This window comes from Amycolatopsis solani (genome assembly GCF_033441515.1).
Taxonomy (GTDB): domain Bacteria; phylum Actinomycetota; class Actinomycetes; order Mycobacteriales; family Pseudonocardiaceae; genus Amycolatopsis; species Amycolatopsis solani.
Genome location: NZ_JAWQJT010000001.1, coordinates 1,292,694 through 1,347,947, shown reverse-complemented (window position 1 = coordinate 1,347,947; position 55,254 = coordinate 1,292,694). Strand labels below are relative to the sequence as shown.

The 55,254-nt window shown below is 70.3% G+C and carries 60 protein-coding genes (2 of these 60 running past the window's edge); 30 read left to right on the top strand and 30 right to left on the bottom strand.

Annotation, left to right across the window (positions count from 1 at the left end; translation table 11 throughout):
• The 10 genes in view from SD460_RS06795 to SD460_RS06750 are tightly spaced (at most 47 nt apart) and all read left to right on the top strand, a layout consistent with a single transcriptional unit that may run on beyond the window.
• Positions 1 to 946, top strand: partial view of a phage tail family protein gene (locus tag SD460_RS06795; protein ID WP_290055665.1) — the final stretch only. The gene continues 1,607 nt to the left of window position 1, outside the view; 946 of the gene's 2,553 nt are visible here — the last part of the coding sequence; its start codon lies beyond the left edge, outside the window; the stop codon is at positions 944 to 946.
• On the top strand, positions 943 to 2,349 hold the full coding sequence (locus SD460_RS06790; RefSeq protein WP_318305998.1) for a hypothetical protein: 1,407 nt from the start codon (positions 943 to 945) through the stop codon (positions 2,347 to 2,349). The genes SD460_RS06795 and SD460_RS06790 overlap by 4 nt, the downstream gene beginning before the upstream one ends.
• Before the next feature lie 47 nt (positions 2,350 to 2,396).
• Complete coding sequence (locus SD460_RS06785; protein ID WP_290055667.1) at positions 2,397 to 3,491, top strand: DUF5047 domain-containing protein; 1,095 nt, start codon at positions 2,397 to 2,399, stop codon at positions 3,489 to 3,491.
• Positions 3,488 to 4,207, top strand: coding sequence for a hypothetical protein (locus tag SD460_RS06780; RefSeq protein ID WP_290055668.1), 720 nt, complete (start codon positions 3,488 to 3,490; stop codon positions 4,205 to 4,207). Before SD460_RS06785 ends, SD460_RS06780 begins: the two co-directional genes overlap by 4 nt.
• A gap of 22 nt (positions 4,208 to 4,229) precedes the next feature.
• Positions 4,230 to 4,784, top strand: coding sequence for a hypothetical protein (locus SD460_RS06775; protein WP_290055669.1), 555 nt, complete (start codon positions 4,230 to 4,232; stop codon positions 4,782 to 4,784).
• A gap of 10 nt (positions 4,785 to 4,794) precedes the next feature.
• Positions 4,795 to 5,037 (top strand): hypothetical protein, encoded by a 243-nt coding sequence (locus tag SD460_RS06770; protein WP_290055670.1) that lies wholly within the window; start codon positions 4,795 to 4,797, stop codon positions 5,035 to 5,037.
• Entirely contained in the window at positions 5,034 to 5,441 is a 408-nt protein-coding gene (locus SD460_RS06765) for a hypothetical protein (protein WP_290055671.1), read from the top strand. Before SD460_RS06770 ends, SD460_RS06765 begins: the two co-directional genes overlap by 4 nt.
• Positions 5,438 to 5,782, top strand: coding sequence for a hypothetical protein (locus SD460_RS06760; RefSeq protein ID WP_318305997.1), 345 nt, complete (start codon positions 5,438 to 5,440; stop codon positions 5,780 to 5,782). The genes SD460_RS06765 and SD460_RS06760 overlap by 4 nt, the downstream gene beginning before the upstream one ends.
• A gap of 2 nt (positions 5,783 to 5,784) precedes the next feature.
• Positions 5,785 to 6,786 carry a glycoside hydrolase family 25 protein gene (locus SD460_RS06755; RefSeq protein ID WP_290055673.1) on the top strand — a complete coding sequence of 334 codons (1,002 nt, stop codon included), beginning with the start codon at positions 5,785 to 5,787 and terminating at the stop codon, positions 6,784 to 6,786.
• A 21-nt stretch (positions 6,787 to 6,807) separates the two neighbouring features.
• Entirely contained in the window at positions 6,808 to 7,149 is a 342-nt protein-coding gene (locus SD460_RS06750; protein WP_290055674.1) for a hypothetical protein, read from the top strand.
• A gap of 64 nt (positions 7,150 to 7,213) precedes the next feature.
• On the opposite strand, the gene SD460_RS06745 is transcribed toward SD460_RS06750, so the two are convergent.
• The 4 genes from SD460_RS06745 to SD460_RS06730 form a co-directional block, all read right to left on the bottom strand.
• On the bottom strand, positions 7,214 to 7,459 hold the full coding sequence (locus SD460_RS06745; protein WP_290055675.1) for a helix-turn-helix transcriptional regulator: 246 nt from the start codon (positions 7,457 to 7,459) through the stop codon (positions 7,214 to 7,216).
• A gap of 480 nt (positions 7,460 to 7,939) precedes the next feature.
• Entirely contained in the window at positions 7,940 to 8,287 is a 348-nt protein-coding gene (locus SD460_RS06740) for a hypothetical protein (RefSeq protein ID WP_290055676.1), read from the bottom strand.
• The gene (locus SD460_RS06735) at positions 8,284 to 8,640 is read right to left on the bottom strand and encodes a hypothetical protein (RefSeq protein WP_290055677.1); all 357 of its coding nucleotides are present in this window, start codon (positions 8,638 to 8,640) and stop codon (positions 8,284 to 8,286) included. Before SD460_RS06735 ends, SD460_RS06740 begins: the two co-directional genes overlap by 4 nt.
• Before the next feature lie 127 nt (positions 8,641 to 8,767).
• The gene (locus SD460_RS06730; RefSeq protein WP_290055678.1) at positions 8,768 to 9,046 is read right to left on the bottom strand and encodes a hypothetical protein; all 279 of its coding nucleotides are present in this window, start codon (positions 9,044 to 9,046) and stop codon (positions 8,768 to 8,770) included.
• 187 nt (positions 9,047 to 9,233) lie between these two features.
• Between SD460_RS06730 and SD460_RS06725 the strand changes: the two genes are divergently transcribed.
• From SD460_RS06725 to SD460_RS06715, 3 genes are read left to right on the top strand one after another with little or no spacing between them, the layout of a single operon-like run.
• On the top strand, positions 9,234 to 9,557 hold the full coding sequence (locus tag SD460_RS06725) for a hypothetical protein (RefSeq protein ID WP_290055679.1): 324 nt from the start codon (positions 9,234 to 9,236) through the stop codon (positions 9,555 to 9,557).
• Entirely contained in the window at positions 9,557 to 10,081 is a 525-nt protein-coding gene (locus tag SD460_RS06720; protein WP_290055680.1) for a DUF6879 family protein, read from the top strand. The genes SD460_RS06725 and SD460_RS06720 overlap by 1 nt, the downstream gene beginning before the upstream one ends.
• On the top strand, positions 10,078 to 10,902 hold the full coding sequence (locus tag SD460_RS06715; protein ID WP_290055681.1) for a helix-turn-helix domain-containing protein: 825 nt from the start codon (positions 10,078 to 10,080) through the stop codon (positions 10,900 to 10,902). Before SD460_RS06720 ends, SD460_RS06715 begins: the two co-directional genes overlap by 4 nt.
• Here SD460_RS06715 and SD460_RS06710 read toward each other — a convergent pair.
• Positions 10,899 to 11,579 (bottom strand): hypothetical protein, encoded by a 681-nt coding sequence (locus SD460_RS06710; RefSeq protein WP_290055682.1) that lies wholly within the window; start codon positions 11,577 to 11,579, stop codon positions 10,899 to 10,901. The genes SD460_RS06715 and SD460_RS06710 overlap by 4 nt on opposite strands.
• A gap of 270 nt (positions 11,580 to 11,849) precedes the next feature.
• On the opposite strand from SD460_RS06710, the gene SD460_RS06705 reads away from it, so the two are divergent.
• From SD460_RS06705 to SD460_RS06695, 3 genes are all read left to right on the top strand, one after another.
• On the top strand, positions 11,850 to 13,040 hold the full coding sequence (locus SD460_RS06705) for an ATP-binding protein (RefSeq protein ID WP_086861369.1): 1,191 nt from the start codon (positions 11,850 to 11,852) through the stop codon (positions 13,038 to 13,040).
• A 237-nt stretch (positions 13,041 to 13,277) separates the two neighbouring features.
• On the top strand, positions 13,278 to 13,427 hold the full coding sequence (locus SD460_RS06700; protein WP_163046719.1) for a hypothetical protein: 150 nt from the start codon (positions 13,278 to 13,280) through the stop codon (positions 13,425 to 13,427).
• Between the two features lie 192 nt (positions 13,428 to 13,619).
• Positions 13,620 to 14,534: a bifunctional helix-turn-helix transcriptional regulator/GNAT family N-acetyltransferase gene (locus tag SD460_RS06695; RefSeq protein WP_290055683.1), complete on the top strand. Its 915-nt coding sequence runs from the start codon at positions 13,620 to 13,622 to the stop codon at positions 14,532 to 14,534.
• Here SD460_RS06695 and SD460_RS06690 read toward each other — a convergent pair.
• Positions 14,531 to 15,094: a peroxidase-related enzyme gene (locus SD460_RS06690; protein ID WP_290055684.1), complete on the bottom strand. Its 564-nt coding sequence runs from the start codon at positions 15,092 to 15,094 to the stop codon at positions 14,531 to 14,533. The two genes, SD460_RS06695 and SD460_RS06690, sit on opposite strands and share 4 nt — an antisense overlap.
• Before the next feature lie 212 nt (positions 15,095 to 15,306).
• On the opposite strand from SD460_RS06690, the gene SD460_RS06685 reads away from it, so the two are divergent.
• Positions 15,307 to 15,900, top strand: a complete 594-nt coding sequence (locus SD460_RS06685) for a hypothetical protein (protein ID WP_290055685.1) — start codon at positions 15,307 to 15,309, stop codon at positions 15,898 to 15,900.
• Between the two features lie 5 nt (positions 15,901 to 15,905).
• Here the strand turns inward: SD460_RS06685 and mctP are convergent, their stop codons facing one another.
• Positions 15,906 to 17,546 carry a monocarboxylate uptake permease MctP gene (gene mctP / locus SD460_RS06680; protein ID WP_290055687.1) on the bottom strand — a complete coding sequence of 547 codons (1,641 nt, stop codon included), beginning with the start codon at positions 17,544 to 17,546 and terminating at the stop codon, positions 15,906 to 15,908.
• Positions 17,543 to 17,824: a DUF3311 domain-containing protein gene (locus SD460_RS06675; protein WP_290055688.1), complete on the bottom strand. Its 282-nt coding sequence runs from the start codon at positions 17,822 to 17,824 to the stop codon at positions 17,543 to 17,545. Before SD460_RS06675 ends, mctP begins: the two co-directional genes overlap by 4 nt.
• A gap of 188 nt (positions 17,825 to 18,012) precedes the next feature.
• On the opposite strand from SD460_RS06675, the gene SD460_RS06670 reads away from it, so the two are divergent.
• Entirely contained in the window at positions 18,013 to 19,632 is a 1,620-nt protein-coding gene (locus tag SD460_RS06670) for an alpha/beta hydrolase (protein ID WP_290055689.1), read from the top strand.
• A gap of 113 nt (positions 19,633 to 19,745) precedes the next feature.
• On the top strand, positions 19,746 to 20,018 hold the full coding sequence (locus tag SD460_RS06665; RefSeq protein WP_290056758.1) for a helix-turn-helix domain-containing protein: 273 nt from the start codon (positions 19,746 to 19,748) through the stop codon (positions 20,016 to 20,018).
• On the opposite strand, the gene SD460_RS06660 is transcribed toward SD460_RS06665, so the two are convergent.
• From SD460_RS06660 to SD460_RS06600, 13 genes are all read right to left on the bottom strand, one after another.
• Complete coding sequence (locus tag SD460_RS06660) at positions 20,015 to 20,593, bottom strand: EndoU domain-containing protein (RefSeq protein ID WP_290056757.1); 579 nt, start codon at positions 20,591 to 20,593, stop codon at positions 20,015 to 20,017. The genes SD460_RS06665 and SD460_RS06660 overlap by 4 nt on opposite strands.
• 31 nt (positions 20,594 to 20,624) lie before the next feature.
• The gene (locus SD460_RS06655) at positions 20,625 to 21,905 is read right to left on the bottom strand and encodes a hypothetical protein (RefSeq protein WP_318305996.1); all 1,281 of its coding nucleotides are present in this window, start codon (positions 21,903 to 21,905) and stop codon (positions 20,625 to 20,627) included.
• Entirely contained in the window at positions 21,899 to 22,504 is a 606-nt protein-coding gene (locus SD460_RS06650) for an ABC transporter ATP-binding protein (protein WP_290056754.1), read from the bottom strand. Before SD460_RS06650 ends, SD460_RS06655 begins: the two co-directional genes overlap by 7 nt.
• Positions 22,501 to 23,376 (bottom strand): TIGR03621 family F420-dependent LLM class oxidoreductase, encoded by an 876-nt coding sequence (locus SD460_RS06645; protein WP_290056753.1) that lies wholly within the window; start codon positions 23,374 to 23,376, stop codon positions 22,501 to 22,503. Before SD460_RS06645 ends, SD460_RS06650 begins: the two co-directional genes overlap by 4 nt.
• A 13-nt stretch (positions 23,377 to 23,389) precedes the next feature.
• Positions 23,390 to 24,226 (bottom strand): TIGR03621 family F420-dependent LLM class oxidoreductase, encoded by an 837-nt coding sequence (locus SD460_RS06640; RefSeq protein WP_318305995.1) that lies wholly within the window; start codon positions 24,224 to 24,226, stop codon positions 23,390 to 23,392.
• 62 nt (positions 24,227 to 24,288) lie between these two features.
• On the bottom strand, positions 24,289 to 26,109 hold the full coding sequence (locus SD460_RS06635; RefSeq protein WP_290056751.1) for a phosphoenolpyruvate carboxykinase (GTP): 1,821 nt from the start codon (positions 26,107 to 26,109) through the stop codon (positions 24,289 to 24,291).
• A 294-nt stretch (positions 26,110 to 26,403) separates the two neighbouring features.
• Positions 26,404 to 27,102, bottom strand: coding sequence for a hypothetical protein (locus SD460_RS06630; RefSeq protein WP_290056749.1), 699 nt, complete (start codon positions 27,100 to 27,102; stop codon positions 26,404 to 26,406).
• A 103-nt stretch (positions 27,103 to 27,205) separates the two neighbouring features.
• A complete protein-coding gene (locus SD460_RS06625) occupies positions 27,206 to 29,044 on the bottom strand; it encodes a dynamin family protein (RefSeq protein WP_290056748.1) in 1,839 nt (612 codons plus the stop codon).
• The gene (locus SD460_RS06620; RefSeq protein ID WP_290056747.1) at positions 29,041 to 29,436 is read right to left on the bottom strand and encodes a nucleotide exchange factor GrpE; all 396 of its coding nucleotides are present in this window, start codon (positions 29,434 to 29,436) and stop codon (positions 29,041 to 29,043) included. The genes SD460_RS06625 and SD460_RS06620 overlap by 4 nt, the downstream gene beginning before the upstream one ends.
• 18 nt (positions 29,437 to 29,454) lie before the next feature.
• Complete coding sequence (locus tag SD460_RS06615; protein ID WP_290056745.1) at positions 29,455 to 30,069, bottom strand: TetR/AcrR family transcriptional regulator; 615 nt, start codon at positions 30,067 to 30,069, stop codon at positions 29,455 to 29,457.
• The gene (locus SD460_RS06610) at positions 30,066 to 30,545 is read right to left on the bottom strand and encodes a YqeB family protein (protein ID WP_290056744.1); all 480 of its coding nucleotides are present in this window, start codon (positions 30,543 to 30,545) and stop codon (positions 30,066 to 30,068) included. The genes SD460_RS06615 and SD460_RS06610 overlap by 4 nt, the downstream gene beginning before the upstream one ends.
• A 45-nt stretch (positions 30,546 to 30,590) precedes the next feature.
• Positions 30,591 to 31,238, bottom strand: coding sequence for a hypothetical protein (locus SD460_RS06605; protein WP_318305994.1), 648 nt, complete (start codon positions 31,236 to 31,238; stop codon positions 30,591 to 30,593).
• A gap of 60 nt (positions 31,239 to 31,298) precedes the next feature.
• Entirely contained in the window at positions 31,299 to 32,807 is a 1,509-nt protein-coding gene (locus tag SD460_RS06600; protein WP_290056763.1) for a dynamin family protein, read from the bottom strand.
• A 189-nt stretch (positions 32,808 to 32,996) separates the two neighbouring features.
• On the opposite strand from SD460_RS06600, the gene SD460_RS06595 reads away from it, so the two are divergent.
• Positions 32,997 to 34,160: a sensor histidine kinase gene (locus SD460_RS06595; RefSeq protein WP_438860834.1), complete on the top strand. Its 1,164-nt coding sequence runs from the start codon at positions 32,997 to 32,999 to the stop codon at positions 34,158 to 34,160.
• Positions 34,157 to 34,813 (top strand): response regulator, encoded by a 657-nt coding sequence (locus SD460_RS06590; protein ID WP_290056742.1) that lies wholly within the window; start codon positions 34,157 to 34,159, stop codon positions 34,811 to 34,813. The genes SD460_RS06595 and SD460_RS06590 overlap by 4 nt, the downstream gene beginning before the upstream one ends.
• Before the next feature lie 15 nt (positions 34,814 to 34,828).
• Here SD460_RS06590 and SD460_RS06585 read toward each other — a convergent pair whose 3' ends face one another.
• The 3 genes from SD460_RS06585 to SD460_RS06575 form a co-directional block, all read right to left on the bottom strand.
• The gene (locus tag SD460_RS06585) at positions 34,829 to 35,719 is read right to left on the bottom strand and encodes a PDDEXK family nuclease (protein ID WP_290056741.1); all 891 of its coding nucleotides are present in this window, start codon (positions 35,717 to 35,719) and stop codon (positions 34,829 to 34,831) included.
• Positions 35,720 to 35,888: 169 nt separating this feature from the next.
• Positions 35,889 to 36,800, bottom strand: coding sequence for an SDR family NAD(P)-dependent oxidoreductase (locus SD460_RS06580; RefSeq protein WP_290056739.1), 912 nt, complete (start codon positions 36,798 to 36,800; stop codon positions 35,889 to 35,891).
• Complete coding sequence (locus tag SD460_RS06575; RefSeq protein ID WP_290056737.1) at positions 36,797 to 37,384, bottom strand: TetR/AcrR family transcriptional regulator; 588 nt, start codon at positions 37,382 to 37,384, stop codon at positions 36,797 to 36,799. Before SD460_RS06575 ends, SD460_RS06580 begins: the two co-directional genes overlap by 4 nt.
• A gap of 197 nt (positions 37,385 to 37,581) precedes the next feature.
• Here SD460_RS06575 and SD460_RS06570 point away from each other — a divergent pair, with 197 nt between their 5' ends.
• From SD460_RS06570 to trmB, 6 genes are all read left to right on the top strand, one after another.
• Positions 37,582 to 38,520 carry an ABC transporter ATP-binding protein gene (locus SD460_RS06570; RefSeq protein ID WP_290056736.1) on the top strand — a complete coding sequence of 313 codons (939 nt, stop codon included), beginning with the start codon at positions 37,582 to 37,584 and terminating at the stop codon, positions 38,518 to 38,520.
• Between the two features lie 17 nt (positions 38,521 to 38,537).
• Positions 38,538 to 39,287, top strand: a complete 750-nt coding sequence (locus SD460_RS06565) for an ABC transporter permease (RefSeq protein ID WP_290056735.1) — start codon at positions 38,538 to 38,540, stop codon at positions 39,285 to 39,287.
• 101 nt (positions 39,288 to 39,388) lie between these two features.
• A complete protein-coding gene (locus SD460_RS06560; protein ID WP_290056734.1) occupies positions 39,389 to 40,303 on the top strand; it encodes an ABC transporter ATP-binding protein in 915 nt (304 codons plus the stop codon).
• A complete protein-coding gene (locus tag SD460_RS06555) occupies positions 40,300 to 41,055 on the top strand; it encodes a hypothetical protein (RefSeq protein ID WP_290056732.1) in 756 nt (251 codons plus the stop codon). Before SD460_RS06560 ends, SD460_RS06555 begins: the two co-directional genes overlap by 4 nt.
• A 178-nt stretch (positions 41,056 to 41,233) precedes the next feature.
• A complete protein-coding gene (locus SD460_RS06550) occupies positions 41,234 to 41,785 on the top strand; it encodes a hypothetical protein (protein WP_290056760.1) in 552 nt (183 codons plus the stop codon).
• A gap of 62 nt (positions 41,786 to 41,847) precedes the next feature.
• Positions 41,848 to 42,543: a tRNA (guanosine(46)-N7)-methyltransferase TrmB gene (trmB, locus tag SD460_RS06545; RefSeq protein ID WP_290056731.1), complete on the top strand. Its 696-nt coding sequence runs from the start codon at positions 41,848 to 41,850 to the stop codon at positions 42,541 to 42,543.
• A gap of 39 nt (positions 42,544 to 42,582) precedes the next feature.
• Here the strand turns inward: trmB and SD460_RS06540 are convergent, their stop codons facing one another.
• Both SD460_RS06540 and SD460_RS06535 read right to left on the bottom strand, forming a co-directional pair.
• Positions 42,583 to 44,835, bottom strand: coding sequence for an FtsX-like permease family protein (locus SD460_RS06540; protein ID WP_290056730.1), 2,253 nt, complete (start codon positions 44,833 to 44,835; stop codon positions 42,583 to 42,585).
• Complete coding sequence (locus tag SD460_RS06535) at positions 44,832 to 45,533, bottom strand: ABC transporter ATP-binding protein (RefSeq protein ID WP_290056728.1); 702 nt, start codon at positions 45,531 to 45,533, stop codon at positions 44,832 to 44,834. The genes SD460_RS06540 and SD460_RS06535 overlap by 4 nt, the downstream gene beginning before the upstream one ends.
• Before the next feature lie 173 nt (positions 45,534 to 45,706).
• Between SD460_RS06535 and SD460_RS06530 the strand changes: the two genes are divergently transcribed.
• The 3 genes from SD460_RS06530 to SD460_RS06520 are packed head-to-tail and all read left to right on the top strand — an operon-like array spanning position 45,707 to position 49,475.
• Complete coding sequence (locus SD460_RS06530) at positions 45,707 to 47,494, top strand: sensor histidine kinase (protein WP_318305993.1); 1,788 nt, start codon at positions 45,707 to 45,709, stop codon at positions 47,492 to 47,494.
• Complete coding sequence (locus tag SD460_RS06525) at positions 47,491 to 48,144, top strand: response regulator (RefSeq protein WP_290056725.1); 654 nt, start codon at positions 47,491 to 47,493, stop codon at positions 48,142 to 48,144. Before SD460_RS06530 ends, SD460_RS06525 begins: the two co-directional genes overlap by 4 nt.
• Positions 48,145 to 48,167: 23 nt before the next feature.
• Positions 48,168 to 49,475 carry an amidohydrolase family protein gene (locus tag SD460_RS06520; protein ID WP_318305992.1) on the top strand — a complete coding sequence of 436 codons (1,308 nt, stop codon included), beginning with the start codon at positions 48,168 to 48,170 and terminating at the stop codon, positions 49,473 to 49,475.
• A gap of 88 nt (positions 49,476 to 49,563) precedes the next feature.
• Here the strand turns inward: SD460_RS06520 and SD460_RS06515 are convergent, their stop codons facing one another.
• The 4 genes from SD460_RS06515 to SD460_RS06500 form a co-directional block, all read right to left on the bottom strand.
• Positions 49,564 to 50,241 (bottom strand): SDR family oxidoreductase, encoded by a 678-nt coding sequence (locus tag SD460_RS06515; protein WP_290056723.1) that lies wholly within the window; start codon positions 50,239 to 50,241, stop codon positions 49,564 to 49,566.
• Entirely contained in the window at positions 50,238 to 51,851 is a 1,614-nt protein-coding gene (locus SD460_RS06510) for a DUF7850 domain-containing protein (RefSeq protein WP_290056722.1), read from the bottom strand. The genes SD460_RS06515 and SD460_RS06510 overlap by 4 nt, the downstream gene beginning before the upstream one ends.
• An 87-nt stretch (positions 51,852 to 51,938) precedes the next feature.
• The gene (locus SD460_RS06505; RefSeq protein WP_438860824.1) at positions 51,939 to 54,002 is read right to left on the bottom strand and encodes a PhoX family protein; all 2,064 of its coding nucleotides are present in this window, start codon (positions 54,000 to 54,002) and stop codon (positions 51,939 to 51,941) included.
• A gap of 110 nt (positions 54,003 to 54,112) precedes the next feature.
• Positions 54,113 to 55,254: the 3' portion of an MFS transporter gene (locus SD460_RS06500; RefSeq protein WP_290062425.1), read on the bottom strand. 76 nt of this gene lie beyond the right edge of the window; the window shows 1,142 of its 1,218 coding nt (coding positions 77-1,218); the start codon falls outside the window, past its right edge; the stop codon is at positions 54,113 to 54,115.

Below are 55,254 nucleotides of genomic sequence, written 5' to 3'. Positions count from 1 at the left end.
GCTGACCGCGCTCGCGCAACTGATGATGGGCGACGTCGTCGGCGCCGGAAAGACCATGGCTGCCGGGATGCAGCAGACGACCGACACCATGCGCACCATCACGCAAACCAACTGGGCCGGGATGGCCGGCGACGCGCTGTCCGCGATGTCCGGCATGGGCGAAGGCGTCGCCACCAAGGCAGGCGCGATGCGCACCGACTTCGGTAGCGCGCTGATGGGGATGCAGGGCGACACGACGTCGTCGATGTCCGGCATCGGTGGCGCGCTGTCGACCGGCATGGGGCAGGCGGTCGGCATCGCTGGGATGGGCGGCGCCAGCGCCTCGAACCAATTCGGCAGCGCGATCATGGGGATGCCCGACGGCGCCAATCGCGGATCGTTCGGCGTGCTCGACATCCTGCGCGGGATGGTGCGACGCATCCCGGAAGCGATGGCGAACGCCGGATCGCTGCTGTTCGAGTCCGGCAAAGCAATCATCGTCGGACTGGGCCGCGGGATCGACGCCGCTTTCGGTGGTGTGTTCTCCAAGGTGGGCAACCTGCTCGGTCGACTACGCGGACTCTTTCCCTTTAGCCCCGCCAAATACGGACCGTTTTCGGGTCGCGGATGGGTGCTGTACTCCGGGATGTCCATCGCCGAGCAGTTCGGCGAGGGCGTGTTGGCGCGGACCGGAAACGCGGTCGCCGCCATGCGCGCGCTGACCGGTCGTGTTGCCGCCGAGGTGCCTTCGGATCTCCTAGCGCCGGTGCCCTCGGCCGCGTCGACCGCCGCCGCGGCCGGCGCGTCCGCTGCGCGCGCGAGCGCCGCCGGCACGTCCACGCCGCAGGTCATTGAACTGACGGTGGATCTCGGTAAGGGCATGAGTGAGCGGATTCAGGTCGAGATCGACGAGTCCGGCCGCGCCACTGCGCGCGCCGCCGGCGCCGGTACCGGGGGCATGCGATGACCACGACCACCACCTACCTGTCCGACCTGTCGCGCGTGCGGATCAGCTTCACCGGGCTAACCGCGGACGCCGACTACGCCGTGGTCCAGCGCTCCACAGACGGGATCACTTGGACCACCGTGCGCGGCGGCGACAAGGTCGGACTGAGTGGCGGCGCGGGCAAGGTCGACGACTACGAGTTCATCGCCGGCGCCGCGAACACCTACCGCGTGACCGCCATCGACTCGGCCGCCGTGCAGCCGGCCGGGGCTGGCGGCGTCGCCACCGGCAACAACTCGACGTTGAACCCGCCGCTGCCCGCCGGCGCACCGAATGGTGCCATGCTGCTGCTGTTCGTCTCGCACTTCAACAACGCCGCCACGATCACGACGCCGAGCGGGTGGACGCGCGTGCTTTCCGGCGCCACGAACATGGCGGTGTTCTACCGGACCATGGCCGCCGGCGTCACTGCGCCGTCCGTGGCGTTCAGCGGCGGCACAACGGGTGACAGCTGCTCGGCCTACATCCGGGCGTGGACGAACGCAGACGCCCCGGTACACGTGCAGCTGCTCGTCAACGCCGCAGCGCAGAACGTCGCGTACCCGGGCGGCGCGCTGGCGCAGGACGGCGTCGCGTGGGTGATGCACGCATGGAAGGGGTCGGCGGCGACCGGCGCCGCCCCGCCAAGCCTGTTCGGCGACCAGGTGGGCAGCAGCAACACCGCCGGCGCCAACGTCGAGACGAACCTGTCTTGGCGTACCGATGCCACGGTGAACATCCGGACCGTCGTCGCCGGCACGATGGCGTGGTCGGGCGGCAGCTCCGCCGCGTCCAAGGCGCGCCTGCTGCGCATGACTCGCCGCGCCAACGTGGGCGTCGAAACTTCGACGATCACCCCGGTTCTCGATTCCGTGTGGATCAAGAACGTCCGCCGGCCGTCACTGAACCGCCGCGTCACCGTCACCGACGTGTCCGAGATCGAGAGGCCGTCACGCTCCGAGATCGTCGATGTCGTGGGCCGCACGATGCCCATCGCAATCGACGACGTCCGCGGTTCTCGGCGGCTGACGTTGCAGGTCTCGACCCTCGGATACGACGCGGCTGACGACTTCGACAACGCGTTGAGCACCGGGCACACCGTGTTCGTCCAGGCGCCGACGCTGCGCAGCGCGGTGCCGACCATGTACGCCTCGATCGGCAACAGCACCCGCTCACGACCGCGGTACTCGGTTCGCTCGACGCGCCGGTACTTCGACCTGCCGCTGACCGAGGTCGCCGCGCCCGCATCCACGGTGTACAGCGACACGTTCACCTATGCCGACGTGCTCGCCACGTACGCCACGATTGCCGACCAGGTCGCCGCTAACGCCTCTTACTCGGCGCTGGTGGACAAGGTGTCCACCGCGGTGGTGATCGTGCCGTGAGGCCCGTTACCGGCTCGTTCCTGTCGGCTCTGCGGGGGTCGCACACGATGGCGTCGCGATGCACGCTGGTCGCGCCCGGCCAGACCGGCACGTCCCCCGTCGGGCTGCCGATTCCCGGTGTCGACCTCGGCGGCCGGCTGCCGGTGCTGGCGGGCGACGTCACCACCGACATGACCGCCGATGTCCAATCCACTTTGGATCTGTCGACGGTGTACCCGTGGCCGTCCAACCCGTTCGATCGGGGCACGCCGTACGGACAAGAGATTTACGTCGAGCGCGGTGTTGAGTACGGCATCGGCACTCAGGAACTGGTCGGACTCGGCTACTTCCGTATCGACCGGATCGAACAGCTGCGGGTCCCCGACGGCGCCATCCGCATCACCGCGTCCGACCGCACAGCCATGATCCGAGACGCCCGGCCGACCACGCCGGTGCAGTTCTCGGGCGCAGCCTCGGTCGGAGCGGTCATCGACTACGTCGTGGGCCAGGCCGTGCCCGGCCTGGTCACCGTCTACGACTTCGCCGCCTACGCAACCCCGTTGGGAACCGACCACGTATTGGACGATGACCGACTCGCGTTCGTGCAGGATTTGCTCGCGGCGTATGGAAAGTATGGCTACTTCGACTACGCCGGCCGCTATCAAGTGAAGTCGGTCCCGGACCTCACAAAGACGGCCCCGGTCTGGGAGATCAACTCCGGCACGCAGGGCGTGCTCGTCGAGATGAAGCGCTCCATTTCCCGTGACGGCGTCTACAACGTGGTGATCGCCCGCGGCGAACCGGCCGGCGAACTTGCGCCCGTGCAGGCCATCGTGTCCGACGAGGACCCCGCGTCGCCGACTTACATCGGCGGCAATTTCGGTGTCGTACCAACGGTGTACGCGTCAGCGTTCATGTACACCGCCGAGCAGTGCCGCGCCGCCGCTGTGGCGAAGCTCGCGAAGGTAACCGGTCTGCCCTACGGCGTCAGCCTCGGCACTGTGCCGAACCCCGCGTTGGAGGGTTGGGACGTCATCACGGTGTCCTACCCGGGCAACTCCGAAGTGCACATCATCGACAAGATCAATTATGGGTTGGCGCCGAAGGACTCGATGGGCATCGACACCCGCAAGCAGTACCTGACGAGAAGGGCCGGGGCATGACCGACCCGTTCCAGCTCGCGCGGCTGCTGGCCGACGCGAACGCGAAGCCGACCGGCGGCGCCGACCTCAACCACTACCAGGGCGAAGTGATCTCGTGGGATGAATCGAGTGGGCTCAATGCGGTGCTGGTGAACGGCGCTCCTATCTCGAACATGCGGGTTCTTCAGTCCGGCATTGGTGTGACGTACCAGCCAGGTGACGCGGTGATGGTCGAGAAGCGGATGAGTCAGTGGTACATCCTCGGCAAGGTTGCCGCACCGGGTGCCGGCGCAGCCAATCAGATTGCGTCCGCGCTGGTGGCCGCGGCGCAGTCCACCGCGAGCACGTCCTACACGGATCTTGCAACCGTCGGCCCCGCGGTCACGGTGTACATCGGTTCGTCTGCCCGGTGCTTGGTGACAGTGTCGGCGACGATCAGCAGTCTGGCGAACGCGCAAACCGCTACGCAGCAATGGATTGGCGGGAACGCGTCTTTCGCTGTCTCCGGCGCATCTGCTATTTCGCCAAGCTCGGACTTCTACGTGGGCGGTGAGAACTGGTATGCGACACAGACGGTGCCGGTCGGGTTCTACCTGGGCGGTTCACGCACCACACTGCTGACCGCCGCCCGTGGGCTGGTCCCCGGTTTCAACACGTTCACGATGAAGTATGCCGCGCTGTCGGCGAATCCTGGCGCCACGTTCTATGACCGGAACATAACCGTAATCCCGTTCTGACACAGAGGAAAGGAGCCCAGTCATGGGCAACACTCCCCGCTACGGCTGGGCCTACCCGGAGAGCTTCGATCCGCCGGCGACCAATCTGCACATCCGTGATGCGCTGCTAGGTGCCGAGGCGACCGTGGGCGCGCTCGATGACGCCGTGGCTGCCGCGTACGGGATCGAGGTGCGGGCGAACGCGGTTCAGAACATTCCCGCGTCGAATGGCGCCAACAAGTTGACGTTTGGTTCGGTGACGCAACCCGCGGCCGGCGGCACCGGTTGGTCCGGAAACAACACCGTCACCATTCCGGTGAGTGGGCGGTATCACTGCTATGCCTCGGCATCCACCGCGTTCGCGTCCGGCAACAACTTCGGTGTGGGAATTCATGGCATCGCCGCGCCGTCCGCCGGCACACCATGGCTGGCGTCACCGCTGTTCTCGAACGGCCAGACCGACAGCTTCGCCAGCGTGACCCGGTGGTTCGCGGCCGGTACGCAGCTGTGTGCCTGGATCTACAACAACGGGGCGGCGTTCGCGCTCAACCCGTCCACCTTCAAGCCGGCCGAGTTCATCGTGTGGAAAGTCGCGTGAGGAGCGAGCAATGCCGTGGATTGACGTAACCCCGAAGCCGCGTTTCCTCGAATGGAGCGGCGAAAACCTCGACGAGTGGCAAGAGCGTTGGCCCAACGCCGAAGTGGCGGACGGCAATAAGCTCGTGTACGGACCGGGCATTGTCGCCGAGGTCGGCGACGGAATGGTGGAAGGCGGCGGGCTCAGCGTCTGGCTGATCTCCGCCGCGGACCTCGCGGCCCAGTTCGTCATCCCTGCGGAGGGGACGACGTGATTGGCCCGGCGCAGCGGTCGCCGTTCGAGGTGCTGCTGACCTCCGCGTTCGGGCTCTACTGTGCGGTCGGGCTCGTCGCGTTCGACGCGGTCGCCACGACTACGATCCGCGAGTTCCCCGGACCGTGGGGGCGTGTGTTCTTCGGAGCCGCGCTCGCCGCGTGCGGGACTGTCCTCTTCGGAATCGGCCGTGCGCACACCGCGCTCGGCGTGCTCACTGAACGAGCGGGGCTCGTCGCTCTGTTCGGCGTGTGCGGCTGCTATTCGGTGTGGGCCTTCGGCAACACCGGGCGCCGCGCGCTCGCATTCGGCCTGCTGCTGCTCGCGCTCGCCGGCGCCTCGGCCTGGCGCACGTGGCAAATCGGCCGCGCGCTGCGGACGGCCAGGAAGGCGGCCGGCCAGTGAACGCGTGGGCCGTCGTCGGCGGGCTCGTGGTCGCGTTCGGAAGCCTGATCACCGCCGTGGTCCTGGCCGTGAAGGCGCGCCCTGAGGCACGCAAACTCAAGGTCGACGGCACAGCCGCCCTGCTGAACGCCACCACCGCGACGTCCGCCGAGCTGGCCGACCAGGTCGCCGAGCTGCAAGCCGAGACGCGTCGGATCTGGCGCGCACAAGCCGCACAAGAGCAGCGGATCACCGCTCACGTCCGTTGGGACCGGCAGGTGGTCGACACCTTGCGGTCGCTCGGCGGCGAGATCGACGACCCGCCCCCGCTGTTCCTCGAACCGACCCCGACCGGAGACTGATCATGGCCGACCCCGTCACGTTCGTCATCGACGTGTCCCACCACCAACCCCTGTCCCTCGACCTCGCGCAGACGCGTCGCGACGGGTGCGAAGCGTGCCTCATGAAGGCCGGCGAAGGCGGGTCGATGGTCGACCCACATTTCGCGTCGAACCTCGCCGAGGCGCGCAACGCCGGGCAGCTGGTCGGCGCTTACTGGTTCATCCGCGCGAACGCCACGCCCGGGCAGCACGTCGCACTCATGCGCGCCACCGTGCCCAAGGACGTGCCCATCATCCCCGACGTCGAGACCGCATCGGACGGCTCGAAACCCACCTTGCAGCACGCCACGAACGTGCTGAACGCCATCCGTGCCGAGGGCTGGCGCGTCCCGCTCGGCTACGTCCCGCTGTGGTACTGGCGCGACGTCTGGCGTTCACCGCAGCTCGACGGCTGGCCGGACCTGTGGTCGAGCCGGTACCCCGACAACGTCGTGGGCACGCTCGCCGCTGAGTGGGCCGACGTACCCGCGCACTTCTGGAACGGCTACGGCGGACGGAATGTCGGCCTGTTGCAGTTCACATCGTCTGCCCGGATCGCCGGGTATGCGCCCCTCGACGCCTCGGCGTACCGCGGCACGCGAAACCAACTGGCCGCGCTGCTCGGCCAGACAAGCGGCGCAGGAAGTTCCTTCGCCCTGACCAGTGAGGTGGAAATGCTCGAACGCGTCACCGTCCGGCCGCCCAACGACAAGCAGAACGTCGTCCGGGTCAACCTGTCCGGCACCGATCAGGCCGCGATCGTCGTTCGGCCGAAGATGACCGACAAGACCCCGCGCCCCCTGTGGGTTGCGCCGATCTACGCGTGGGGCCAGGACAACACCGGCGTCGGACACGACCCGGCCCAGACCCCGGGCTACGACCCGCGGTGCAAGGGACACCGCCGGTTCCCACTCCCCGGCGCGCTGTGGGCGGACGTCCTGTACTCGGCGAAGCCCGAAGACGATTTCGTTGTCGACTGTTTCTGACCGGAAGGGAAAAGATCCACAATGGACACCAAGCCGATCGGGGACCGTCTGGTCTCCTGGCTGCGCACTGTCGTGCCCGGCCTGTGGTCGTCGCTGATCGCCTATCTGGTCAGCCTCGGCCTGCCCGCCGGCGTCACCGACGCGCTCGACGGGCTCGGGCGGACGGTGCTCGTGCCGCTCGTCTTCGCCGGCGTGTACGCCCTGCTGCGGGCCGTCGAGGCGAAGCTGCCAGCATGGGCCACCCGGCTGCTGCTCGGCTCGGCGCAGACGCCGAGCTACGGCACCAGCACGGACGGAACGCCGGTGGTGACGAGCCTGGAGGAGCCGCCTGCCGGCCGGCCGGCGGTCGGCAGCGGCAGGTAGCGGAAAGCCCCACCTCCGCGTCGTGCGAGAGGTGGGGCTTTGCCGCGCCCAAGGCCCGGGACGCTTACGGCTTATCGAGTTCGCGCCGGCCAACGTCGGTCAACACGTAGTAGCGCTTCGAGCCGTCGAGGGATGGCCCATCCCATCCGTCAGTGACCCAGCCGCGTTCGAGCCACAGCGTTAGCAACGGATAGAGCCGGTTGCTGTGCATGTGCGCTGCTTCGCGTAGATCCTCGCCGTAGAAACGGGAGTCGGCATCCCCTGCGAGGAGCACCGCCGCCAGCCTGCGCACTTCTCGGGTCGACCGCATGACCTGATCCTAGCTCGCGTCATCCGGCGCGGGCGGTCCTGGCGGCCACCGGAACAGGGCCGACCGGTAGCTGCCGCCCGGTCGGGTCGGGCCGGTCGGCTGTCGCGGGGGGAAGCTTGCCGCCTCGGCAAAGGCTACGTTCCCTTCCTGCCCGCCGGTGAGGCAGCTCCGCGGGTCGCGACGTCGTCGTGGGCTTGGCCGCTTGGGCATGGATTTCTCCTATCGCCTCGGGTTCGGCGGCTGGACCGGCCGGGGTTGCGGACCGGGGTTATCGCGCGTTGGCGAGCTGGGCCTGTCCTTGCCCGGTCCTGGTCGCGTCGGTCCTGGCCCTGCGGGATTGCGCGGTGTCGGCATCGTCCGTCCCTTGGTTCGGTATTTGGGCACGTCGAACCGCCCCGCGCCCGACGAGCGCGAGGCGTTGTTCTGCTGGGAACCGGTCGACACGCCAGGCGCGGGGGAACCCGACGTGTCGACCGGCGGCTACTCGCCCCGAGCCACCCGCGCCGGCAGCTCGGGGCGCAGCTTCTGGCCCAGCCAACGGATGCGATCGAGGTGTCGGACTGAGTCGGTGATCTGCTCGAACGTCGGTAGCTTGTCTTCGTTGACGATCACCGTCATGTCCTTGCGGGGAATCGGAATCGTTCGCTCGACGATGCCGAGCCGTGTGCACTCGTCATGCACGGCGCCGAGGTAGCTATGCAGGTCGTAATAGCCGCCGAGCGCTTGGTGCGGGAGGACGATCCACAGGCCGACCGCAAGTTTCTGCGCGAGTTCGTCAACACTGCCGACGTGGTAGGGCTCCGCGGTCCCGATCGCTGCGTTGATCATGACGTGAGTTCCCTTCGTTGCGGAGGTCGCCGCAGCCCGCGGCTGGGTTGGTCGGGTACGTGGGTGAGCCCGGCCGGTGCCGGGTAGCCGGTCGGCTCGGCAACCCGCTCGGCGCACGCGCGTAGCCGTGCAGATTCAGCAGTGCGGTGGCTCGCGTGCAGCTCCGCGCACACGCCGCAGGTCGCCGGGACGACGTTCACCGGTTCCCAGCCGAATGCCGCCAGCGCTTCGACCCGGCACAACGTCACCAGCCGTTCGCCGTTGAGCGGCATGCGCGCGAGCCGCAGCCGGTGCGCTACGCCGTCGACAACCAATCGCACGGCGTCGAGGTCGACGTACACCAGCCCGCTCATGAGTCACCCCGCCGCGGTTCGGGTGCTTCGACATCGGCCGGCTGATCGTCGGCACGATCACGTCGCAAGCGTTCGAGGAGTTCCGGCGGGGTTTCCAGCGCGGGGGCGCCGGACATGCGTACTTCGGTCATCGGTTGTCCCCAGGGTGTTCGCGTCTTACCTGCCAGGACGCGGCAATGGCGGTGTGCATGGCACGCCAGAGCCGGTCGAGCAGACCGGAGGTGAGCTCGACCGACGGCGGCGTCAGGCCGCACGCGTCGCACGCCTCGCCGGTTCCTACGGCGAAGACGGCGACCGGGCGCCCGTTGTAGTTGGCCGTGACGCCGGTCGACACAGGGACGGGGCGCCCGAGCGAGTCGAGCGCGGTCAGCGTGTGTTCGATCGGCCATCCGCGTACTGCGGTCATAGGTCAACTGTCGACGCCGTTGGCGAGCAAAACAACAATATTGCGCAATGTTGCTAGGACTTCACGCGAACGGACGGTACTTTGGTCACTCAGTGCGACATTTTTGAGGCGGTTTCACCCATTCAGCCGCACAAGATTGCAGGATCTTGCGGGCAACATGAGGGCAAGCCGAAACGAGGAGGACAACATGTCGCAAGGTATGGCGTTTGTGGGCACCAGCAGCAACACCGGCGGTTGTCCGACGGTGTTCGTGACCGAGCGCGGCACGCTCGTGGTGCAGGGAACGACGGTCACCGACCCGGCCGCGCTCGCACTGCTGCGCGAGCGCGGTAACGGGCTGCCGGCGCACGAGTCCGCGGTGGAGATCCCCGCCGAGCTGCTGCCGTTCGTCGATGTCGAGGCGTTGCAGCGGCTCGCGTTCGCCGACACCGATCGTCCCGCGTTCGTGGTCGACCCGGCGTCGGCCGAGAACCTGCGCGCGGTCGCCGCGGCCGTCGAGCGGGACCGGTGATGTGGGTCGACGGCGGCGAGGGTTTCGCCGAGCTGCTGCGCGGGTTCGAGCGGTCCGCCTGGCGGTGGGAGTGCCAAGGGACGTACCCGGACCCGGCCGAGCGCGAGCCGATGCAGGCGTGGCGCGACGGCCGGCTTGACGCCGAGTTCATGACCGAGTGGCTTGCGCAGATCCGACGGCTACGCGCGGCCGGTCAAGTGTTCGAACGGGTCCGAATGCTCACCGAGCCGCTGACCGAGTACCTACGTTGGATGATCAGCCTTACGCCGCTGAACGTCGAGGCGGGCGAGGACATCCGGTGGATCGCCGAACGGGACGCGCGGCAGCTCGACGTCCCGGCGTATGACTTCTACCTGTTCGACGACCGCATCGTTGCGCGGCTCCACTTCGACGAGACCGGCGTTGCAGGCGTCGAGCTGAGCGACGAGCCCGGTACGGTCGCCGAGCACCGGCGGTGGCGGAATCAGCTTTGGCGAGCCGCAACGCCACATGACGAGAAGTTTGCCGCGACGAGGAGCCCGTGACCGAACTGACCCGCGCCGCCGAGTTCGGCGACACGCTCGCCCAGCTCCGCAGCGGCGCGAAGCTGACGGGCCGAGCGCTCGCCGCTCGACTCGGCTGGGACCCGTCCAAGGTCTCGCGGATCGAGACCGGGCAGAAGCGACCCACCGAAGACGAAGTGAAGGCGATCGCTGCCGCGCTCGGCCTGTCGTCCGAGAAGACGGCGGAACTGGTCGCCGAGCTGAAAGCGATCCGGCTTGACCAGGCGAGATGGAAGGCGCGTCTTCGGGCAGGCGGCCACGAGAGCACGCAGGTGTCGTTCGCTGCGGCCGAGCGATCGGCAGCGACCATCATCAACTTTGAGGTGGCCGTGGTGCCGGGACTCGTGCAGATCCCGGCTTACGCCCGCGCGGTGTTCGAGGCGTCCGCCAAGCTCAACGACTCGGGTATGGACATCGCCGCTGCGGTGGCTGCACGTATGAAGCGGCAGGACGTGCTCTATGACGAGTCGAAAGACATCTACGTGCTTACGCACGAGATGCCGCTGCGCTCGTCGGTGGCGCCGGCGGCCACCCTCACGGCCCAGCGCGATCGGCTGGTGTCGATCACCAGCATGCAGCACGTCAAGTTCGGCATCCTGCCGATGAACGTGCAGCTGCCGATCGTGCCGCTACATGGGTTCTGGCTGCTCGACGATCTCGTGATCGCCGAGACGGTGCACACCGAGGTCACGAGCCGCGCCGCCGAGGACGTACGGCCCTACCGCAAGATGTTCGACGAGTTGTGGCCGGTCGCCGTCAAGGGCGCCGAGGCGCGGGCCCTGCTGCTCGACATGGCCGCTTAGTAAGGCCACTCCCAGCCTGAGCCGTTGGTGAAGTTCCGGGAGAGCAGCAGGGCGCCGGCCTTGTCGTCGGCGAGGATCTCGACCTGACCGGCGTACTTCGAGTTCGGGGCGTACGTCATCGGCATGGGCTTGGTCGTGCCGACGCAGGTACCGATCGAGCCGGCATGCGTGGTGCCGTCTGCGCCGCGCGTTTGGAACGCGAGCGGGTTCAGCGTGGCGGCGATCTGCACTCCGGATGACGGGTCGGGAAGGTCGAGCGTCTGCGCGGTGATGTCGACGAGCAAGGTGTGCTTGTCGGCCGGCCGGCGCATGTAGGCACCACACTTCGGGTCGACCGTGATCTTGGTGATGGTGAACCGCACGATGGGGTCGGCGCCGTTGTTCGGCCCGAAGGACGCCTCTTCGCCGACGGCGAGCTTGCGGAAGCCGGACTCGGTGAGCTGGCCGGCCGGTTCGCTCGATTCGGCCGGCGCTGCGGATGCGCTGTCGCCCGCATTCGACGCGCCGGTGCCCGGCGGGACGCGGGGGACGACCGCAAGGAAGACAACGAACATAAGCACCAGGAACAGTGCGACGCCGCCGCCGAGAAACCACGGCCAGACCGGGCGCTTACGGCGCGGCGGCATCGGGGGCTGCGGGTACGGAGCGGGCGCGGGGGTGCCGTACGGGTTCGTCATCGTCGGATGCCTCTCACAAGATCGGGTGCCTAGCAAAACCGTCTTGATCAAGGTCCGTGTTACGGCCCGCCGGCGATCAGTTCCGTGGTCGAGGCCAGAATGCCCGTAGGGACGAGCAGGTCCCGCGTTCGTCCATACGGGTGCTAACGAAACATATCTGCAGACCTGTTCGTCTCTATGTACGGCCATCCGGTCGAACATCGGCGACACGCGCTAGCTGTCTATGGCGGAATATCGGGCTCGCGCTAGATACGTCGATAACTTGGCAGAGTGGACCCCATCCGCAACCCCTTCGCGCCGGGCGCCGGGCAACGGCCGCCCGAGCTGGCCGGGCGCGAGCGCGAGCTCAAGGCCTTCGAAGTGGTGCTGGAGCGGGTGGCGCGGGGGAGACCCGAACGCAGTCTCGTGCTCACCGGGCTGCGGGGCGTCGGCAAGACCGTGCTGCTCGGGGAGCTGCGCGCGATGGCCGTGCGGCACAAGTGGGGTGCCGGGAAGATCGAGGCGCGGCCGGACGCCGAGCTGCGGCGGCCGCTGTCGGCCGCGTTGCACCGGGCCATCCGGGACCTCGCCGTGCGGCACCGGGCGCCGGACCGGGTCGAAGAGGTGCTCGGGGTGCTCAAGGCGTTCGCCCTGCGGGCCAACAAGGCCGACGCGAAGCTGCGCGACCGCTGGCAGCCGGGCATCGACGTGCCCGCCGCGCAGGGGCGGGCTGACTCCGGGGACATCGAGATCGACCTCGTCGAGCTGTTCACCGACGTCGCCGAGCTGGCCGCGGACGTCGGGACCGGCGTCGCGCTGCTCATCGACGAGATCCAGGACCTGCAGCCCGACGACGTCTCGGCGTTGTGCGCGGCCTGCCACGAGCTTTCGCAGTCCGGGGCGCCGCTCGTGGTCGTCGGCGCCGGGCTGCCGCACGTGCCCGCTGTGCTCTCGGCGTCGAAGTCCTATTCCGAACGCCTCTTCCGGTATGCGCGGATCGACCGGCTCAGCCGCGAGGACGCCGACTTCGCCGTGATGGCGCCGATCGAGCGCGAGGACGCCGGCATCGAGCCCGAAGCGCTCGACGCGCTCTTCGACGCGTCCGGCGGCTACCCGTACTTCATCCAGGCCTACGGCAAGGCGGCCTGGGACGCGGCGCCGTCGGACCCGATCACGGTCAAGGACGTCCAGGTCGCGGCACCCGAGGCGGAGTCGGAGCTGGCGGTCGGCTTCTTCGGTTCGCGCTACGAGCGCGCGACGCCCGCCGAGCGCGAGTACCTGCAGGCGATGGCCGAGCTGACCCAGGGGCGCGACGAGCCCGCCGGCACCGCCGACGTCGCCGTGTTCCTCGGACGGAAGCCGTCTTCGCTGTCGCCGGCGCGCGACAGCCTGATGAAGAAAGGCCTGGTCTACTCCGCCGAGCGGGGCCAGATCGCCTTCACCGTGCCGCACTTCGGCCACTACCTGCTCGGCCGCGACTGACGGCTTATCCGCGTTTCTCAGGCTTTCTAGCTGTGGCGCTAGAGAGCCTTATAAGCCTGTAGTGGGTTGCTTCGCCGTGACCGCCGCCACCCTCGATCTTTCCGGCCCATACCCAGTTTCGCCGATGATTCATCGGCGAGTGCGCCACATCACCGGACATTCGTTGGATTCTTTGTGAAAAAAGGTGCATACTAGAGGCACAACCACCGAGACCCTCCGAAGGGGATGCAGAAACCGATGAACAACATCGCCGCCAAGCTCCGGGCACGTCGCGCCGAGACTCGCACTCGCCGGGCGCTGAACCGGGCGATCGACACCGCCGCCACCGCGACGGTCCGTCAGGAACTCATCGCGATCGCGCAGGCTCGCTCCGGCTACATGCGCTGATCTCTCACCCCGTGGCGGTCATCCATTCGAGTGACGTGCGCCACATAGTGCTCAACGTGTAACGACGTGCGAAGAGCCGTCGATACCCCTTACGACCCCGTGATGCTGGCGGACCCCCGACCTGGCAGCATCGCGGGGTTTCCCATTTTCCGGTAATCTTTGACTTCGTCAACGAACTTGTTGGGGTGGTCAATGAACGACCGGGTGGCCGCGGTCCGCGCCTTCAACCGGCTCTACACCGGGGTCATCGGCGTGCTCGACGAAGGTCCGGCAGACGCCGAGTACTCACTGCCGGAAGCCCGGGTGCTCTTCGAGCTCGCCCACCGGGACCCGATTCCGGTCACCGACCTGCGGAAACGTCTCGATCTCGACCCCGGCTACGCGAGCAGGCTGCTCGCCCGCCTCGAGTCGCGTGGCCTGATCGAACGCGAACGCTCCGCGGAAGACGCCCGCCGCCAGCTCGTGCGGCCGACCGCCGCGGGCCGGGACGCGTTCGCCGTGCTCAACCAGCGCTCGACCGAGCAGATCGGCGGCCTCCTCCGCCGGTTCGCCGACGAAGACCAGCAGCGCCTGCTGGCCGCGATGCGCACGATCGGCGACCTGGTCGGCGACCGCCGTCGCGACCCGGTGCTCGTCCTGCGTCCACCACGACCGGGCGACCTCGGTTGGGTGGTGGAACGTCACGGTGCGCTCTACGGCCGGGAGTACGGCTTCGACGACCGGTTCGAGGGACTCGTCGCCCGCATCGTCGCGGACTTCGTCGACCACCGCGCCGACCCGCGGCAGGCGTTCTGGATCGCCGAGCTCGACGGCGAGCGCGTCGGCGGCATCGCGTGCACGCGCGGGCCGGACGCGGACACCGCGAGGCTGCGGTTGCTGCTGCTCGAGCCGTCGGCCCGCGGCCACGGCGTCGGCAAGCGGCTGGTCACCGAGTGCGTGTCGTTCGCGAGGGCGCACGGCTACCGGGCGATGGAGCTGTCGACGGTCTCGATCTTGACGGCGGCGCGCTCGATCTACCGCGCGGCCGGGTTCGAACTCGTCCGCGAGGAGGATTTCGACGACTGGGGCCCGAAGCTGACCGACGAAACGTGGCGCCTGGAGTTCTAGCGGCCCATCGCGGAGAACTCGGGGTTCGGGCGCAGCGCGGTCAGGTGGGCGAGGCGGTTCGACATCGCGAACAACGCCGTGATCGCGCCGACGTCCCAGATCTCGTCGTCGGTCAAGCCCGCATCGCGCGCGGCTTCGAGGTCGCCGTCGCCGAACAACGCGGAGTCCTGGGCGAGCGCGAGGGCCAGGTCGACGATTGCGCGGCCGCGTTCGTCGAGTTCGACCTGCCAGGGGTTGCTCGACACGCGGTCGGCCAGCTCGGGGTCCTTCGCGCGGATGCGCAGGATGGCGCCGTGGGCGACGACGCAGTACGTGCAGTGGTTGGCGCCCGAGGTGGCGACGACGACCAGCTCGCGCTCGGCCTTGGTGAGTCCGCCGGGGCGTTCCATGAGGGCGTCGTGGTAGTCGAGGAACGCGCGCAGCTCGGCCGGGCGGTGGCCGAGGGCGCGGAAGATGTTGGGCACGAAACCCGACTTCTCCGCGATGACGCCGACGCGCTCGCGGAGGTCGTCGGGCAGGTCTTCGAGTTCCACCACCGGAAACCGGCTCACGTCGCTCATGGGCTTCACGCTAGCCGTGTCGGTTTCCGGGCGCCTCGTTCGTCCAGGGGCCGTTGCCAGCGGGGATCGCCGAGTTGGCCGCGCAGAGCGCCGAACTGGCCGGGCCGCGCGGTACTACCGGCGGCCGCTCGGCCTGCCGTGTTCCGGACCGCAACGGCGATTTCTCGAGCGGCGGCTGGCTGCGTGCGGCTGATCCCTGGTTGGCTGGTCCCGTGACGGACTACGTCGACGGGTACTGCGAACGCGTCGGGCCCGGGCTCTGGGGTGAGCCGCTCAACGGTCTCAGCAATCTCGCGTTCCTCGTTGCCGCTGTGCTCGTGTGGCGGCTGGCCAAGGGGGACCGGACCGGGCGGGTGCTTGCCGCGCTGATCGGGGTTGTCTTCGTTGCGAGCAGTGTCTTCCACCTGCTCGCGACGCGGTGGGCAGCCGTCGCGGACTCGGGAGCCATCCTCGTTTTCATGCTGGTGTACGCCGTCGTGTTCGCGCGGCGGTACTGGAGCCGGCGGTGGGGGTGGGTGGCCGCGCCGGGGTTCCTCGCGCTGACCGCCGGCATCGCGCTGCTGGGCGGTGGGCTTTACCTCTCCGCCCTCGTCGGCCTCGGCGTCTTCGCCGCGGTGCTCGCCTTCCAGCGCGACACCCGCTGGACCCACTTCGCCGTCGCGGGGGCGGTTTTCGCGCTCTCGCTGAGCCTGCGCACGCTCGACCGGGACGTCTGCGACTACGTCCCGGCCGGCACGCACTTCCTCTGGCACCTGCTCAACGGCGTGGTGCTCTACCTCGTTTCACGGGCGGCCATCCGTCCTTAGTGGACTCAGTGGACCCCGATGGGGCGCAGGTCCTTGTCGTTCTCGTCGGCGTGGTAGTCCTCGGCGTTGGTGTCGTCGGTGCCGTTGAACACCTTCATCCGCCGCGCGATCACCGTGACGATCGCCGCGACCACCAGGTTGGCGATCAACGCCACGAAGCCGACGTAGATCTGGACCTGGGAGCCCGAGAACGGGTGCCAGCCGAAGATCGACAGGTTGCCGAGCGGCAGCGCCGAGGCGGCGAAGTGTTGCTTGCCGCCGGGCACGGAGATGCCGTACAGCATGATCAGGCCCCAGCCGATGCCGACGACCCAGCCCGCGATCAGGCCCCAGCGGTGGAACCAGCGCGTGTACAGCGCGAGCGCCACGGCCGGGAGCGTCTGCAGGATCAGGACGCCGCCGATGAGCTGCAGGTCGATGGCGTACTGCGGGTCCAACAGGAGGATCGCCGCGACCGCACCGAGCTTGACCACCAGCGAAGCGAGCTTCGCCTGCTTCGCCTCTTCCTTGGGGGTGGCGTTCTTGCGGATGTATTCCTTGTAGATGTTGCGCGTCCACAGGTTCGCCGCGGCGATCGACATGATCGCGGCCGGCACCAAGGCACCGATGCCGATGGCGGCGAACGCGATCCCGGCGAACCACGACGAAAACTGGCCGTCGAACAAGAGCGGGACGACCGTGTTGGTGTCCGCCTTGCCGGTGGCCGCGTTCGTCAGCGGCTTGACACCCGCCGTGATCGCGACGTACCCGAGCAGCGCCAGCAGGCCCAGCACCAGCGAGTACGCCGGCAGGGCGACCATGTTCCTCTTGATGACGCTGCGGCCGCGCGAGGCCAGCACGCTGGTCAGCGAGTGCGGGTACAGGAACAGCGCGAGCGCCGAACCCAGCGCCAGCGTCGCGTACTGCAGCTGGTTGTTGGCGTTGAGCAGGATGCCGTCGGTCTTCGCCGGCGTCTTGTCGAACTTCGCCACCGCCGTGTCGAAGATGTGCGACCAGCCGCCCAGCTTCGAGGGCAGGTAGATGATCGCCACGAGGATGACGATGTAGATCAGGATGTCCTTGACGAACGCGATCAGCGCGGGCGCCCGCAGGCCGGACTGGTAGGTGTAGACCGCCAGGATGATGAAGGCGATCAGCAGCGGCAGGTGCCCGACGATGCCGGAGCCGTTGATGCCCATCGTCCGCAGCACGGCTTCGAGGCCGACCAGCTGCAACGCGATGTACGGCATGGTCGCGACGATGCCGGTGATGGCGATCAGCAGCGCGAGGATCGGCGAGCCGAAGCGGCCGCGCACGAAGTCGGCCGGGGTGACGTACCCGCGCACCCGCGACACCGACCACATCCGCAGCGCCGGGAGCAGCACGATCGGGTAGACGACGATCGTGTACGGCAGCGCGTACATGCCGAGCGCGCCGGCGCTGAACACCAGCGCGGGCACCGCGACGAAGGTGTACGCCGTGTAGAGATCGCCGCCGAGCAGGAACCACGTGATCCACGAGCCGAACTTGCGGCCGCCGAGGCCCCATTCGTCCAGGTGGTCCAGCCCGCCGCCGCGCTGCCAGCGCGCCGCCATGAAGCCGAGCACGGTGACCAGCAGGAACAGGATCGTGAAGATGATCAGTTCCGGCCACTGCAGGTTGCTCATCGAGCGTTCCCCTCGTCCAGGTCGTCGACGCTCAGCTTGTCCGGGGCGTCACCGGCCGGCCGCTCGCCCCGCGTCATCAGGTAGACGATCCAGGTGCTGAGGACGCCGACCGCGACGAAGAGGAACTGGAACCAGTAGAAGAACGGCATCCCGAACAGCCGCGGACCGTCCATGTTGAACAGTGGCGTGACCAGGACCAGCAGCGGGACGATCAGGAGCAGGTGCCAGGGGTTGAACCGCGACCCGCGCACCTTTCCGTCGTGCTTCACAGTCGACATCGACCTCACCTAACACTCCCGTAACCGACCGCCTGACCTTAGAACCTGGGTGACAGGGAGTCACGTCTGTCCGATATCGATTTGATCGCCACGCACCGCGTTGCCGACCAACGTCGGTTGCCCCGCCTTCACCCGGCCTATATCAATAGCCGGACTCCGCACGCGAAAACCCGATAAGGGGCAACCGTATGACACGACTCCGCTACGCGGTGGTGATCCCGGCGATCGCCGGCACCCTGCTGGCCGGGTTCACCCCTGCGTTCGCAGGCCAGGATGCCGCGGCCGCCAAGCAGCCGCTGAACTCCACGAACATCCCGCCGCAGTACGCGAACCAGAAGCTCGACTGGCACAAGTGCGCCGTTCCTTCGGAGCTGCCGACGGCCCCGCCCGCGGGCGCCGAGGACATGGAGTGCGCGACCTACAAGACCCCGCGCAACTGGTACCAGGCCAACGCCCAGATCGACCTGACCATCGCCGTCAGCCGCCTGAAGGCGACGAAGGACGCGACCGCCAGCGTCGTCACCAACCCCGGCGGCCCGGGCGCGCCCGGCCGGAACTTCCCGGCCCGCCTGCGCAACCAGCCGAAGCTGCGGGAGCACCAGGAGATCGTCGGGTTCGACCCGCGCGGTACCGGCAAGAGCACGAACATCACGTGCGGTGGCGCCATCGGCACCGGCTCGGACCTCGACCCGCGTGACCGCGACCGGCAGAACCTGAACCTCATCGTCGCGGCGACGAAGTACGCGGCGCTGTCCTGCCAGCAGAAGTCCGGCGAGCTGGGCCCGCTGATCAACACCGACCAGACGGTCAAGGACATCGACCTGCTGCGCGTGCTGCTCGGCCGCGACAAGATCAACTGGGTCGGCTACTCGGCGGGCACCTGGATGGGCGCGCACTACGCGCAGGCCTACCCGACGCGCACCGGCCGGTTCGTCCTCGACTCCGCGACGGAGTTCACCACGACCTGGCAGAAGTCGTTCGACTGGCAGCCGCTCGGCTTCGAGCGCCGCTTCCGCTCCGACTTCCTCCCATGGGTGGCGAAGTACGACAAGCTCTACCACTTCGGCACCACCGGTGAAGCGGCCCGCCAGACCTACGAGCAGGTCCGCTACGCACTGACCCAGGGCGCGGTCACCCTGCCCGACGGCTCGTCCGTGTCGGCCAACGGCCTGGACGCCTTCATCGCGTCGAGCATCTACTCGAAGCGCTCCTTCCCGGGCCTGGCCGACTACCTGGTCAGCGTCCGCACGCTGACCCAGGGCACCGCTTCGGCGCAGGCCAAGACGTCGGCCGCGCAGAAGGTCAAGGCCGCCGACAAGAGCACCGAGACCTCCGGCGCCCAGCCGCTGATGGTCCCGACCGACGGCGACGCCTACGACGCCAGCTTCTGGACCATCCCCTGCAACGAGGGTCCGTGGACCGGCACGGTCAACAGCGCCATCAAGGACTCGCAGCGGCTGATCGACAAGCAGCTGCCGCTCCTGGGCGCCGGCTGGTTCATCCAGCCGTGCCTGTTCTGGAAGAAGCAGCCGGCGCCGCTCCCGGTGCTGGACGGCAAGGGTGTCCCGCCGGTGCTGATCGTCGAGTCGGAGCACGACCCGGCGACGCCGATCGAAGGCGCGCGGCGCGCGCACAAGGCGTTCGCGGGTTCGCGGATGCTGACGATCACCGGCGAAGGTGACCACGGCATCTACGCCGGCGGCAACGCGGGTGTGGACAAGGTCGTGGAGGCCTACCTGGTCGACGGCGTCGTGCCGAACGACCAGAGCCTGCCCGGCGTGGCACTTCCGGTGCCTCCGGGGGCCTGACGCCACAAGGTGTAGTGGGAGCCCCGCCGAACGGACGTTCGGCGGGGCTTTTCCACACCTGTGCACAGAGTTGTCCACCACCTGTGGACAACTCTGGTATTAGTATTGGCTCCATGGTCCGAGTACCGCTGACAGACGACGAGCGCGAACGGGGCGAACGCCTCGGCCAGGCGCTGCGGACGGCGCGGGCCGGCCGGAGCATGGTCGACGTCGCCGCCGAGGCCGGGATTTCCGTCGAGACGCTCCGGAAGATCGAAACCGGGCGGATCCCGACGCCGGCGTTCTTCACGGTCACGGCCATCGCCGACGCCGTGGGCCTGCCGCTCGACGAGCTGCGCGCGGCCGTCGAGCCCGCCGGGTCGCCGACGCTCAGCCAGGCGAGTTAGACCGAGCGCAGCTGGTTCAGGATGTGCTCGCGGTCGTTGAGGAACGCGCAGCCCGCCACCGGCAGGTCGTAGCTGTTGAGCAGCTTCTCGAAGTCGGAGAACTCGTCCGCCGAGAAGCCGAAGCCCAGCTTGACCGCGTGCGCGGCCAGCACGTCCGCCAGTTCCTCCCACTCGCCGGACCACAGCAGCGTCCGGTAGTGCGTGTAGTCCTCCGGGGACAGCCGGTCGGCGAGGCTGGTCAGGATGCTGTCGGCGAAGAAGCTGATGCGGTTGCCCTTGAGGTCGGCCACCGTCGGGTTCGCCGGGTCGCGGGCGGCGTCCGGGTTGCGGAGCACGCCGGGGCCCGCCACCGGGTACGCGGTGTGCACGTGGCCGTCTTCCTCGACCAGCACGATCAGGTGCACGTTGAACCGCTCACCGGCACAGCGCCAGCGGCCGTTCTGCTGCCGTCGCCGGGCCTCGCTGGGGTCGTTCGCGACGTCCTTGACGACCGAGATGATGTGCTCGTCGGTCCAGCCGGCCGGGAACTCGCTGGTCGCCCTCCGCCCGACGCCCGGTGCGTGTCCGCCACCCACTGGTTGCTCCCTTCGTCGGAGCGAGCGTAGGTCAAACGGCGGCGGCGAGCAGCACGATCCCGATGAGCTGGACGTCGAGACCGCGGAAGAGCTGGCGCACGAGGTTGGCGGGCATCGGGCCCATCGGGGTGTCGACGAACGCCGGATTCCCGTAGTCGACGGCGGTCCGGGTGACCGTGCGCAGGATCGAGAGCACCGACAGCGGAACGGCGAGCCAGGCGCCCGCGCCGAACGACGTCCCACCCGCGAGGGTGACCACGGCGAGCAGCCCCGCCCAGCAGGCACCGACGCCCGCCAGGGCCAGGCCGTGGGTCAGCACCAGCTCGCGGTGGCCCGTCCCCAGCCACCGGCGGCGGCCCGGGTTGCGCCAGAGCTCGCCGAGCCCGCCCGCGAACGGCGTCAGCGCGACGTACGCGCCGATGCCGACGAGGACGGCGCCCGGCACCGTCGGCAGGGCGATGTGGGCGACGACGACCGCGAAGCCGACCAGGGCCGCCGCGCCCGCGTACCGGGAGCGGCCGAGCGTGCCCGCCACGGCCAGCCGGAGCGCGGTCGGGTGACGCAGTGAGAAGCGCCCGATCGGGGTGGCCGGCGGGAGCAGCATCATCGGGTCGAGGAAGGTGACGGCGACCGAGCGCAGCACCCGGCCGTCCCACCCCGCGAGCAGCGTCGCCCGGCCCGCGCGGTGCACCGGCTCGCCGCCGAACGCCAGCGGCAGCGCCGCCACCAGCACGCCCGCGGCGACGAACTGCACGGTCACCGGGCCGAGGCCGAGCGCGGCGATGACCAGGCCGGCGACGGCGAGGGCGAGCGGGCCCGCCGCGTCCAGCCGCAACGACGTCCGCCGGGCGGAGGCGAACGCGACGACGGCGGTCGCGACGACCACCGCGACGGCCGCGCGCCACTGGTCGAGCCCGGCCCCGCCGACGGCGAGCAGCAGCGCGGCCAGGTAGCCGGTGACCGCCAGGACGCCGGTCCAGGCGCCGAGCAGCCGCAGCGTGACGACGCGGCCGCGGTCCACCGGGGCGAAGTCGAGCCAGGTCAGCTCGGCCGGCTCGACCCAGGCGAACCCGCGGCGCAGCAGGCCGCGCCAGCCGACCGCGCAGCAGAGCGTGAGCAGGCCGAGCACGGCCGGGAAGTCCACGTGGGACGAGCCGTAGAGCGCCGGGCGCCAGCCGTCGACGTGGAAGAACGCGGTGAACAGGAACCCGAAGCCGAACAGGAAGACGAACGACGCGGTGTCGCCGCTGAAGATCCCGCCGAACCGCTTGCGGCCCGGGATCCGCATCCGGCGGGGAGCCAGGGTCACCACAGTTCGAGGACGCTGTCCGCGGCTTCGAGCAGCGGCGGGTGGTGCGTGGCCACCACGACCGCCGCGCCGGCCGCCGTCGAGCGGGCGATCACCTCGACCAGCCAGTCCTTGCCCGCCGCGTCCAGCGCGCGTTCCGGTTCGTCGAGCAGCAGCACTCGGTGCGGCCGTGCGGTGACGCCGAGCAGCAGCAGACGTCGACGCTGGCCCGCGGAGAAGTGCCCGGCCGTGACACGCATGCGCTCGCCGAGACCCGCGTCGCGCAGCAGCTCCTCGTGGTCGCCGAGGTCGGCGCCGAACGAGCCGGCCAGGAGCTCGAGGTGCTGCAACGGCGTCAGCTCCGCGAAGAAGTCGGACTCGTCGAACAGCACCGACACCTTGCGGCGGAACTCGACGTCCCGCTCGTCCGGCACCTTGCGGTCGATCAGAACACGACCTCGCTGCGGCCTCTGCATCCCGTAGAGACACCGCATCAAGGTCGACTTGCCGACTCCGTTCGGCCCGACGATCGCCGCGCACTCGCCGGGCTCGACGGAGAAGTCCAGGTCGTCGAACAGCCAGTGTTCGCCGGCCCGGACGCCGATCGCCGTCGCGTCGATCATCGGAGCGCTTCGAGCACCGGGGCGAACTGGTCCATGTTCTGTTCCAGGATCGTGTAGTAGGTCAGCCCGAACCGCTCGCGGTGGGCGTGGAGCTGCTCGGCGACCTCGGCGGGCGAGCCGATCAGCGCGGTCGGCAGCACGGCGAGCTGCTCGACGCTCAGGACGCCCTGCACCTGCTTCTCGAGCTCGGCCAGCGCGCCCGCGCGGTCGCCGGTGATGTGCACGAAGTGGCACAGCAGGTTGAACTCGGCCGCCCGGCCGCCGAGCTTGGACCGGACGAACCCGACGCGTTCCTCGATTTCTTCGGCGCTCGCCGGCCGCAAGGCGGCGCCGTCCGGCGTCTTCGCGGCGCCGGTGAAGCCGATGACGTCGGCGTGCTCGGCCGCGAGGGTCAGCAGCCGGTCGCCGCGGCCGGCGAGCAGCAGCGGCGGTCCGGCGGGACGCACGGGCGCGGGCTTGTGCTCCGGGTCGGCGTAGGCCCGCTTGAGTTCGAGGATCGCGCGTTCGAGGTGGTCGACGCGCTCGCGGGCGGACGGGAACGGCATCCCGGCGGCCTCGAACTCCTCCTTCACGTACCCCGCGCCGAGGCCGAGCTCCAGCCGTCCGCCGGTGAACTGGTCGGTGCCCGTGACGTCCCGGGCGAGCAGCACCGGGTTGTAGAACGGCGTGTTCAGCACGAAGGTGTTCAGCTTGACCCGCTCGGTGACCTCGGCGGCGAGCACGAGCGCCGGGAACGGCGGCGCCATCCCGAGGTGGTCGGCCGCGCCGATGACGTCGAAGCCGAGGTCCTCGGCCTTCCGGCACTTTTCGACCCAGCCCGCCCGGTCGTCGGGCACGTGCATGTTGACGCCGAAGCGGAAGTCCCCAGTCATACCGACAACGTACTCAGCGGAGCTTTTCGATCACCGGGGCGAGCCGGGTCAGGTCCTCTTCGACCACCGTGAAGTAGCTGACACCGAGGGTCTCCCGCGTGCGAAGCAGCTGCTCGGCCGCCGCTTCGGCCGAGCCGATGACGACGGTGGGCAGCTCGCCGAGCTCGTCGGCGCCGAGGTGCGGCACGAGCCGGTGGGCCACTTCGAGCGCCGCCCGCCGGTCGCCGGTGATCCGGATGAAGTGGACCAGCAGGTTGAGCTCGGCGTCGCGCCCGCCGAGCGCCCGCTTCACGAAGTCCACGCGCTCGGCGAGCGCGGCGGGGCCGGCCAGGGCCAGCCGTCCCTCGGCCGCGCCGGGCGCGGTGCCGGTGAAGGCGATCGTGTCGGCGTGCTCGGCCGCGAACGTCAGCATGCGGTCGCCGCGGCCGCCGAGCAGCAGCGGCGGCCGGGGCTCGTGCGCGCGCTCGAGTTCGGTGACCGCGCGGACGACCCGGTCGAACCGCTGCCCGGGCGTGCCCCACTCGATCCCGGCGGCCTCGAACTCGGCGCGGACGTATCCGGCGCCGATCCCGACCTCGAGGCGGCCGCCGGTGAACTGGTCGAGCCCGGCGAGGTCACGGGCGAGCAGCACCGGGTTGTGGAAGCTCGCGTTGAGCACGTAGGTGTTGAGCCGGACCCGTTCGGTGGCTTCCGCGGCGAGCAGGAGCGCGGGTACCGGCGCGACCCGCCCGAGGTGGTCGACCACGCCGACGACGTCGTAGCCGAGGTCCTCGGCTTTCCGGCACTTGTCCATCCACTCGGCCCGGGACCCGGGCGCCACCAAAGCCACGCCGAAGCGGAACGGTCTCATGGCCGTGAATTTACGCGGAGAAGGGGACGTCCCGCGGGACGTCCCCTTCTCCTTGATCAAACTCAGCTCAGGCGCTGGGCCAGCGCGTCGAGCTCGTCGCGCAGCGAGGTCGGGACCTCGCCGATCTTCTGGAACCACTCCTCGATCAGCGGCAGCTCCTCGCGCCACTCCTCGGGCTTGACCTCGAGCGCGGCCTGGATGTCCTCGATCGGCTCGGTGAGGCCCTCGGTGTCGAGGTCCTCGGCCCGCGGCACGAAGCCGATCGGCGTCTCGACGGCGTTGCCCTTGCCCTCGACGCGCTCGACGACCCACTTGAGGATCCGCGAGTTCTCGCCGAAGCCCGGCCACAGGAAGCGGCCGTCGTCGCCGCGGCGGAACCAGTTGACGTAGAAGATCTTCGGCAGCTTGTTCGCGTCGGCGTTCTTGCCCAGCGTCAGCCAGTGCTTGAAGTAGTCACCGGCGTGGTAGCCGAGGAACGGCAGCATCGCCATCGGGTCGCGGCGCACGTTGCCGACCGCGCCGGCCGCCGCGGCGGTCGTCTCCGACGACATCGTGGCGCCCATGAACACGCCGTGCTGCCAGTCGCGGGCCTCGTTCACCAGCGGCACCGTCGTCTTGCGGCGGCCACCGAACAGGATTGCCGAGATCGGCACGCCCTTCGGGTCGTCCCACTCGTCGGCGAGGATCGGGCACTGCGACATCGGCGTGCAGTAGCGCGAGTTCGGGTGGGCGGCCTTCTCCTCGGAGTCGGGCGTCCAGTCCTGGCCCTTCCACGACGTGGCGTGGGCGGGCTTGTTCTCCATGCCCTCCCACCAGATGTCGCCGTCGTCGGTCAGGGCCACGTTCGTGAAGACCGTGTTGCCCTGCTCGATCGTGCGCATGGCGTTCGGGTTGGTGTGCCAGTCGGTGCCCGGCGCGACGCCGAAGAAGCCGAACTCCGGGTTCACCGCGTAGAGGCGGCCGTCCTCACCGAAGCGCATCCACGCGATGTCGTCGCCCAGTGTCTCGGCGCGCCAGCCCGGGATGGTCGGCTGCAGCATGGCGAGGTTGGTCTTGCCGCAGGCGCTCGGGAACGCCGCCGCGACGTAGTGGACCTTGTCCTCGGGCGAGATCAGCTTGAGGATCAGCATGTGCTCGGCGAGCCAGCCCTCGTCGCGGGCCATCACCGAGGCGATGCGCAGCGAGTAGCACTTCTTGCCCAGCAGGGAGTTGCCGCCGTAGCCGGAGCCGTAGCTCCAGATCGCCCGCTCTTCCGGGAAGTGCGAAATGTACTTCGTTTCGTTGCAGGGCCAGGAAACGTCCTTCTCGCCCGGCTCGAGCGGCGCACCAACGGAGTGGAGCGCGGGCACGAATTCGCGTTCGCTGCCGTCCGGCGCGATGAACTTCTCGAGGGCCGCCTTGCCCGCGCGCGTCATCACGCGCATCGAAGCGACAACGTAGGCGAAATCGGTGATTTCGATACCCAGCTTGGGATTCTCGTCGGCGAGGGGACCCATGCAGAACGGGATGACGTACATCGTGCGGCCGCGCATCGAGCCCCGGAAGAGCTCGGTCATGGTGGCCTTCATCTCGGCCGGGTCCATCCAGTGGTTGGTCGGACCGGCGTCCTCGGGACGCTCGGAACAGATGAAGGTCCGGTCTTCCACGCGGGCGACGTCGTTGGGGTCGGAAGTAGCCCAGAAGGAGTTCGGCTTCGACTTGAGCTGCACGAACGTGCCGGCGTCGACCAGCTCCTGGTTGATCCGGGCGGCTTCTTCGTCAGACCCGTCGACCCACACCACACGGTCCGGGGTGGTCAGTTCGGCGACCTCCCGGACGAAGGACAGCACGCCAGTGTGCGTCGTCGGCGCGGTGTCCAGTCCGGGGATGGCGACTGCGGTCATCTCTACTCCTGACTTCCGACGACAAACAAGCCCGCACCGGAACGACGCTGTCCCGGTGCGGGCGTCATTGCCGGCGACCGAATGGCTTCGCACACCGGCTGGCGAACCGGTGTGCGGGATTTTGGGATTCTTCGAGGGTAACCGCATGACCGGCAGGTAACAGAGAGCTGACGTGTACGTTCTCTCACAAGACCGATAAGGGAATCGATTCAGAAGCTGGTTTCTTTTTGTTGAAGACATGAAGAAAGCCCGGGGCCGAAGCCCCGGGCTTTCAAACTGTGACCTCGGTTACCCCTAGTTGGGGGAGATCCACTGCCCCGTGCCGGAGTCGATGCGCGCGACGCCTTCCAGCGTCTGCGTGCCGGCCTCGCCCCACGCGGCGTCGGCGGACGGGTCGCCTTCGCTGCCGGAATCCATCAGTCCACTCGAGACCTCGGTCCACTGGCCGGGGCCGGAGTGCTCGAACGTCGTGGTCGTGCCGTCGGCGTCGGTCTGCACCGCGATGTCCGCTTCGCCGTCGCCGTCCTTGTCGGTGAAGGCGATGGTGCCGCCGCTCTTCGTCTCGACGATGGCGGTGTCGTTGTGGCCGTCGTGGTCGGTGTCGATGGTCGCGGCCCCCGCGTCGACCTCGCCGTCCGGCAGGTCGGCGTGGATGTGGCCGCCGGAGCTGTCGTCGCGGCCGCTGCCCGAGTCGTCGTGGCCGCCGCCGTGGGACTCGACCCACTCGCCGCTCGCCTCGTCGTAGACGGCCTGGTCGACGACCTTCCCGTTCTCGTCCAGCACGGCGTACTGGTCGGCTTCACCGTCGTGGTTCGTGTCGATGAAGGCCTGCGAAGTGCCGTCGTCGTGCTCGATGATCGCGGTGTCGTTGACGCCGTCCTCGTTCAGGTCGTAGTTGACCTCGGCCTGGTACTCCTGGCCGTCGACGTGGACGGTCATCGCGTTCGTACCGCTCGCGTCGGTGTCGCTGCCGCCACTCTCGTCGACCCACATGGGAACTTCCCCCTTTTGACCGGGTAACGCCGTCTCTGACCTGCTGTCCGAGGGTATGACTCACCGTATGCCGGTTCGGTTCCGCTCCACAACCGGACGCGCGTCAAGCAGTCTTGTCCCGCAGGGCCCGGATCCTGGTCAGGAAGGTTTCGGCGCGCTCGCGGCCGTCGCTGACCTCTTTGAGGCGCTTCGACACGACGGCGATCTTCTTGGCGCGCTCCTGCGCACCCATCTTGATCGTCTTGTCGACTTCCTTCAGCTCGGCCTCGATCGCGTCGATGCGCCGGCCCAGCGCCTCGTCCAAGGCCATCGACAGCTGCTGTTCGGCTTCGATGAGCTGCTCGGCGACCAGCTGGTCGAGCGTCGAGCGGGCGTCCGCGATGGCCTCGACCAGCCATTGCTTCATGTGCTGCTTGTCGGCCGCGTGCTTGCGCGTGCGGGCCATCCACCAGCCGGCGCCGAGGCCGATGATGATGGTCGCGGGCAGCACGACCGGGTTGAGGATCGCGACGCCCGCCAGCGGCAGCGCCGCCACCTTGCCGGCCCCGACGCCGCCGGAGATGCCCATGAAGACGAGCAGTTTGTCCTCGGCCGTCGGCGGCTTCTTGTCCGGCGGCCGCAGCACCACCGGCGGGCCGCCGGCCCGGGCGAACTGCGCGCGGATGACGTCCAGCTCTTCGGGCGAGAACAGCTCCGAAAGCGAGACGTTGGTGACCTGGTTGAGGCGCTGGGAGAGCAGCATCGAGATCCGCTGCGACGTCGTCTGCAGCGCGATGTCGACCTGCTGCGGCAGCGCGGCCAGCTCGTCGCGCTTGGCCGCGTCGATCAGCTGGCGGAAGTGGGTCTGCGCGTCCCGCATCTGCCGGCTGGACTCGTGCCCGACCTCGACCCGGGTGCGCTGCACCTCGCCGCGCAGCTTGAGCTGCCAGCCGCGGGTCGACGACCGGCGCTCGGCCTGCAGCTGGTCACGGCGTTCGCGCAGCTGCTCGGCCTCGGCCTCCCCGGCGGACAGCGCGCGGCTCTCGGCCTGCAGCTTCGCCTTCAACTCGCCCAGCGCGCTGGAGAGCGCGCGCAGCGTGTTGGCCTCGCCGAGCATCGCCGAGCGGCCGACGAGCAGCTCCTGCAACGCCGTCTGGATCGCCGCGACGCCGGACTTCTCCCGCAGCATGGCGGCCATCTGCTCGTTGGGCGCCTTGGCCGCGGTCTCGAACATCCGCGCCGACACCGGGTGGAACACCGCGTCGGCGAACCGGGGCGCGTGCTCGCGCAGCAGCTGCTGGTCGGCGGCCATCACCTCGCGCCAGCCGCGGAACGCGTCCACCTTGGTCAGCGCGAACACCACGGTCTCGACGCGCTCGCCGACGTCACGCAGGAACTGCAGCTCGGTCGAGGTGAACGGCGCCGACGCGTCGACGACGAACAGCAGCGCGGTCGCGCCCGCGGCGGCTTCCTTGGCGAGCTCGCCGTGCAGCGAGTCGAGCCCGCCGACGCCGGGGGTGTCGACCAGGGAAAGTCGCTCGAGCAGCGGCACCGGACCGGTGACCTCGACGTACCGCGGCGGGATCTGGCCCGGGGGCAGCTCGTGCGCGGCGGACACCCAGTGGATCAGCTGGCCGAGGTCGATCGGCACCGGTGCGAGCTGGCCCGGGTAGCAGGCCTGCGCGCCCCACGCGTCGGCGTGGCCGAACACCAGGTAGGTCGCGGTCGCGACGTCGGCGTCGACCGGGGACAGCCCCGGCGTCGCGAGCAGCGCGTTGACCAGCGAGCTCTTGCCGCGGTTGGTCTCGCCGACGACCACGACGGCCGGCTTCTTCGGCCGGGCCTTCCGGATGTCCTCGACCCACTTGGCCGCGGCCGGGTCGGCGTCGCGGACGACGGTCAGCAGCTGGTCTCGCGCCGCCGCGACCTGCGAAGGCAGGCTCGGCGCGGTGGGTGCGCTCACGGGTTCTTCTTCGCGTAGACGATGACGATCGGGGCACGCAGCAGGCGGTCGTGGTCGGCGAACCCGGTGACCTCGGTTTCCGCGACGACGCCGTCGAGCGCCGGGTCTTCGGTCGGGACCGCGCCGCCGGCCTCGTGACGAGCCGGGTCGAACCGCTCGCCGTCGGGCCGCAGGGCCTGGACGCCGATCGCGGCGAGCCCCTCTTCCAGGCGTTCGACGACGCCGCCGCTGCGGGCGCGGTCCAGGGCGTACAGGCACATCTGGATCAGCGCTTGGCGATCCGCGAGGGCGCGCTCGAGGTCAGTCGCGCCGACCTGCTGCTGCAAGGGGTGCACATCGGTGTCCGACGCGACGGAGCCGCGGTCGGTTCCGTCCTTGCGAAACCACGCCATGGCGACAGTCTGGCGGATTCACCCACCGGGAGGGGGCGGAACCGGCCGAAGGAACCGGATCAGGATCGTCCGGAGGATCGCTCGTTCGGCGGCGAGATCGAGGTCCGGGTCGAGCGCGGCCCGCGAAATCATCGCGTCGAGCAGCCCGGCGACCCAGCCGGCGGCCGCTCGCGGTTCGATGCCCGGGTCGATCAGCCCGGCGTCCTCGGCCCGCTCGACGAGGACCGCCAAGCCGTCACGCAGTGCGCTGTCGTTGCGGTGGATCAGCTCGGCGAACTCCTCGTCGCGGGCGGCCTGCGCGGCGGCCTCCAGGACCAGCCGGCCGACGGCGGGGTGCGCGAGCTGGCCCGCCAGCTCCGCGACGACGTCGAGCAGGGCGGTCCACGGGTCGGCGGCCTGCGCCGCGGTTTCCAGGCGTCCGGCCGTCTCGACGGCGTCGTCGGTGAAGATCGCCGTGAACACCGCGCGCTTGCTGGGGAAGTAGTGGAAGAGGCTGCCGGAGCTGATGCCCGCCGCGCGGCAGATGTCCGCGGTCGTCGTCCGCTCGAAGCCCTTCTCGGCGAAGCAGCCAGCCGCCGCGTCCACGATGGCGCTTCGTTTGGCCGCGTGCTTGGCCGGGTCGACGGTCCTCATCGCTCGACCGGCGGGTCGTCACGCCACGGGTAGCCGTGCTCGGCGAAGGCGGGGGCCAGCTCGCGGCCCGAGAGGTCGGTCTTCTCGCGGGCGATCTCCCGGCCGTCGGTGGTGCGCAGGACGAGCTCCTTGCCGTCGAGGTAGACGGCGTCGAGATCGGCCTCGATGCGGCGGGTCTTGTCGCCGCGGACCAGCGTGACGCGGGTCGGCGAGACCGTGACCACCAGGCGCTCGTGCGCCCAGACGACGGCGAACACCAGGCCGAGCACCAGCCCGCCGGCGACCGCGGCCAGCGTCGCCCACGGCTGGGGCAGCTTCGTGAGCACCTTGAACACGCCTTGGAACGGGAACGCGGGCAGCTCGCTGACCCAGGCGGCGACGGCCCACACGCCCACGCCGAGCGTGCCCCCGAGCAGGGGACAGCCGATCCAGGACCCGGTGCGCAGCCACGGCGGCTCGTCGACGGTCGTTTCCACGCCGCCTATTATCAGACCGCGTGCTCGGTTTATGAAAGCCGGGGGTCAGACCAGCTGGGCGATCACGTCCCGGAGCACGGCTTCCAGCCCCGGACCGTCCTCGGCGAGCCGGGACGAGACCAGCAGCTGGTCGTCGGCCGTGCGCAGCCAGATCGACCCGGCGACGGAGATCTCGATGACGTTCAACCGGAACGGGTAAGCCCGCCGGCCCTGCTTGACCTCGGCCTCGCGGACCAGCTGGCCGAGCCGCTCGCCGGCGACGATCTGGCGCCGGTAGAAACCGGGCGCCCACGGCGTGCCGCCCGACGGCTCGTTCGACCCCCGCAACGCGGGCCCGCGGGCGTTCGCGAAGTGGCGGGCCGCGACGGGACCGAACAGGTCGACCGCCTGCCGCATCGCGGAGCCCGGTTCGAGGGCGGGCCTGCCGTACCGGGTGCGCGGGCTGCGCGGGTCCGGGTCTTCACGGCTGCGCAGCGACGCCAGCAGCTCGGTCCACCACGCGGCCCACTGGGCCTGGACCGCCGCCCGGTCGATCCCCGGCGGGACGTGGACCGGAACCCGCGGCTCCACCGGCGGCAGCACCTGCTCTTCGGAAACGGACAGGGCCAGTGCGTCGCGGATGTACAGCGCGACGTCGACGTCCGTCTCGCTGCTCCACCCGGCTCGCCAGGATGTCGTGTTTTCCAGTCGCACGTTTCCCACAGTACGCGGGAGAGCGCCTCGACCAGGGAAAGTCGGCAACCAGAAACAAACTCAGGCTTCGCGCACTTGCTGCCACATCAAGAAGTAGGCGCGGTGCACGACGTGCGCGACGCGGCTCTGCGCCGGCGTCGCGCCGAAGGACGCGAAGGAGCGCCACCAGCCCGCGCGTTCGAGGGCGTGCGCGGCCAGCTCCGGCCGCGGGGCGCCGGGCTTGCCGAGCTGGGCGCCGATGTCGGCGTTGCTGCCCACCCGGAGCACCTCTTCGGACAGGTCCTCCGGCATGTCGACCGCGCCGGACGCGACCAGCGTCAGCGCTTCGAGCAGCCGCAGCTGGTGGGCTTCGGGCTTGGCGAGCAGCACCTCGATGGCATCGTGGACGCGCTGGCGTTCGGCCGGGTCGGCCGAGGCGTGCGCGAGCGCGGTGACGGACGCGAGCGCGGCGGCCGCCTTGATGCCGTCGGCGCGGGCGGCGAACACGATCGACAGCCGCTGGCGCACCGCCTCCAGGCCGGACGCGTCGAGCAGCGACCGCCGCAGCGCACCCGCCGTCAGCTCGGGCTCCTTGCGGATCGCCTCGACGGCGTGGGAGATGCCGAACAGGTCGAGCTTCTCCAGCAGCCGCAGCCGCGTGCCCGCCGGGACGTCGCACTCCCAGCTGGTGAAGATGTCGGCCGAGATCAGCATGGTCTGCAGGATGTCGTCGTCGAGTCCGGCGAGCTGCCGCAGCGCCTCGGCGTCGGCGGAGGTGAAGCCGCCGGACTCGGCCGACTCGGCGATCAGCCCGATCACCGGCAGCACGTCGGCGACGCGCGGCTTCAGCGTCGACGCCTGCTTCTCGGCGAGGAGCGTCGCGGCCTTCCAGACGTCGCCGCCGGAGCCTTCGACCGACTCGGGCGTGATGGTGTCGGCCTTGTTGAGCACGGCGATCGCGTTGACCGGGCCCGCCTCGCGGCTCGCCGTGGCCGCGGTGAACGCGGCGAGCGCCTGCTGGTCGTCGGCGCGGACGCCCTGGGTGACGACGTACAGCACGGCTTCGGCGCCGGCGACGGCGTTGCGCGAGGTGTCGTCGAGCTCGTCCGAGCCTTCGTCGTCCTTGGCGTGCTTCGCGGCGCCCAGCAGCTGCTCGGTGCGGGACACCGAAGCGGCGTCGAGCGACCCGAGCCCCGGGGTGTCGATCACCGTCATGCCCTGCAGGACGGCGTTGGTCAGGTACGCCTCGATGTGCGACACCTTGTCGATGTCGACGCCCAGCTCGGCCGGGATCATCCCGTCGGCGGCGAAGGGGAGCACCTGCTTGCGGCCGTCGGTGAAGACGATCTCGACGCGGTCCACCGTGCCGTACTGGAACCGGGTCACCAGCCGCGTGCACTCGCCGATGTCGGTCGGCGCGACCCGGCGCCCGATCAGGGCGTTGACCAGCGTCGACTTGCCCGATTTGATCCGGCCCGCGACGGCCACCTGCAGCGGCGCGCCGAGCCGGCGCAGCACCTCGGCGAACCCGGCGGCGGTGCGCGCGGACACCTGCGACTGCAGGCGGTGGCACAGGTTGGCCACCGACATCGACAGCGGGCCCGCGAGCCGGCCCTGCTCCGGTGACGTCACGGCCCCCAGCCCTCTCGTCGAACGGACAACCCCGTGAATCGTGCCATGTCCCTCATCCGGAGGTCGCACCCAAGGTGGTACCGCCGACCGACGCGCGTTCGGCGGCCCGGGACCTAGTGTTGTCTGGTGCGACGGCTGAGCCTCTGGATGCGTGCCCACCCCATGGCGGGCGACACGGTGCTGGCCGTCCTGCTCGGCCTGGTCGACATGCTGCTGTTCGTCGCCGACGGCCTGGCCGAGATCGCCGAGCTGCCGCCCTGGTACATCGCCGTGCCGGTGAACATCGCGATGGTGGTGCCGCTGGTGTTCCGGCGAAAGTCGCCGCTGTGGTCGGCGTACGTCGTGCTGGTGATCAGCGTCGTGCACGCGACGCTGCAGCTCGGCGTCTCCAGCGTCGCCGGCCTCGCGATGAGCATCTATTCGGTCGTCGTCTACGCCGGGCGGCGCCAAGGGCTGATCTTCGTCGGCGCGGTGGTCGTCTCGTCGGCCGTGCAGCTGGCGCTGGAGCAGACCGACGAGCTGTTCATCTCGGTGCTGTTCCTCGCGTTCGGCATCGCCCTGTGCTGGACCCTCGGCGAGTTCGTCGGGGCCCGGCGCGCCTACGACGTGGAAGTGGAGGCCAGGTTGCACCTGCTCGAGACCGAACGGGACCAGGCCACCCGGATCGCGGTGGCCGAGGAACGCGGGCGCATCGCGCGCGAACTGCACGACGTCGTCGCGCACGCGGTGAGCGTGATGGTGGTGCAGGCCGACGGCGCTTCGTACGCGCTGGAGAGCAACCCCGACCTCGCCCGCCGGGCCCTGCAAACGATTTCCGAGACCGGCCGCGGCGCGCTCGGGGAGCTGCGGCGCCTGCTCGACGTGCTGCGCAGCGACGACGCGGACGGCGAGCCGCGAGTCCCGCAGCCAGACGTGCACGCCCTCGCCGAGCTCGCCGAGCGGATGCGGACCGCCGGGGTGCCGGTGGAGCTGGAGACGAACGAGCTCGGCGACCTGCCGGCCGGCGTCTCGCTGGGGATCTACCGGATCGTCCAGGAGTCGCTGACCAACACGCTCAAGCACGCCGGCCGCGGCGCGACGGCGTCGGTGCGGGTGCACCGGACCGGCGACCTGGTCGAGGTGCTGGTGTCCGACGACGGCGCGGGCCGCGTCCCGCAGCTCGCGGGTTCTTCGCAACGCCTGCCGGGCGGCAACGGCTTGATCGGCATGCGCGAACGCGCGCACGTGTACGGCGGGACTCTGGACGTGGGCCCGGCTCCGAGTGGTGGGTGGCAGGTCCGCGCGGCCCTGCCGGTTAGGTTGGACAAGTGATCCGTGTGGTGGTCGTCGACGACCAGGAACTGATGCGCGTCGGCTTCCGGATGGTGCTCGGCGCGCAGGCCGACATCGACGTCGTCGGCGAGGCGGGCGACGGCGCGCAAGCGATCGCGATGGCCGCGGAACTGCGCCCCGACGTCGTGCTGATGGACGTCCGGATGCCGGTGCTCGACGGCGTCGAGGCGACCAAGCGGATCGTCGCCGACGGCACCGCGCGGGTGCTCGTGATGACGACGTTCGACCTCGACGAGTACGTCTACGCGGCCCTGCAGGGCGGGGCGAGCGGGTTCCTGCTCAAGGACACCCAGCCCGACCACCTGGTCTCGGCCCTGCGCGCGGTCGCTTCGGGCGACGCGGTGGTCTCGCCGTCGGTGACCCGCCGGCTGCTCGACCGTTTCGTCGGCACGGGCGGCACGCCGATGCGCGACACCGCGGAGCTCGACGTGCTGACCGACCGCGAGCGCGAGGTGCTCGTGCTGATCGCCAAGGGCATGTCGAACCTGGAGATCGCGGAGGCGCTGTTCCTCTCCGAGGCGACGGTGAAGACGCACGTCGGGCGGATCCTGGCGAAGCTGGAGCTGCGAGACCGGGTGCAAGCCGTGGTGCTGGCCTACGAAACCGGCCTCGCCCGCCCCGGCCTCGCTTAGCCTCAAGCGGCACTTTCATAGGGAAAGTTCCGCTCGCACGGTCTCGACCACGCGCTTCGGCTCACCGTACAAGTCTGCCTTGGTGACGACCACAAAGCGCCATCCCTCGGACTCGATCGCGGCGCGGCGCTGTGCGTCGAGGCGCGGCTGGATACCTCCGAGGTGCCACTCGCCGTCGTATTCGACCGCCAGCTTCTGTGCCGGAAAGGCCAAATCGAGGCGACCGAGGAACTCACCGTCTCCCGCTACGACGTCGACTTGGACCTCCGGCTTCAAGCCGGCGACGGTGAGCCACACCCTCAGTTCGGACTCGGGAATGCTCTCGGAACGCGCATCTGCCAGCGCAATCGCCTTCCTGGCTCGCACAATGCCGTTGTCTCGGCGTGGTTCGAGGTAGTCGCACAGCTCGGCCAGGTCCACCAACCCGCTGTGGAGGAAGGCATCGAGGTAACCGACGACCCGGGCAAGTGATCGATGGAGCTTGGTGTTGGTGAGGGCGTCCAAAGCGAGCCTCAGGGGCGTGGCGAGCCGGATGGCATCCCACGGCTCGCTATCGATTGTTGTCCGGCTGGTCCGCCGGATGTGCAGCCCCGCCTGCCGATCGAACACCAGATGCTCCGGCACGACGAACTCGACTGGGTCCCGCGAACCGACCAGCTCCAGGCCCCTGACGGCCGCAGCCGAGCACCCGGACAGCACGGCGTCACCGGGTGCGAGCAGAGCAGCGGCCCGGCATCGCATCGAGTACGTCACTTCAGTCGTCGAGGCGACGTAGACGTTCCGGAACAACCGGGTGAACAAGGGAGACCGCAACGCGCGCGACGTCAGCACGTCTTCGGCGACGGCCTGGGTCCCGACGAAGGGCTCGGCGAAGTCGACCAGGTCACTACTGCGAGAACGGAACACACGGCAAGCCTGTGCCAGCCCTCCGACAACCAGCCCGCTTCAAGATCAACTACGCCCCCTTTACCCACATCCCCCGAAATCCCTCCACAACCCGCCACTTTCCCTACGAAAGTGCCACCACCCGACAGCCGGTGGCGGAACTTTCATAGGGAAAGTGGCGCTTTGGGCGTTAGCGGAAGTCGTCCGGTGGGGTGGTGGCCGGGTCCTTGCCCGCGTTGCGGACTTCGGTGAGCCAGCGGCCGAAGTCCGGGCGGTCGCCGTCGATGTCGGTGTAGTCGTACTCCTTCATCAACGTCCAGGACGCCAGGGTTCGGCCGGCGAAGCGGGAAACCGAGGGGTCTTGGGCCAGGGCCGCGACGCCGCGGGCGAGCAGGTACGGCGTCTCGGAGATCTTGAAGTCGACCGGCGCCAGCTTGCCGACCGCGTCGCGCCAGTTTTCCTCGGTGACCTCGAAGTGGTCGAGCATCGACTCCGAGCGCAGGAAGCCCGGTGTGACGGCGAGGCCGACGCAGTCGTTCTTCTTCAGCTCGACGCCGAGGGCGCGGCCGAGGGCGCGGATGCCGCACTTGGCCAGGTAGTACGGCAGGCCCGCGCCGACGTAGTCGTCGTTGTCGCCGTCGGTCACCTCGAGGACCAGGCCGCGGCGGGCGACCACCAGCGGCAGCAGCTTGTGCAGCGCGATGAGGTGGGTGTCCAGCGCGTTGTGCGTCAGCTTCAGCGCGTCTTCCAGCGGCGTCTCCCAGAAGGGCGCGTCGAAGTGGAAGTACATGTCACCGCCCCAGACGTCGTCGACCAGGATGTCGATTCCGTCCACTTCGGACTCGATGCGTGCCTTCAAGGCGTCCACATCGGACACCGAGGTGAAGTCGCAGCGGACGACCACCGCCTTGCCGCCCGCCGCCTCGACCAGTTCGCCCGTCTCTTCGATCGTCTCCGGGCGCTTCAGCGGTGACGACGTCTCGCGCGTCGTGCGGCCGGTGACGTACACCGTCGCGCCCGCGCGGCCCAGTTCCACCGCGATCGCGCGGCCGCAGCCCCGGGTCGCCCCGGTGACGACCGCGACCTTGCCCTGCAAACTCATGCGTCCTCCCGTCCGCGCCACGCGGTCAGCACCGCGTCGACGTCCTCCGCCAGCCGGTCGGCCAGCCGCCCGTGCGGCCGGATCGACCAGTCGATCGACACCCCGTTGATCACGCCGAGCACCGCACGGGCCGCGCGCGGCACGCTCGGGGCGTGCGGCAACGAGGAAGCCGCCGCCCGCACGAGCCGCCGCAGTTCTTGCTCGACCGCCGTGAAGTGCTCGCCCAGCAGCGACCGCAGCACCGGGTCGCCGATGTCCACGCCGAGCTGGCCCAGGTGGTTCGCCGCTTCTTCGGCGTCACCGAGCACCGCGTAGACCGACACCGCCGCGGCGCGCAGGCCGTCGACCGGGTCGTCCGCCCGCTCCGCGCACTCGCGCATCAGCTCGACGGCCCGGCTCGTGGCCCGCCGGCTCATCGCCTGCAGCAGACCGCTCTTCGAGCCGAACCGCTGCGCGACCGTGCCGACCGAGACACCCGCTCCCTCGGCCACATGGGCGAGGGTGAAGCCCGGCCCGCGACGGCCGATGACGGCCTCCGCCGCCGCCAGCAACCGCTCGTCCGTGATGCTCCTCGGCCTGGCCACGCAGTTATTGAACCACAGTTCATTAATTCGGGCGAATCAGGGTCGACTCAGGGTCATCACGGATCGCGCATCGGCCGAAGAGCCAGCAAGGTACTACTCAGGTAGGGGGACCGGTTCGGTCTACAGGGTGACGCGCGAACAGCCTCCGACCCGCGACGATGAACGCGTCGTAAGCGAGGGGCGGAAGAGGAGCAGTCATGATCGAGGCAACCGGCCTCACCAAGCGGTACGGAAAGACACTGGCGGTGAACAACCTGTCGTTCTCCGTGGCCGCGGGTCAGGTCACCGGCTTCCTCGGCCCGAACGGGGCGGGCAAGTCCACCACCATGCGGATGATCCTCGGCCTGGACAACCCCACGGGCGGCCAGGTCACCATCGGGGGCAAGAAGTACCACGACCTCAAGGAACCGCTGCGCACCGTCGGCGCGCTGCTCGACGCGAAGTGGGTGCACCCCAACCGTTCGGCGCGCGCCCACCTGCTGTGGATGGCGAAGTCCAACCGCATCCCGGCCGCCCGCGTCGACGAGGTGCTCGACACCGTCGGCCTCACCAGCGTCGCGGGCAAGCGCGCCGGCGGGTTCTCGCTCGGCATGTCGCAGCGGCTCGGTATCGCGGCCGCCCTGCTGGGCGACCCCGAGGTGCTGCTGTTCGACGAGCCGGTGAACGGCCTGGACCCCGAGGGCATCCTCTGGATCCGCAAGTTCATGCACCGGCTGGCCGATGAGGGCCGCACCGTGTTCGTGTCGAGCCACTTGCTGTCGGAGATGGCGCTGACCGCGAGCAACCTCGTGGTGATCGGCCGGGGGCAGCTGATTTCGCAGTCGTCGACCCAGGACTTCGTCTCCCGCGCGGCGGAGAACACGGTCAAGGTCCGCTCACCGCAGCTCGCCGAGCTCCGCGACGCCCTCCAGCGCGCCAGCGCCGGCGTCACCGGGGACGCCACCGGGCTCGTGGTGTCCGGGATGGACAGCGACAAGATCGGCGAGATCGCCGCCGCCAACGGCATCGTGCTGCACGAGCTGAGCCCGCAGACCGGCTCGCTCGAGCAGGCCTTCATGCAGATCACCGGCGACTCCGTCGAGTACCACACCGGGCTCGACGCCGAGGCGCAGCACGTGCTCGAGTCCGCCAAGTAAACGGGGAAACCAAGACCATGAACCTGCTCGCGGTAGAACGCATCAAGCTGTTCACCACCCGCTCGCCGTGGTGGTGCGCCCTCATCGCACTGGCGCTGGCCATCGGCTTCGCCGCCATCATCTCCAGCGCGACCCCGGCCGACTCGCCGGTCACGCTGTCCGCCCTCCAGTTCGGCGGCACGCAGTTCGGGATCGCCGTCGTCATGGTGCTCGCCGCGCTCGCGGTCACCACCGAATACCGCTTCAACACCATCCGCACGACGTTCCAGGCGGTGCCGCACCGCTCGCCGGCGCTGGTCGCCAAGGCGGTCGTCGTCGCGCTGGTCGCGCTGGTGATCGGCGAGCTCGCCGCGTTCGGCGCGCTGGGCCTCGGCATGCTCATGCGGCCGAACGACGGCATCGGCCTGCACACCACGCAGGATTGGCTGAACGTCGCCGGCCTGGGCCCGGTGTTCGCCATCAGCGCGGTGCTCGCCGTCGCCGTCGGGGTCCTGATCCGGCACAGCGCCGGCGCCATCGCCCTGCTGCTCATCTACAACCTGGCCGTGGAAGACCTGATCCAGCTGATCCCGAAGATCGGCGCCCACATCCACGAATGGATGCCGTTCAACGCGGCGAACAAGTTCCTGCGCGGCTCCGCGGTCGTCGACGGCCCGTCGCCGTCGGACTCGCCGCTGAGCCCCGGCTGGGCGCTGGCGTACTTCGCCGGCATCGCCATCGTGTTCCTGCTCGTCGCACTCGGGGTGGCGAAGAAGCGGGACGCATAAAGGGGGAACAGGGGAAAACACCGGATCCGGGTCGCGCTGTCGGGGGGCGACCCGGATCCGGTGTTTCGCAGTAGGCTCCGGGTGACGGGACGGGGGAGCGCATGATCGAAGCGAACGCACTGACCAAGCGGTACGGCACGACGACTGCGGTCGACGAGCTGACGTTCACCGCGCGGTCCGGGCGGGTCACCGGGTTCCTCGGGCCGAACGGCGCCGGCAAGTCCACGACCATGCGGCTGGTCCTCGGCCTCGACACCCCCGACGCGGGCACGGTGCTCGTCGACGGCGAGCCGTACCGGCGGCTGCGAGATCCACTTCGGACGGTCGGCGCGATGCTGGACGCCACCTGGCGCCACCCCGGCCGCAGCGGCCGTGACCACCTGCGCTGGCTGGCCGCCACCAACGGCATCTCCGACAAGCGCGTCGAAGAGGTGCTCGCGCTGGTCGGGCTGACGAGCGTCGGCAAGACCCGCGTCCTGCAGTACTCCCTGGGCATGCAGCAGCGGCTGGGCATCGCCGCTGCCATGCTGGGCGACCCGCGGGTGCTGCTGTTCGACGAGCCGGTGAACGGCCTCGACCCCGAGGGCATGGCCTGGATCCGGCAGCTGCTGCACGCGCTGGCCGCCGAGGGCCGGACCGTGTTCGTGTCCAGCCACCTGCTGCCCGAGATGGCGCAGACCGCGCAGGACCTCGTGGTGATCGGCCGGGGACGGCTCATCTACCAGGGGACGATGGACGAGTTCGTCGCGCGGACGAGCGAACACGGCGTGCGCGTGCGCACCCCGCACGCCGACGAGCTGCGGGCCGCGCTCACCGGGCAGGCCGAGTTCACCGAGACCGACGGCGCCTTCGTGGTGTCCGGAATAGACAGTGACCGGATCGGCCAGCTCGCCTTCGACGCGGGCGCGACGCTGCACGAGCTGAGCCCGATCACCGGCTCGCTGGAGCAGGCCTACCTCGACCTCACCCGCGAATCCGTCGAGTTCGCGGGGCCGGCTTCGGAGGCGTCCCGATGATCACCAACCTCCTCCGCGCCGAGCGCATCAAGCTCTTCAGCACCCGCGCGCCCTGGTGGTGCCTGGCGATCGCGTTCGTCGCGCCGCTCGGCTTCACCGCGCTGTTCTTCGCACTGGCCGGGCCGGAGATCCCGGCGACCGTCGGCAACACCCAGCTCGCGAGCGGCAACGGCCGGACCGTGCTGCTCGTCCTCGCGGTCCTCGCGACGGCGTCGGAGTTCAACTGGGGCACCATCCGGCTGACGTTCCAGGCGGTGCCGAGCCGGGTGCCCGCGCTGCTGGCCAAGGTGGCGGTCGTCGCCGCGCTCGGCGCGGTGCTCGGGCTGGTCGTCGGCTTCGGCTCGTGGGGGCTGGCGTCGCTGGTGCAGCCGGACGCCGACCTCGCGCTGCACTCGGCCGCGGACTGGCGCTCGGTGCTCGGGCAGAGCCTGGCGTTCCTGTTCACCGCGGTGGCCGGCGTCGGCGTCGCGCTCCTGCTGCGCAGCGTCGCCTTCGGGCTGACCGTGGTGCTCGTCTGGACCCAGGTGGTCGAAGGCCTGGTGATCCTCATCCCGGGCGCCGGGCGGCACATCTACCAGTGGATGCCGTTCCACGCCGCCGACGAGTTCGTCGGGGCGGGCGGGTTCGCCGCGGGGCCGCTGCAGCTGCCGGACGCGCCGCTCGGCCCGTGGGGCTACCTCGGTTACTTCGCGGCGATCACCATTGCCCTGTTCGTGGCCGGTGTGCTCGTCACGGCGAGGCGTGACGCCTGAGCGTGACCGCGGTCTCAATACCTCAAAAACCTTTGTTAAAAGAAGATGAAACCCCTGTGGCTTCTCTCACAGCCACCGGACATACTGCTATGACCAGGCAATATTCGTAAGAGAGAGCGTGCCGGACCCGTCTGAGCTCCCCTGGAGGTGATCCTTGACGGTGGACACCGGTCAAGAATTGGGCAGCACGATTCCCCGAGCTCGCGTCGAAGACGACGTTCCTCAGCTCGAACCCATGCTGGACCTCGAATGGTCGCGGGCGATCGAACTCCCGCGGGCCGCCATGACGGCGGCGACGCCCGCCGAACTCCGCCGGGCGTGGGTGCACCGCGCACCGGAAGACCGGGTCCTGGCGCTGTTCCGCGCTTCGGCCGGGATGGCGGGCCCGATCCCCGCGCCGTGGTGGCTGCGGGCGGTCGCGGACGGAACCCTCGATTCGCGGGAACAGGGTTTCCGCGTCGAGGACCGGATCGCGCAACTGCTCGGCAGGCGTCCCGGCTGGGAATTCGTCCCGTGGGCCGCGGACGGTGAATCCGGTTACTGGGAGTTCATGCCGTCCGAACGCGGGAAATCGGGACACGCGATTCCCACGACGGTGATCAACACCGATCGGCACCCGGGCTGGATCGACGTGCTCCCCGCGCACACGGGGGCGACGCCGGACCCGCTCGCGATCGCCGGCTTGGCGGGGCTGCGGTCTCGCCTCGGGGAGCTCGAAGCCGTTCGTTAATCCATCCATGCCCCCACCACCACCCTCAACGGAGGCGCTGCGCGCCCGGCTACATTCCATGAGTGGAAAACGAGCACCAACCCCGGCTGCGCAGCGTCGTCAGCTACGTCAAGCGCGGCGGCCGGATGACCGTTGGGCAGCAACGCGCGTGGGACGAACTGTGGCCGAAAGTCGGCCGCACGGTCGGTGACCTGCCCGCCGGGACGCTGGACTTCACGGCCTGGTTCGGCCGCGAAGCGCCGGTGATGCTGGAGATCGGCTCCGGCATGGGCGAGACGACGTCGCAGCTGGCCGCCGCGGCGCCGGAGCTGAACTACGTCGCGGCCGAGGTCTACGACCCGGGCCTCGGCCAGCTGATGCTGCGCGCCGAAAAGCTGGGCGTCGAGAACCTGCGGCTGCTGCACGGCGACGCCGTGGTGCTGCTGACCGAGCACGTCGAGCCGGACACGCTGCACGGCGTCCGGCTGTTCTTCCCGGACCCCTGGCCGAAGAAGAAGCACCACAAGCGGCGGATCGTGTCGCCGTCGTTCGCCGCGCTCGTGGCGTCGCGGCTCGCGCCCGGCGGCACGTTCCACATGGCGACCGACTGGGAGAACTACGCCGAGCAGATGCTCGAGGTCTGCTCCGCGGAACCCGCCCTGCGCAACCGCTACGACGGCTGGGCGCCGCGGCCGGAGTGGCGGCCGGTGACCAAGTTCGAGCAGCGCGCCGACGTCGAAGGCCGCGTCTCGCACGACCTCATCTTCGAAAAGCGGTAGGAGTTCGCCCCTCCCCCGATAGAGGGGCGAACGTCCTCCCTATTCGTCGGCCAGCGGTTCGGCCTGGACCCGCTTGAGCGCGGGGGTGCACACCGACGCGCCGAGCAGGGCCACGCCGACGCCGAGCACGACCGGCGCCAGCAGCCACGGGCTGAGCACGATGCCCCGCTCGTCGACCATGCTGTAGAGCCCAACGCCGACCAGTACCCCGACGATTCCCGCACCGATGGTGGCGACCAGCGCCGGCAGCGCGGCCTCCATCCGCAACGCCCTCGCCAGCACCCGGACCGGCGTGCCGGCCGCCATCAGCGCCCCGAAGGTGCGGCGGCGGTCCATCACCGAGCCCGCGGTCGCGACCGCGGCGCTGCAGCCGGCCAGGACGCCGGCGGCGATCAGCCCGATCACCGTGACCCGGCGCAGGTCGCCGAGCTCGGTCTGCTGGTTGAACAGGTACTGGTCCCGGCTGCCGATCTCCTCGCCGGCGGCCGGCCCGGCCAGCGCCGTCCGGACGACCTCGCGGCTCGCGTCGGTGGTCGGCGCGACGACGGTGACGTACTTCGGCGTGAAGCCCTCCGGCAGCGCGGCCGGGTCGATGATCGACGTGGTGGACAGGTCCGGGTCACTCGGGCGGACGGCCTCCGCCCGCGTGCCCGACTTGACCGGCGACGCCTGGCCCTCCCAGGTGTCGGTGACCTTGAACTGCGCCAGGTCGAGCGCCGTTTCGCCGAACACGGCCGGACCGCCCGTGCAGTTCTCCGCGGAGAGGCCGAACCGGGTCAGCTTGACCGCGTCCGCACAGCTCATGACCAGTGCGCGGTGGCCGTCGCGGTCCCGGCCCTCGCCGTGGACGAGGTAGACCTCGCCGACCGCGACCGCCTTCTCGGACTGGCCGTACTTCCGCAGGGACGCGTTCGCCTGGTCGACGATCTTGCCCGCGTGCTGGCTGTCGGTGTCGACGTAGAGCGTGGAGTCGACGAAGGAGCGCCCGCCGCCGGCCATCGACTCGAACGTCGGCAGCAGCGTCAGCGCCATCGACCCGGCGAACACCGCGAGCACGATCCCGGCGGACGCGCGGTAGGCGCCCTTCGGGTCGTCACGCAGGCGGCGGCCGGCGAGCAGCGCGGACGGGCGCCGCCAGATCCGGACGAACGTGCCACCGACCGCCGAGGTCACCCACGGCCCGACGATCGCGGCCGAGCCGACCAGCAGGAACAGCCCCGCCATGACCATCGTGATGCCGCCGGAGTCCTTCGCCGTCGTCACCGCGACGAGGAAGAACAGCCCGGCTGCGGGCAGCGCCAGCAGGCGCCACCAGCGCAACGGCTTCAACGCGCGCCCGCCGGTCGCGAACAGCGGGTTCTTCAGCACGCGGCGCAGGCCGAGGATGCCGGCCAGCACCACGAGCACCGGGATGGCCACGACGATGAACACGGTCAGGCCGACCGGCAGCGTGAAGTCGGCCGCCAGCCAGGTACCGCCCGCCCACGGGACGAACGACGCGAGGCCGTGCAGTGCCGGGCTGATCAGCAGCCCGAGCAGGGCGCCGATGCCGGCGGACAACGTCGTCTCGGCGGCCACCATGTTCGTGACCTGCCCTGGGGTCGCGCCGGCCAGCCGGATCGCGGCGAGCCGCCGTTCGCGCCGGGCCGCGGTCAGCCGCGCCGACGACGCCACCAGCACCAGGCTCGGCACCAGCAGCACGATGATCCCGACCCAGGACAGCAGCATGAGCAGGGCGTCCGCACTGGCCTTCCCGCTGGGGAAGCCCGCGATCGGGTCGGCGCGCACCGGCATCGCGTCCGCCGTGTGCCCGACCAGCGCGACGAGCTGTTCCGGGAAGCGGAGGCCGTCCTCGCCGATGGCGCCGACGGGCTTGCCGAACCGGTCGCCGAGCTGGTCGGCCGGGTGGCCCTGCAGCAGCCGGCCGAGCGCCGGCGAAACGACGGTCTCGCCCGGTCCGGGCAGCTGCGGCACCCCCGCCGGCAGCGCGACCGACCCAGGCGCGGTGCCACCGGTCAGCGCGACGTCCACCCGCATGATCTGCTTCCCGTCGAAGTAGTCCTTCGACGAGCTGTAAAGGATCTTGGCCGGGGCGTTCCCGGCTTGGCTGCTGTAGAAGTGTTCGCCCTGCCAGAGGGCGCGCTGCTCGCGGTTCTGCGTGGCGAACGGCAGCGTCGCCAGCAGCAGCACCAGCCCGGTCGCGACGGCCACCCCGATCGCGGTGAGGATCGCCGACGTCCGGGTCCGCCGGTCGACCTTCAGCACCCGCAGGGCGATCTGGAGCGAGTTCACGCCGCCTGCCTCGTGGCGATCAGGCCGTCGCGGATGGCGACCGTCTTCGGCATCGACTCGGCCAGCTCGCGGTCGTGCGTCACCACGATCACCGCGGCGCCCGTTTCATGGGCGGCGCCGAGCAGGGCGTCCATCGTCTCGCGGCCGGTGCGCGTGTCGAGCGCGCCGGTCGGTTCGTCGGCGAAGATCACCTTCGGCCGGTGGGTCAGCGCACGGGCGATGGCAACGCGCTGGGCTTCGCCGCCGGACAGCTCGCCGGGACGGCGCTTCTCCTTGCCGGCCAGGCCGAGGCGCGAAAGCCACTGGCGGCCGGCGTCGATGGCCTCCTTGCGGCCGAGCCCGGCCAGCAGCGACGGCAGCGCGACGTTCTCTTCGGCCGACAGCTCCGCGACCAGCATCCCCGACTGGAACACGAAGCCGAACTCGGTGCGGCGCAGCTCGCTGCGCTTCTTCTCGCCGAGGTGGTCGACCCGCTGCCCGGCCAGGAAGATCTGCCCGTCGTCGGCCCGGAGGATGCCGGCCAGCACGTGGAGCAGCGACGTCTTGCCCGAGCCGGACGGGCCGACGATGGCGACGGCGTCCCGCGGCTGGATGTCGATGTCGATGCCGGCCAGGGCGTACTGCGCGCCGTAGCGCTTCACCAGCCCCCGGCCGGACAGCACCGGTCCGCCGGTCCACTGTGGAGTGTTCGGGTCCACGAGGTTCTCCCTGTCGGTTCGGATCTTGGTACCGACGAGCTTCGCCGAAACTCCCGGGTGTCCACTTCGGGCAGACGGCCAGTCACGCCCCGGCCCGCATCGGCCGTTCGGCCGAGGGAGCACGAGCCGGTCGGCCAAGGTGCGAACGCCCGCGGATCCTCTAACGTCACGTTGTGACCGCCGCGCCCCCACCGAAAACGCTGTACAGCCGCGCCGCCGCCCTGGTGCGGCGCATCGGCGTGCCCACGGCCGTCCTCTTCGCCGCCCTGCTCTTCGACGTCGTCTACACGACGCAGGCCGCGCTCGACGAAAACGGGCCGCGGTTCGTCGACTTCGGGCTGCTGCCCGGCTTGCTCGCGATGACGGCGTGCGCGGTGTGGGCCCAGAAGCGCGCGGCCGTCGCCGCCGTGGCCGGCGGCGGGGTGCTGATCTTCTCGACCCTCTTCATCCACGCGTTCCACATCCCGCCGTACTCCAGCGTGTTGCCGAAGGTGACCATCACCGAGGTCGTGGCCGGGGTGCTGATGGTCTACTACGCGGCCCGCCGGGCCCGGGCCGGCGTGGCGTTCTGCGTGATCGGCTTCCTGGTGGTCAGCGGCCTCGTCGCGGTCTTCGGCCGGTACGCGGGGGTCGGCGACATCGACAGCGGCACGGGTTCGCAGGCCCTGCTGTTCGGCCTGTTGCTGCTCGCCGCGCCGCTCGTGCCCGCGATCGCGGCGCGGGACCGCCGTCCGCAGGCCGGGCCGCGGACCCGGCGGCTGCGCCGGGTGAACGAGCTGGCGATGGGGCAGTGGCCGCTGATGGGCCTGCTCGGCTTCGCGCTGCTGTTCGAGTTCGGCTACACGTATTCGAGCAACGCCCGTGGCTTCCCGATCCTGTTCTGCTCGATCGTCGCGGCGGCCATCGCGGTGCTCTCGCCGCGCCGGCCGGCGGACGCGCTCCTCGGCATCGCCGGGATGCTGCTGCTGTCGGCGGTCGTCACGCCGTTCCTGCACCTGCGCTACGACTACCCGATGCCGGGCGGCGTGCCGTTCGTGCAGGTCATCGCCGCGATGGGCGTGGTGGTGAACGTGACCCGCGCCCGCGGCCTCAACGCGTCGTGGCCACGGGTGTCGATCCTCTCGGGCGTCGTCGCGCTCGCCGCGATCCTCAACTCGAACGAGCCCCGCGGCCTGCAGACCGACCCGCAGACGCTGTCCATCCTGGCCTTCGCCGCGGCGCTGCTGCTCGGCATCTCGATCGCCACCGGCCTGATGCTGCGCTCGCGGGATTCCGAGCGCACCACGGTCGTCAAGTCGGCGGTGGCCGACGCGCAGACGGCCGAGCGGATGGCGCTGGCCCGCGAGCTGCACGACGTCGTCGCCCACCACGTCACCGGGATCGTCGTGCAGGCGCAGGCCGCGCGGATGATGGCCGAGCAGAAGCCGGAGGTCGCCGTCGAGGCGATGGCCCGGATCGAGAACGCCGGCGTCGAGGCGCTCGCGGCGATGCGGCGGCTGGTCCGCTCGATGCGCGGGGACGCGCCCGCCGGGTCGAGCGAGATCAGCGAGCAGGCCACCACCGATCTGGGCGCCGACCTGCGGAAGCTGGTCGACACCGCCAACCACGGCGTGCCGACGTCGATGCACCTCGACCTGCCGCCGGACCTGCCGCACGAGGTCGGCCGCTCGGCGCTGCGGCTGGTGCAGGAGTCGCTGACGAACGTCGGCAAGCACGCGTCCGGCGCGACCGAGGCGTTCGTCGTGGCCGAGGTCCTCGGCCCCGAACTGCACCTGCGGGTGACGGACGACGGACGCGAGACGGCGCGCCGTCCGGCCGGGGGATCGGGCGGCTACGGTCTGGTCGGGATGCGCGAACGCGTCGCGTTGCTCAAAGGACGGCTGTCGGCCGGGCGCGGCCCGGACGGTGGCTGGCGGGTCGAAGCGTGGCTGCCGCTGGCCGCCGGGGAAGGGGACGAGTGATCCGGGTACTGATCGCCGACGACCAGGAAATGGTGCGGATGGGGTTCCGCATGATCCTGGACGCGCAGGACGACATCGAGGTCGTCGCCGACGTCGCGGACGGCGTCTCGGCGGTGTCGAAGGCCCGCGAACTGCGCCCGGACGTCTGCCTGCTCGACATCCGCATGCCCGGCCTCGACGGGCTGGAGGTCACCCGCCAGCTGGCCGGGCCCGACGTGAGCGATCCCTTGAAGGTCGTCGTGGTCACGACGTTCGACCTCGACGAGTACGTCCACACGGCGCTGCGCAACGGCGCACACGGCTTCCTGCTGAAGGACGCGGGCCCGGCGCTGCTGATCGAGGCGGTCCGCGCGGCCGACCGCGGCGACGCGCTGGTGTCGCCGCAGATCACCATCCGGCTGCTCAAGCACTTCGACGGCGGTGGCGCGGCGAAGGCGCGGGTCGCACCGCCGTCGGAGCCGCTGACCGCGCGGGAGATGGACGTCGTGCAGGCGGCCGCGCGCGGGCTGACGAACACCGAGATCGGGTCGGAGCTGTTCCTGTCGCTGTCCACGGTGAAGACGCACCTGGCTTCGGTGCAGGGCAAGATCGGCGCGCGCAACCGCGTCGAGATCGCCGCGTGGGCGTGGCGGAGTGGAGTCGTCTCGTAATCGAGGGTGCGTAGTATCCAGAGATGCAACGCCGTTTCCACGCCCCTGTCGTTCTCCCGGCCGACCCGTCGTGTTCGCTTCTGCGTGACGCGGTCGTCGATGTCGACGCCGATGGGCGCATCTCCTACTGCGGACCGGCGGCCACCGCCCCCGAGTCCGCCGCGCCGGTCACCACCCTGACCGGCATCCTGCTGCCCGGCCTGGTCAACACGCACGCGCACAGCCCGATGACGCTGCTGCGCGGGATGGGCGGCGACCTGCCGCTGCTGCCGTGGCTGAACGAGATCATCTGGCCCGCCGAAGCGAAGCTGCGGCCCGAGGACATCCGCACCGGCATGCTGCTCGGCTCGGTGGAGATGCTGCGCCACGGCGTCACGACCAGCGCCGAGATGTACTTCGAAGGCGAGCAGCTGGTCGACGCGGTGCTCACGACCGGCGCCCGCGTGCTGGTGGCGCCGCCGGTGATGGAGCTGCCGGGTCTCGACTGGCGCGCCCAGCTGGCCGGCATCGAACGCTGGATCGACACCGACGGCCTGCGCTTCGGCCACGGCGACCGCGTCGAGCTGGGCTACGGCCCGCACTCGGCGTACATGCTGTCGGCGGAAGCCCTGCGGGCGACGGCGGAGTCGGCCGCGTCGCGCGGTGCGCTGATCCAGATCCACGTCGCCGAGGCGGCTCTCGAGGACACCGCGGTCCGGGAATCGCACGGTTCGGTGCCCACGCTGCTCAAGGAACTGGGCATGCTCGACGGCCGGGTGCTGGCGGCGCACGCGATCCACCTGTCGGACGACGACATCGCGTTGTTCGCGGCGCACGGTGTCGGCATGGCGCACTGCCCGGGCTCGAACGCGAAGCTGGCTTCGGGCATCGCGCGGATCGCGGACCTGCGCGCGGCGGGCGTCGCGGTCGGCCTCGGCACCGACGGCCCGGCGTCCAACGACGACCTCGACCTGTGGGAAGAAGTGCAGCTCGCGGCCATGTTCGCCCGGCTGGCGACGGGTGACTCGACGGTGCTGACCGCGGCCGACGTCTTCCTGCTGGCCACCCGCGGCGGCGCTTCGGCGCTCGGCCGCGACGACATCGGGGCGCTGGAGCCGGGCCGCTGGGCCGACCTGGTGCACATCGACCTGGACGACCCGGCCTTCGCGTGCGGCCTCGACGTGCCGGACGTGCAGCTGCTGTCGAACCTCGTCTGGGCGGCCGGCTCCCGGCGCGTCCGCGACGTGTGGGTCGCGGGCGAGCAGGTCGTGGCCGGCGGCGAGTCGGTGAAGGTGGACCGGGCGAAGGTCCAGGCCGGGGTGGCCGAGACCGCCGCCCGCCTCCGCGCCTGACTCCCGAGAGCGGAACTTTCATAGGGAAAGTGCCGCGTCTGACTCCCGAAAGCGTCACTTTCATAGGGAAAGTGCCGCTTCGGGCGGATCAGCGGGGGCGGAGGGTGATGTCCGTCGGGTGGGCGTCCGGGGTGGCTGACACCGCGGTCACCACCGCGGTCGCGACCGAGTCCGCGCGCAGCAGGTGCGTGGTGTCGTAGTCGCGGCCTTCGCCCTTGAAGATCTCCTGCTGCATGTCGGTGTCCGTGCGGCCCGGGTACACCGACGTCACGCGGATGTCCTTCTCCTCTTCGCGCAGGGCGTCGGCGAAGGCGCGGACCGCGAACTTGCTCGCCGCGTAGGGGGACCAGCCCGGGCGGGCGTTCAGGCCGGCGCCGGAGTTGATCACCACGACGTGGCCGCGAGCCGCGCGCAGGGCCGGAAGCAGCAGGCGGGTCAGCTCGACCACGGCCAGGGTGTTGACCTCGAAGTTGTCCCGCCAGTCCGACGCGGACGCGTCCTCGATCCGGGCGATGCGCGCGACGCCCGCCGAGTGGACCAGGACGTCCAGCGCTTCGATGTCCGCGACCGCCGAGGCGAGCGACTCCGGGTTCGTCAGCTCGACCGGCCACGGCTTCGCGCCCGGGAGCTCCTTCGCCAGCGCGGACAGCGCTTCGGCGTCGCGGCCGCCGAGCAGCAGGCGGTGCGTCGGCACGAGCTGGTGCGCGACCGCCGCGCCGATCCCGCGGGAGGCGCCGGTCACGAGGGCCAGGGGAAGATCCGTCATGCCTCCACCGTAACTACGCGAAGCCGACGTCGACCGTGTGGTCGTCGCGCGCGCCGGGGCCGAGCGTCCTCGGGTCCGCGCAGCCGGACGCCGGGTCGGCGTCGGAGTCGCGGGCGTCGTCTCCGGCGTCCTTCACCGTCGGGCTGGTGGCCGTCCGCGGTGAAGCAGACCTGGTAGCTGCCGTCTTCCAGGCCGGTGAAGGCGTACGCGCCGTCCGGGCCGGTGACGACGCTGACGCCGTTGCCCAGCGCCGCCTTGACGCCGGCGAGGCCGGGCTCGCCCGGGTCCTGCAGGCCGTTGCCGTTGGTGTCGCTCCAGGCGAAGTCGCCGATCCGGTTCGTCGGCGGGGCGAGCCCGAGGTCCACCGTGAAGTCCTCGCGCGCGGGGCCGCCCAGGGTGCGCGGGGCCGCGCAGCCGTCCGGGCCCGCGTCGGAGTCGCGGTCGTCGGCCGCCGCGTCCTCGCGGGTCACCGTGAAGTCCGCCGGGACGGCGAAGCAGACCTGGTAGGTGCCGTCCTTCAGCTTCTCGAAGCCGTACTTCCCGCCGGCGTCCGTGGTCGCGGTGCCGACCGTCCCGCCCGCGCCGTCCTTCAGCGTCACCTTGACGCCCGCGACGCCGGGCTCGTCCGGGTCCTGGATCCCGTCGCGGTTGCGGTCGTTCCAGACGAAGTCGCCGATCTTCGCGATCGCGGGCGGCGGCAGCACGGTGATCGTCGCCGACGCCGTCTTGTCGCCGAGCGTGCCACCGGCGAACTTCACGCCGGTGACCTTCGCCGTGTTGACGTGCCCGTTGTCGGCCACCGTGAGGTCCGGGTGGTCGCAGGTCAGCTGCTTGTTCGCGCCGCCGGCCAGCGAGAACGGCGCGAACGGCGCCGGGCACCACGGGTCCTGCACGGAGATCCCGGTCAGTTCCTCGGTGCCGTCGTTCGTCACGGTGATCCGGTAGTGCGCGGTGTCGCCGGCGGTGACCGTCGCGAACGAGCCCCACGCGCCGGTCGCCGGGTTCTGCACCTCCTTCTTCACCGAGTACGCGGCGAGCTCGAGGTCGACGCAGTCCCAGCGCAGCCGTTCGAGGCTGGTGGTGGTGAAGAACTTCACCGCGGTGGCCTTCGCCGGAGCCGTCACCGCCGGGAAGTCCTGGCGGGCCAGGTGACCGTCGCTCGCGTTGTGGTCGACGGCGAGCTTGCTCTCCTGCACCTGCGCGCCGGTCGCGTCGAAGAACCGCAGGCCGGTGGCCGCGCCGTTGCCCGGCGCGTGCGAAGCGGTCCAGACGCTCAACGCGTAGACGCCGCCGGGGACGAACTTCTCGGTCTGGACAGCGGTGCTGGTCTTGCCGTCCGGCGTCTGGACGAGCGCCGACCGCTGCCCGTCGACGACGTACGCCTGGTCGGTCAGCAGCTTCGGCGCCTTCGCGGCCGGCGTCCCCGGCGGGACCGGCGCGGCGGGGGTGAAGACGTACCCGTCGGGAGCGCCGTTGCGCGCCGTCTCCTCGACGCTCGGGTTGGCCGCCACCCCGCCGCACGACGGCGGCGCCGCCACGGCGGCCGCGGGTACGACCACGCCCGAGAGCGCCACCACCGCCACTGCCACCACGCGCGCCGAACGGACCATGCCTCGACTATGGCGCGTGGCACCGGCCCGCACCGGCCGAGAACCGTCCACTTAAGAGTGAACCTCGACCGGTGCAGGCCAGGTGCGTCAGCGCTCGCCGATGCGGCCCGGCAGCCCGAAACGGCCCTTCTTCCACACCGAGACCAGCGACGGCCGCGGCTGCGCGGTGCCGCCGTCCGGCCAGTGCGACGTCGGGTTCGCCGAGCTGGCCGCGTTCTCGCCCGGGTGCTGCACCGCGACGAGCACCACGTGGTCGGTGACGTTCGGGCCGCACGTCTCGGCGCCGACCGGCACCGAGAGGAACTGCTTGACGTGCCCGCGTTCCGGCCCGGTCAGCGGCACCGAGAACAGGCCGTCGTTCGAGCCGAGCGCGTTGCCGTCGGTGGCGATCCAGAGGTTGCCGTGCCGGTCGAACGTGACGTTGTCGGGGCAGGAGATCGGGCTGACCTTGGTCTTGTCGAAGCCGCCGTAGTAGGTGTCGGCCGCCGCCGGGTCACCGCAGACGAGCAGCAGCCGCCAGGAGAACTTCGTCGACGCCGCGTCGCCGCGGGCCTCCTCCCACTCCAGGATCTGCCCGTTCTTGTTGGCCACGCGCGGGTTCACCTCGTCGACGCCTGCCTTGCCCGCCGCGCCGCGGTCGCTGTTGTTGGTCAGCGCCGCGTAGACCCGGCCGTTGACCGGGTTCGGCTCGATGTCCTCCGGGCGGTCCATCTTCGTGGCGGCGACCTTGTCGGCCGCCTGCCGGGTGAAGACGTAGACCTCCTCGGCGGTCATCCCGTCCACAAAGGACTTGTCGCCGCTCACCAGCGGGATCCATTCGCCGGCGCCGTCGAACTCGCCGTCGGCGGGGAGCTTGCCGGTGCCGTCGATCTCGGCAACCGGGCTGTCGCCGGTGAAGCGGGCGACGTACAGGGTGCCCTCGTCGAGCAGCGCCGAGTTGTGCCGGCGCGCGTGCGCGCTCTTGCCCGGCTTGTACTTGCCCTTGGAGACGAACTTGTAGATGTACTCGAACCGCTCGTCGTCGCCGGTGTAGGCGGCGACCCGGCCGTCGGCGGTGAGCTTGATGTTCGCGCCCTCGTGCTTGAGCCGGCCGAGCGCGGTGTGCTTGATCGGTGTCGAGTTCGGGTCGTTGGGGTCGATTTCGACGATCCAGCCGAACCGGTTCGGCTCGTTCGGCTCCTGGGCGACGTCCCAGCGCTTGTCGAACCGCTCCCACTTGCGGGTGCTCGCGCCGGTGCCGATGGTGTACCGCTTCAGCCGCGCGGCCTCGACCGGGTCGGTGACCTTGTCGGCGTTGGCGAAGTACTGGTGGATGTTCTCCTCGCCGGAGAGCACCGTGCCCCACGGCGTCACGCCGCCGGAGCAGTTGTTCTGCGTGCCGCGGACCCGGCGCCCGGTCGGGTCGGCCGACGTCTTCAGGTACTTCGAACCGGCGGCCGGGCCGCGGACCTCGAAGACCGTGTCGAGCGTGATGCGGCGGCCGTACCGGCTGGGGACGACCTCGAGGCCGCCGTGGACCGGGTCGCGGCGGGTCAGCAGCACCGAAAGGCCGTGCGCCGCCCAGGCGATCTTCACCTGCTCCTCGGTCGGGTTCGCCGGGTCGTACTGGTCGGCCGGGAACAGGTGCACCTCGGTCGTGTACTCGTGGTTCACGACGAGGAAGTTGGTCAGGCCCAGCGGGTCCTGCGGAATCAGGCCGACGAAGTCGTTGTTGTAGCCGAACTGCTTGGCCTGCGCGGCGGCCGTCTGCTTCGTGAAGTCGAACTTCGGGGCCCCCGGCACGACCGGGTCACCCCAGCGGATCACGACGCGCTGGTCGTAGCCGTCCGGGACGCTGACCTGGTCGAGCTTGTTCGGCGGGACGGCGTCGAAGTCGGTGCCGGGCACCGGCCGCGGCTTGGCGGCCGGTGCGGCGACCGGCGCGGCGGCCGCGGTCCCCGACAGCGCCGCGAGCCCGCCCGCGGCGGCGGCCATCACGGCGCCGGCCTTGAAGGCCCCCCGGCGGGAGATGTCCTTCACGACGTCGCCGAAGTACTCGTTCCCGGACTCGTTCGGCTCGGGGTGGGCACAGGCGTTGCCGCAGCGGTATTCGCAGGTGATCGGGGAGCGGCCGCCGGGGTGGGCGGGGAACAGCGGGAGCAGGTCGGGCACGACGCCTCCATGGTGGGGAGTTCGGGAACGATCCGAACCTAAGCTCCCAAAACCAGCCATTCCAGACATTCAGATGAACGGCGGGTGTACTGCTGCTCCGAACGGTCCCGTCAGAACTCTTCGCCGACGAGCGCGGCCTCCTGCGGCACCGCGTGCGGGTCGGCCTTCTTCTCCCGCAGCGAGAGCAGGCCACCGGCGACCACGCACAGGATGGCCGAGACCACGAACGGCGCCTGCGGCGAGCCGAACCACTCGGCCACGTGCCCGACGAGCGTCGCGGCGACGGCGCCTCCGAGCCAGCGGCAGAAGTTGTACCCCGCGCTGGCGACCGGGCGCGGGGCGTCGCTGATCGACATCGCGGTGCCGGTGAACAACGTGTTCAGCAGGCCGGAGACCAGCCCGGAGACGATGATCCCGGCGACCAGCACCGGCTTGCTCGGCACGGCCAGCACCAGCATCAGCACGGCGTACCCGAAGACGGCGGCCGCGGCGGCGTGCCGCTCACCGAGCTTGGCGGCCAGCCGCGGCGCCAAGGCGACCCCGGCGACGGCCACGCACAGGCCCCAGCCGCAGAAGATCAGCCCGACGGCGATGGCGCTCCAGCCGAGGACGAACGGCGACCAGGCCAGCACCGCGAAGAAGGCGGCGGTGTACAGCGCCGACGCGACGGAGGTGCGCAGCAGGCCGGTGTGCTTCAGCGCGCGAAGCGGGTCGAGCAGCTTGATCGGGTCGCGCTTCTCGTGCTTGTCGCTCTTGAGGAACACCGCGCACAGCACCAGCGCGCCGGCCATCAGGACGGCGGTGCCGAGGAACGGGCCGCGCCACGAGATGCTGCCGAGCAGCGCGCCCAGCAGCGGGCCGACCGACAGGCCGACCCCGAGTGCGGCTTCGTAGAGCAGGATCGCACCGGACTGGCCGCCGGTCGCGGCCCCGACGATCACCGAAAGCGCCGTCGCGATGAAGAACGCGTTGCCGAGGCCCCAGACCGCGCGCAGCCCGACGAGCTGCTCGATCGACCCGGCGGCCGAACACAGCGCGGTGGCCGCGACGATCAGCGTCAGCCCGACCAGCACCGTGCGCTTCGGCCCGAACCTGGCGCTCGCCGCGCCGGTGACCAGCATCGCGATGACCTGGACGCCGAGGTAGGACGAGAAGAGCAGGGTGACCTGGGACGGCGTCGCGTCCAGGCCCTTCGCGATGGAGAGCAGGATCGGGTCGACCAGACCGATCCCCATGAAGGCGATGACCGCGG

Bases quoted from the DNA above. Each gene is read 5' to 3' on its own strand.
- SD460_RS06730 (WP_290055678.1), bottom strand. From the start codon at position 9,046: ATGACCGCAGTACGCGGATGGCCGATCGAACACACGCTGACCGCGCTC.
- mctP (WP_290055687.1), bottom strand. From the start codon at position 17,546: ATGAGCAACCTGCAGTGGCCGGAACTGATCATCTTCACGATCCTGTTC.
- SD460_RS06690 (WP_290055684.1), bottom strand. From the start codon at position 15,094: ATGAGCGACGTGAGCCGGTTTCCGGTGGTGGAACTCGAAGACCTGCCC.
- SD460_RS06710 (WP_290055682.1), bottom strand. From the start codon at position 11,579: ATGACGAACCCGTACGGCACCCCCGCGCCCGCTCCGTACCCGCAGCCC.
- SD460_RS06755 (WP_290055673.1), top strand. From the start codon at position 5,785: ATGGCCGACCCCGTCACGTTCGTCATCGACGTGTCCCACCACCAACCC.
- SD460_RS06695 (WP_290055683.1), top strand. From the start codon at position 13,620: ATGAACGACCGGGTGGCCGCGGTCCGCGCCTTCAACCGGCTCTACACC.
- SD460_RS06775 (WP_290055669.1), top strand. From the start codon at position 4,230: ATGGGCAACACTCCCCGCTACGGCTGGGCCTACCCGGAGAGCTTCGAT.
- SD460_RS06600 (WP_290056763.1), bottom strand. From the start codon at position 32,807: ATGTCGGTGGCCAACCTGTGCCACCGCCTGCAGTCGCAGGTGTCCGCG.
- SD460_RS06620 (WP_290056747.1), bottom strand. From the start codon at position 29,436: ATGGCGTGGTTTCGCAAGGACGGAACCGACCGCGGCTCCGTCGCGTCG.
- SD460_RS06565 (WP_290056735.1), top strand. From the start codon at position 38,538: ATGAACCTGCTCGCGGTAGAACGCATCAAGCTGTTCACCACCCGCTCG.
- SD460_RS06635 (WP_290056751.1), bottom strand. From the start codon at position 26,109: ATGACCGCAGTCGCCATCCCCGGACTGGACACCGCGCCGACGACGCAC.
- SD460_RS06595 (WP_438860834.1), top strand. From the start codon at position 32,997: ATGCGTGCCCACCCCATGGCGGGCGACACGGTGCTGGCCGTCCTGCTC.
- SD460_RS06785 (WP_290055667.1), top strand. From the start codon at position 2,397: ATGGCGTCGCGATGCACGCTGGTCGCGCCCGGCCAGACCGGCACGTCC.
- SD460_RS06615 (WP_290056745.1), bottom strand. From the start codon at position 30,069: ATGAGGACCGTCGACCCGGCCAAGCACGCGGCCAAACGAAGCGCCATC.
- SD460_RS06675 (WP_290055688.1), bottom strand. From the start codon at position 17,824: ATGTCGACTGTGAAGCACGACGGAAAGGTGCGCGGGTCGCGGTTCAAC.
- SD460_RS06745 (WP_290055675.1), bottom strand. From the start codon at position 7,459: ATGCGGTCGACCCGAGAAGTGCGCAGGCTGGCGGCGGTGCTCCTCGCA.
- SD460_RS06725 (WP_290055679.1), top strand. From the start codon at position 9,234: ATGTCGCAAGGTATGGCGTTTGTGGGCACCAGCAGCAACACCGGCGGT.
- SD460_RS06580 (WP_290056739.1), bottom strand. From the start codon at position 36,800: ATGAGTTTGCAGGGCAAGGTCGCGGTCGTCACCGGGGCGACCCGGGGC.
- SD460_RS06650 (WP_290056754.1), bottom strand. From the start codon at position 22,504: ATGATCGACGCGACGGCGATCGGCGTCCGGGCCGGCGAACACTGGCTG.
- SD460_RS06665 (WP_290056758.1), top strand. From the start codon at position 19,746: ATGGTCCGAGTACCGCTGACAGACGACGAGCGCGAACGGGGCGAACGC.
- SD460_RS06560 (WP_290056734.1), top strand. From the start codon at position 39,389: ATGATCGAAGCGAACGCACTGACCAAGCGGTACGGCACGACGACTGCG.
- SD460_RS06510 (WP_290056722.1), bottom strand. From the start codon at position 51,851: ATGGTCCGTTCGGCGCGCGTGGTGGCAGTGGCGGTGGTGGCGCTCTCG.
- SD460_RS06570 (WP_290056736.1), top strand. From the start codon at position 37,582: ATGATCGAGGCAACCGGCCTCACCAAGCGGTACGGAAAGACACTGGCG.
- SD460_RS06780 (WP_290055668.1), top strand. From the start codon at position 3,488: ATGACCGACCCGTTCCAGCTCGCGCGGCTGCTGGCCGACGCGAACGCG.
- SD460_RS06520 (WP_318305992.1), top strand. From the start codon at position 48,168: ATGCAACGCCGTTTCCACGCCCCTGTCGTTCTCCCGGCCGACCCGTCG.
- SD460_RS06630 (WP_290056749.1), bottom strand. From the start codon at position 27,102: ATGTGGGTCGACGAGAGTGGCGGCAGCGACACCGACGCGAGCGGTACG.
- SD460_RS06790 (WP_318305998.1), top strand. From the start codon at position 943: ATGACCACGACCACCACCTACCTGTCCGACCTGTCGCGCGTGCGGATC.
- SD460_RS06735 (WP_290055677.1), bottom strand. From the start codon at position 8,640: ATGAGCGGGCTGGTGTACGTCGACCTCGACGCCGTGCGATTGGTTGTC.
- SD460_RS06720 (WP_290055680.1), top strand. From the start codon at position 9,557: ATGTGGGTCGACGGCGGCGAGGGTTTCGCCGAGCTGCTGCGCGGGTTC.
- SD460_RS06640 (WP_318305995.1), bottom strand. From the start codon at position 24,226: ATGAGACCGTTCCGCTTCGGCGTGGCTTTGGTGGCGCCCGGGTCCCGG.
- SD460_RS06515 (WP_290056723.1), bottom strand. From the start codon at position 50,241: ATGACGGATCTTCCCCTGGCCCTCGTGACCGGCGCCTCCCGCGGGATC.
- SD460_RS06670 (WP_290055689.1), top strand. From the start codon at position 18,013: ATGACACGACTCCGCTACGCGGTGGTGATCCCGGCGATCGCCGGCACC.
- SD460_RS06700 (WP_163046719.1), top strand. From the start codon at position 13,278: ATGAACAACATCGCCGCCAAGCTCCGGGCACGTCGCGCCGAGACTCGC.
- SD460_RS06645 (WP_290056753.1), bottom strand. From the start codon at position 23,376: ATGACTGGGGACTTCCGCTTCGGCGTCAACATGCACGTGCCCGACGAC.
- SD460_RS06770 (WP_290055670.1), top strand. From the start codon at position 4,795: ATGCCGTGGATTGACGTAACCCCGAAGCCGCGTTTCCTCGAATGGAGC.
- SD460_RS06555 (WP_290056732.1), top strand. From the start codon at position 40,300: ATGATCACCAACCTCCTCCGCGCCGAGCGCATCAAGCTCTTCAGCACC.
- SD460_RS06750 (WP_290055674.1), top strand. From the start codon at position 6,808: ATGGACACCAAGCCGATCGGGGACCGTCTGGTCTCCTGGCTGCGCACT.
- SD460_RS06740 (WP_290055676.1), bottom strand. From the start codon at position 8,287: ATGATCAACGCAGCGATCGGGACCGCGGAGCCCTACCACGTCGGCAGT.